This window comes from Methanobrevibacter sp., from assembly GCF_017410345.1.
Classification (GTDB): Archaea; Methanobacteriota; Methanobacteria; order Methanobacteriales; family Methanobacteriaceae; genus Methanobrevibacter.
The window spans coordinates 57,672-115,342 of the sequence record NZ_JAFQQZ010000021.1; the positions used below are offsets into that span (position 1 = coordinate 57,672).

Consider the following 57,671-nt stretch of genomic DNA (forward strand, 5'->3'; position numbering starts at 1 on the left):
AATCCCATTTCACCGAGAATCCATAATGCCTTTGCCTTCACTTCAACGGAATGATCCCCACTTATTTTTTCACCAACAAAATCAATCCTTGATTTCCAGTTTTCCTTATCCTTTGTTATATCTCTAAGTTCCTTGAGAATTTCATTTTCCGAATCGTTTGTAGACATTTTATCACTATAAATAACCTTAATATTTTCTCTATTTATATTTATCGATTAACTTTATTTTTCAATCATTTTTATTTTTCAAATGCTCTCAAAAACAATTAAATATATTAGAATAAATATTAAAATAGAAGAAGAAATTGATAATTGAAAATTAAACATTAAAGTGAAATCATGCATTATGTAAACGCTAAAAGCATTCTGTCCCCCAAGAACGGCATGAACCTATACAGAGGATGTTCCCATGGCTGCATCTACTGCGACTCCAGAAGCAATGTCTACAATATGGACCATGCATTTGAAGACATTGAAGTCAAGGCAAATGGGCCTGAACTCCTTAAGAAAGCCCTGAAAAACAAGAGGGAAAAGGTCATGATCGGAACAGGTTCCATGACAGACCCATACATTCCACTGGAGAAGAAGATGCAGAATGTTAGGGAATCCCTTGAACTCATATACAAATACGGACATGGATTCACTTGCATCACCAAATCAAATCTCATACTTAGAGATTTGGACCTTCTAAAAAAGATAAACGAAAAAACAAAAGTGGTCATTCAAATGACATTGACCACCTATGATGAGGACTTATGCAGAATACTTGAACCGAATGTATGCACTACAAAGGAAAGAGTGAAAGTATTGAAAATACTCAACAAACATAATATACCTACAATCGTTTGGCTAAGCCCTATCCTTCCTTTCATAAACGATACGGAAGAGAATATAAATGGAATGCTTGATTACTGCATAGAGTCAAATGTTAAAGGAATATTATGCTTTGGAATGGGAATGACATTGAGAGACGGAAACAGGGAATATTTCTATAAGAAACTGGACAATCATTTCCCTGGGCTTAAGGAAAAGTACATTGAAAGCTATGGGAACAGCTATGGCATATCCAGTCCAAATCACAATAAATTGATGAAGATCTTCTACAAAAGGACAAATGAACACAATATAATGAATGATATTGATGAGATATTTGAATACTTACATGAGTTTCCAAGCAAGGATAAGACTAAACAAACTACTTTATTTTAAAAAAATAGCTAAATAAAAAAAGATTAGATAAAAAATAATAAAAGATAAGTTAAAAATGTAAAAGATTAGATTAAAAATCTAATCCAAATAATCAAAATTTTATTGATTTAAGAACTCATTGATAACTTTCTGGAACTCTTCAGACTGTTCCGCAAAGGCCATATGACCTGCATCCTTAATCAATGCGAATTCTGCACCATCTATGCCATCAGCCACTTCACGACCCAATTCAGGTGGGTTGATTCCATCATACTCAGCACCAATGACCAATGTCTTGCAAGTTACCTTGTCATAATCATTTGAATTGTCGAAATTAGCCAAGGATGCATCTTCTGCAGCCTTTTCCTCCTCATTCAATTCATAGCTTTCCTCACCATTCAATATCTCATCAATATTGAATTCACCATTGATGGCTTTTTCATAGGTTTGTGGAGCGAGACTTGCCTTTAATATTACAGCCATCATTTCTTCCTGGCTAACTTGAGTGATGTCAAGATCTGCTTCCTTTAAAAGTCTTGCAACTGATGAAGTCTTTCCGTTAGGCTTAGTGCATGCTAAAATCAGATGGTCAATGTCATCGGATTTCACTTCAGCTGCCCTAAGGGCAATGTAGGAACCCATTGAATATCCTAGAACATTGGCTTTTTCCAATCCCAATTCCTTAATGATTCCATGTACGTCATCTGCATGGTCATCGATTGTATATTCCTTAGGGCGTGTTGATTCACCATGACCTCTTGTATCAATTGTAATCACACGATAATCATCTTTAAACATGTCCCTTATCGGATACATGGTTGTCTTATCACCTGTAAGCCCGTGAATAAGCAATAACGCATTTTCACCCTCTTCTGTGTCATCTATACAAATTTCAATACCATTTACGTTTAAAAACTTTTTCATAGCAAAAACTCCCTATTCTAATGATTATTTAATAAGTTTCAATCTTTAAATGAATCTGGTTCCCTGATTATCCACTTTTGTTTCAATGACTCTTCCCTCAAAGGCATCCCAAGCATCTTTAACTTCATCGATGGAGCTCTCATCCACAATAGCTACAAATGAAGATCCTGTTCCGGACAATCCTGAAGCAAGTGCTCCAGCCTGAAGCGCATCAAGTGCAATGTCATTGTCAAATCCTAATGCATTTCCATATAAAAGGCCATTCAAGGTCAATGCTTCCAGATACTCCTTATCCATTGCCTTTTCAAATGCCATACTGACAAATGGAGCAACCAATTTCATCCTATCAACATCAGAAGATCCGCTTAGGGATTCCTCATTCGGCATGAAAACCAGGACATCATAATCAGGCATTTTTTCCTGAAGCCAAATCTCACGGTTGAGATTGTCTGTTACGGTAACTCCTCCAAAGAATGATGCTGTGGCATCATCAAAAGCTCCGGTAATTGTTACTCCAGCTTCAAGAGATGCCTCAATTCCAAAGTTGATTATCTGCATATCCTTCAATGGCTCCAGGCAAAATTCCCCTGCAATCAATGCAGCGGTAGCCATGACGACTGCATTGGACAATGCACTGCTTGAAGAAAGCCCTGAGCCTAAAGGCAAAGTGGATTTTGTTGTGACTTCAATACCTTGTCCATTTCCAAAATCCAGGCTAGGTATTATTTCATCAAAATCCAAGGCACTGCCTATCCCATAATGATCAAAAACCTTTTCCACACATAGGTTCATCAGATGAGGGTCAGCACCTATATCTGATGTGCAGTTGACGCCAACCTTTGAAAACTTGGCTTCAGCCTCAATTGCAAGGCCTATTCCAAATGCAGAGCCGAAACCGGTTGAAATCGCATTAATGATTGTTGCAGAACCTGGAGACAATACTTTTTTGCTCAAAATAATCACCTAAAATCCTAATATAATATATATAATACTCTTAAAATCAAATGATATATAGTTAATGTAATTATAATAAAATTTTAAAAAAACTCTAAACTAATTTTTAAAAAAAAATAAATCAAATTACCAAAATTCTCTAAACTAATTTTTATAAAAAAATAAACTTTATATTAATGTAAGTAAATATATTATAATACAATATTTTTTTAAATATAATAATTAAATTCAATGAAGATTTTAAAAAAAAATGATGATTTTAAATAAAACTAAGATGTGATACTATGAGTGAAAACAATATAGATTGGCTTAGCATAGGAATAGGTGCCTTTATCATATTGGCCATAGTGTTGCTTTTAGTTCTTATCCTGCCATTCGGCAATTTGGTTGAACAGCAAGATGAAATAGCTGTCATAACAATCAATGGTGCAGTCACATACGATTCATCAAACTCCACAAAGATATATACCAGCGCAAGCCATATTGAAAATGCATTGAATGATGCAAATTCAAATCCAAGCGTAAAAGCCATCGTTTTGGACATAAACAGCAAAGGCGGAAGCCAGGTGGCATGCCAGGAAATAGCTGAAATCATCAAGAATTCAGACAAGCCTGTCGTTGCATACATTGGAGACAAGGGATTGGATGAAAGCTATCTCATTGCAAGCGGTGCGGATTCCATTGTTGCAAGCACATCATCATCTGTTGGAGGAATCGGCCTCAGCTATATTGACAGCGGAAAATACTCCAAGGTCAAGCTTACCGGAGTGTACAATGAGGATTATCTCAAATTAAAGAAATCCAACGAGACAAATCCTGACAACCTTGCAAACGGTCAGAAAATGATTGACCAGGATTACACCCAATTCATTAAGATGATAGCTAAAAACAGGGATTTGGAACCTAATTACCTTGCAAAACTTGCTCACGGCAAAAAGTACAATGGAAACGAAGCCAAGAATCTTGGATTGGTCGACAAGATCGGAAACAAGAATAAGGCAATCGAATTGGCCGCTTCAAAAGCCAATGTGACCAATTACACTGCAACCAATTATCCAAAATCCAAAAAAAGCTTGACTGAAACCTTAAGCGAAAACAAGATATTCAATTTGGAATTATAGGATTACTGTTTAAATAGGAATATTTATATACTAACGAACAATAATATATAAATAAATTTGTAAAATAAGGATTTTATGAATTTATAATTACAATTTAACTATATACAAATAAAACTTAATTAAATTATTAAAATCAAAGGTGATAAAATGGTACACAAAATAGAAGTATTTACCTCACCAACCTGTCCACATTGTCCAGGTGCTGTGAAAGTTGTTGAAGAAGCAAAAGAAAAATTAGGTGACAAAATAGATGTGCAAATCCTCTCCATTGCTGATCCTGCAAACAGGGATTTAGCTATTGATTACGGGGTACATGCAGTACCTGCAATTGCAATCAACAACAGCTTAGCATTTATTGGTGCTCCAACTCTTAAAGAACTATTAGAAAGATTAGAATAATTGCATTTACAATTTTCTATAATTTTTCTTTTTTTACTATTTTTTAATATTTTTTAACTATCTTTTCTTTATCTCTTATTTTTAAACTATCTTTAAACTATTTCTAATTTCTTTAAGACTATTTTTTAAATAAAAATAAAATAAATTTCTAAACTTTTTTTAAAATAAAAATAAATAGAATTAATAAAATATATTATAATAATTAGAATTTTTCTAAATAAAATTCATTCTATCAAAAATAATAATCAATAAACTTTTTATAAGAGGTAAAATATGAAAATTGCAATGGTCGGACAGTTTCCACCACACATTGGAGGAGTTGGAGTTCATATACACACATTGGCAAAGGAATTAATAAAACAAGGCCATGAGGTCTATGTCATCACCTATCCCCACAAGGACATCAAGGACATTGATGGAATCCATGTTATCGGCACTAAAGGGGTAAACATTCCAGGACTTAGAGGATTATTCTTTGCAATCAATGCCAAAAAGGAACTTAAAAGGCTAATCAAAGAGGAAAACATTGACATAATCCATGGACACTACCTTTTCCCTGCAGGATGGGCAAGCGTAAGGGCTGGAAAAGCGACCAAAACCAAAACCTATGTGACCTCCCACGGATCAGACATGTTCGAACTCTATAAGAAGCAAGCCTTCACACGACCTCTTATCAAAAAAGTGCTTAAGGATGCGGATGTTGTTCTTGCAGTAAGCAATGCATTGAAAGATGAAATCATAAACACCAAAATCCCAAATATTGAAGAAAAGACTAAATTGCACTGGAATAGTGTAGATGTCAATAAGTTTAAAACTACAAAAGAAAACGAAAGTAAATTTAAGAAAGAATTGGTCAAAGAATTCAACATAGAAGAAGACAAACCTATCATTTTATTCATCGGAAATATAATTAAAAGAAAGAATGTTGACCTGCTGATTGAAGCTAAAGAAATTATGGACACATCAGCCAATCTTGTCATTGTAGGTGACGGCCCTCATCTTGAAGATCTGAAGAAAAGATATGAAAAGGAACATTCCAATGGAAATATTGACAACGTATACTTTACAGGTTCCAGAAATGATGTTGAAGACATCATCCCAAGCTGTGATCTCCTTGTCTTGCCATCCCATAGTGAAAGTTTCGGACTTGTGCTCATTGAAGCCTTGGCATGTGGAAAGCCAGTCATTGGAAGTGATGTCGGCGGAATAAGGGAGATAATAACAGAAGAGGTCGGCCTATTGATTGATCCGAATGATGCATCAGATTTGGCAAATACCATTGATAGGATATTGGGTGATGAGGAGCTTATGGAAAAGTTCAAGTCAAATGCGAGAAATAGGGCAATGGACTTCGGGCAAACCAAATTGCCTTATGATGAATTGAATTGAAAATTACAAATGCTTTAGAATACACAATCAAAGTGAAAAATGATAAGAACATTGTAAAATTGATTTAAGTTAATAAATTTCATTTAAATTAGAAAATAATAATTATTTAGCGAAATTACAATCAGATTTTAGATAATAGTTATTAATAATGAAAAATAAAAGTTAAAATAGAAATAAAATCAAGCAAAATTTATGAATTAGAAATTGAAGCTAAAAAATATTTATCAAATTATCAATTAGTAGAGGTTATCAAATGGGAGAAAAGGAATTTACTCATCTAACTGAAACTGGAGTTCATATGGTGGAAGTTGGAGAAAAGCCACAGCAAAGAAGAACTGCTGTTGCAAGCGGAAAGATTCATCTTCAAAAGGAAACAATTGAAATGATCAAGAATGCGGAAATCAAAAAGGGAAATGTATTGACAACCGCACAGATTGCTGGAATTCAGGCTGTCAAGAAGACATCAGACATCATCCCACTATGCCATCCATTGAATCTTAGTGGAATCGAAATAGAGTTTGATGTTGGAGAAACCGAAATCACTGCAACTTGCGAGTGCAGACTTACCGGACAGACCGGAGTGGAAATGGAAGCGATCACAGGTGTTAGTGTGGCTTTGCTTACCATCTGGGACATGACAAAGGCAGTTGAAAAGGATGAAAACGGACAATACCCTGATACAAAAATCTCCGACATAGTCGTCCTTAAAAAGGAAAAATTATAGTTAGATTCCTTTAAACTATTAAAACTCATCAAATGCTCTATGAAAATAAAGATTTTATATTAAAATAAAATATATTATGAAAAATGTATTTTGAAATAATATTTTAAAAATTATTTGACTGATTTATATGGAAAACATCCCTGAAAACATCAAGACAATCATCAATAGATGCTATCCCTACATTGAGGAGTTCAATCCTGCACAAAAGGCAGTGATTGAATCAGGCTACCTTGAAAACAATAGGAATTGTGTCATTGCCATTCCTACCGCCAGCGGAAAAACCGTACTTGGGATAATGGCTGCCCTCAAATCCATTTTAGATGGTGGAAAAGCTGTTTATGCCGCTCCTCTTCTCTCAATCCAAAACGAGAAAGTGAAGGAATTCAAGAAATTCGAGGAATTTGGAATCAAGGTAGGAAAGCATCCATCATCTGCAGACCTGTCAGTTATGGTCTTTGAATCATTTGATGCATTGACCCGTTTTTCCTGGGATGCCCTAAGGGAAGTCGACACATTGATCATTGACGAATTCCATATGATCGGCGAATTCACAAGAGGCCCTACAATAGAATGTGCAATCACAAGGGCAAAGATAATCAATCCATCCTTAAGAATCATTGCATTGTCTGCAACACTTGAGAATATGGGAGAGATACAAAGCTGGCTTGATGCGACTGTTGTGGAACATGACTATAGGCCAGTCCCATTGAACAAGGATGTTCTGGACACTGAAATGTTCAATACAAAGAACAAGAATGATGTGGTTGTGAAGGTCATCGAAAAGGCCATTGAAGATGATTCACAGGCATTGAGCTTCGTTTCAACAAGAAGATTTACAGAAAGCCTTGCAAGCTATGTTGCCGGAAAGCTGAAAAGGAAAACCACTGCAGAGCAAAAAGTGCGCTTCAAGGAAGTTGCAGACAGATTGCTTGCTGTGCCTGAGAAGAAGGGATCAAGGCCAACATCCACTTGTCTCAAATTGGCTGAAAGCTGTGAAAACGGTGCTGTTTTCCACCATGCAGGACTTTTCAGCGAACAGAAGGAAATCATTGAAGAGGAATTCAGAAACGGCAATATCCTGATGATTGCAGCAACTCCAAGCCTGATGTATGGAGTCAACCTCCCTTCAAAATATGTTGTCATTAGGGATTACACCAGATGGACCTCAGACGGACCTCAGGCAATTCCTGTCTTCGATTATGAACAGATGTCAGGAAGGGCGGGAAGGCCACAATACGATGATACAGGATATTCCTATTTGGTTGCAAAATCCATGGAAGAGGCCATAACACTTGAAGAGCGTTACATCAATGGGCAGGTGGAACCGACAAACTCCAAATTGATTGAGAACAAGGATGCCGTATTCAAGCAAATAATCGCACAGGTGGCTTCAACCCTTTCAAAAACTCCTGAAGAGCTTCAAGACTTTTTCACCAAGACATTCTATGGATATCAGATGACTGCAAATTCCTCCATGAGCTTCTTCGCTGAAGAGAGCTTGAAATTCGAGATAATGAATGCATTGGAATTCCTGATTCAAAACCAGATTCTTCAAGCCACACCAAGCGGATTGAAGACAACCCCATTCGGAAATCTGATAGCAAGGTCCAACTATAGCGTTGAAACAGCTGTAAAGATCAAGGAATATGCAAACAATCTTGACAAATTCAGCCCAGAGGCTCTCATATATCAATTGTCACAGACTCCAGACATGCCTCTCATTTCATTTAAAGGCAGAAAATCCAAAGACCCTGTTCGTGAAAAGCTTTCAAGCTACGGACTCTTTGCCATTGATATAGGCAATCCTGAAGCTACAGCGGTATCCTTAATCGAATGGATCAATGAAAGGACAGAGTACCAAATAGAAAACGCCTATCATGTTTACTCATCATCCACCAGACGCTCCGCTTATGAAGCGTCCCTCCTCGTCAGATTTACAAAGAATACCCTTGAAGTTCTTGGAAAGTATTCATATTCAAAAGACTTGGATTTCCTATCAGCAAGACTTTATTATGGTGTGAAGGAAGACATCATTCCTCTTGTGATTGGTGTGAAACGTTTGGGAAGACGTCGTGCAAGGGCATTGGTCAATGCATTCGGCGAAGACTTAAGGCCATATTCAGAAAAAGAGCTTCAAAAGGTCGAAGGAATCGGTCCAAAATTAGCTGCAAAGATCAAAAACTTTACAGATAATAATTAATTTTATCTTTAACTTTTTTTTAAAAAAGATAATAATTAATGAAAATCTGTTACTATTTTTAAAAAAAGATTATAATAAATTTAAATTGCTAAAAAGTAATTTGTAAAAATATAAAAAAAGAGACAATAAAAAAATAAGGAAGAGGATTATCCTCCACCTTCACATCCTTGAATGTCATTTAAGTTGGCATTGAGTTCCTCATAGCTTTCCTTAATGTCCTTGACCTTTTCAAGAGTGTCCTTGTCAAGGCTTTCAACATCAACGATGTCCTTTTCGTTGACAACTTCCAAAGAATCGGCTGCATACCACAATGCAGGTTCATCAAGTTTTACCCATTGCTCGTTGTCTTCCTCTTTCAAGTCAACAACTTTGCTTATGGTACCGGTTCCTGTATATCTTATAAAAGCGCCTACGTCAATGGTTTCTCCTCGAATATCACAAAAACTCATGTTATCACCAATAAGTTTTAAACGCTTCAAAGAAGAAAATCAATAAAATTGAATTTATTCTATTTTTACTTCTTCAGCTTCTTCTTCAGCTTCTTCCGCTTCATCAACAATTTCAGCTTCAACCTCTTCCACTTCTTCCTTGGATTTTTCAGCTTCTTCAATTGCAGCTTCCTTGTTGATTTCCTTATCTAACAATACATAATCTCCAATGCTTTTTACATCTTCAAAGTCAACTTCGATTTTGTTGGAAGAGATGAAGTTTTTCTTGAGGACAACGGTAATAGCAGTGATTTTTCCTTCTACAGGATCAAATTCAGCATCATCGATCTTACCTACTTCATTTGCATTGGCATCTAAAGCCATCATACCTAATAATTGTTTAATTTTCATTCTAATACCTCAATTATTAATTCTTATGAAATCATGTTAATAAAATATTAATTTAACATAATCTCAATTATTTAAGAATATGAATTGAAAATTATATAAACTTATCTAAAAATTTCTTTTATAGTAATAAAATTTATATAATATATGAAAATAATTTAATATTTTAAGAGGCAAATATAAGTATAGCAATTAAAATAATTATAAGAAACAATATTATGAAGAACATTTATCAGTGGTGGACTGAATGGAAGAAGCGTGTCGAATTATCATAGAAGATATCATAAATGGAAAGATAAGCACTCGCCGTGAGCTTGAAGTGGAAAAAAGACAGCTCTGCAGAGATAGGAATCTGAAGAAATTTATGAGCAATTCTGTAATCCTGGAACATGCAAGCCTTGAGGAAAAGAAGATCGTTTCCAATCTGCTCAAGAAGAAACCGACCAGAACAATCTCTGGAGTGGCAATCGTTGCAGTCATGTGCCATCCCCACCAATGCCCTCACGGAAGATGCTATTACTGTCCGGAAAGCGACATAGCACCTCCAAGCTATACCGGTGAGGAACCTGCCGCACTTAGAGGCAGAATGTTCAAGTTCCATCCATATGTCCAATGCTACAACCGCCTGAAGCAATTGCATAAGGTAGGACATCCCATCGATAAGGTGGAACTGATCATCATGGGAGGAACCTTTCCTTCAAAGGATATCTGCTATCAGGAATGGTTCGTTTCCCAATGCCTTAAGGCAATGAGCGATTTCGGAGTGATTCTTGAAAACATCACTGAAATCGATGACATCGAGTCATTTGAAAAGGAAGACCTTTTGAAATATCCTCCATACAGCAACAATGCCCTTAAGACTTATCCTCCAAGCGATTATGTCCTTATAGATGACATCCAAAGGATCAATGAAAGCTCCAAGGTCAGATGCATTGGAATGACCTTTGAGACAAGACCTGACTACTGCAAGGAGCCTCATGTTGACAGAATGCTGAATATGGGTGTCACAAGGGTTGAATTAGGGGTTCAGACCATTCACAACCATATTTATGAAAAGATCAAGAGAGGGCACACCGTTGAGGATGTCATTGATGCAAACAGAATCCTAAGGGATTCCGGAGTTAAGGTAGCCATGCATATGATGCCTGGACTTTTCCCACTTGCAAGGGAGGAGCCTAGAATAGAGCAATGCCCAGAAAAGGATCTGGAGATGTTCAAGGAAATATTCACCAATGAGAACTTCAAGCCGGACATGCTAAAGATCTATCCTTGCCTTGTAACTGAAGGCAGTGAACTCCATCAATTATGGAAAGAAGGAAAATACAGACCTTATAGCGATGAGGAAGCAGTTGACCTGATTGTGCAAATCAAGAAGATTCTTCCTAAATGGGTAAGGACCATGAGAATCCAAAGGGATATCCCTTCAACATTGATTGAGGATGGGGTCAAGAAATCAAACCTGGGGGAACTTGTCTATAACCGTCTTGAGGAAGAGGATATCAATTGCCAATGCATAAGATGCAGGGAAATAGGCCATAAGAAGACAAAAGAGGAGTACACTCTTGATGATTATAAGCTCTTTGAAGAGGATTACATTGCTACAAATGGACAGGAACATTTCCTATCAATTGAAGACATAAATGAGGAAAGCCTTGCAGGATTCTTAAGATTGAGAATGCCTTCCCCAAAAGCCCATAGGGAAGAGATAGATGATAAGACAGCCATTGTACGGGAATTGCATGTTTACGGAAATATGTTGAAAATAGGTCAAAAAGGAAATAACATTGGTCAGCACACAGGCTTTGGTGAGAAATTGCTTAAGCGTGCAGAGGAGATAAGCATTGACCAGAACAAGGAAGAGCTTTTGATCATCAGCGGAATTGGGGCAAGAAACTATTACCGTAAGTTCGGATATGAACGTAAAGGTCCTTATATGTCTAAGAAATTAGTATAAATAAATTATTTTTAGATAATGTTTCAAGATTGTTTCACATATTTTCTTAAAAATATTGAAACAATCAGACAAGACAAAAGTATTATATAGTTTGAAGTTAAACTAACTATTATATACATATAAAACTAATATTAATTTAATGGATGATATTTTTAAAATATTTGAAATTAAATTAGATTGATAAATCATATTTATTGGAGATTATGATTTGATTTAATATGAATCATATTTATTGGAGATTAGAATCGTTTTAAAAATAGGGAGATGACTTAAATGATCAACAAAGCTGAAAAACTTGCACAAGCTATTGAATTTACTCATTTGGATAATACTGCAACAGTAGAGGAGATGAAGGCATTCTTCGCAAAAGCTAAGGAATATCCTTTCTATGCAGTTGTAGTCTTGCCACATTTCGTTAAATTGGCAAAAGAGGAATTGAAGGACACAGACATGAAAGTGGTTACTGTTGTCGACTTCCCATTAGGTGCTGGAAACACTGAAGGAAAAGTGGCTGAAGCGAAAGCTGCAATTGCAGACGGCGCAGATGAAATCGACATGATGGCAAACATTCCTGCAATCAAGGAACGTGACTTCGAATATGTGAAAAATGACATTGCAGCAGTCAAGGAAGCGGTTGGAGACCACATCCTTAAGGTAATTATTGAAAACCCTCTTCTTAATGAAGATGAAATGGCAGGAGCTTCCAGAATGTGTGAAGAGGGAGGAGCTGATTTCGTCAAGACCTCAAGCGGTTTCAATGGAAAACAGCATTTCTATTCCTTGATGGAAAGTTTAAGAATCATGAAAAAGAATGCACCTCACCTTGAAATGAAAGCGGCAGGTGGGATTGACAACTATAAATTAGCAAATAATGTCCTTGCTGCAGGTGTTACCAAGATTGGAACCTCATCAGGACACATAATTATGGATCAACTTAATCATGTGCTTGACAACCAGAAAGTGGATCCTAATCAAAAAACAGGCCCTAGGCTTATTTAAACATTTTTAAGAAATTTTAAATTTTAAATTTCTTTTTTTATTTTATTTTTATAAGTTTTTTATAACTCTTTTTAAAATAGAAATTTCTTCTTTTTTTACTTATTTTTTTTAAATATTATAAATCAACTCTTTTTAAAATAGAAATTTTTTAGTTTTTATTCTTTTAATTAGGTTTAGTTTTGTCTTTTTTAAAAAATAGTTCGTATAAATAAAAACTAAATATTCTTGGATAAAAAAAGTGCCGTAGGCCGGACTTGAACCAGCGACATCCAGATCTTCAGTCTGGCGTTCTCCCAACTGAACTACTACGGCAAATGGACCGAACGAGATTCGAACTCGTGATCACCGCCATGTCAAGGCGGTATCATACCCCTAGACCACCGGTCCTTCTTACTCATTAAAATATGTTTATAATTATATATAAATGTTTCTAAAACTAGTTTTTTTGAAATTTAAATCGAAAAATTCCAATTAAAAATAACTCTTTTTAAAAACGAAAAACCTTAAAAACCGAGGTCTAGAATCAATCATCTAAGATGATAGACATATTAAAATATGTTAATAATTGCATATAAACTTAATGGAAAAAATAGATTGAGAAATATAATTAGATAATGATAAATTCATTTAAAAATAGATAAAAGTGGATAAAAAATTTGAAAAAAAAAATAATTGGCCAATAAAGATCTTGGCCAATAGTTAACAGTTAAAAACTAGAGATAACAAAATTATTTGATTGCTAATTTGATATCTTCAGCTTTTACGGTTTTTCTACCAGCGTGGCGTGCGAAATTAACTGCTTTTTTAGCTAATTCGTCACCTTTTTCTTCAAGAGCTTCAGCTAATGCAACTTTTGCATCATCACTAATTCTTTGTGCGCCAGCATTTTTTAAAATACGACCGACAGGTGCGATTGGTAATTCACTCATATTTTCACCTCCAATTGAAAGTTTATTATACATAGTATATAAATGTTTTGCTTTTTTAATGGCATTAAATCACTTATTATCCAAAAAATAGTAATAAAAATATAGATTTTCGAATAATGAGAAATATTAAAACTCATTAGAAAAATATAATAGAAAATATATAAAAAATGGGATTTTTAAAGCCTTAGAACTCTTAAAAATTAAACCTTTTAAAAACTCTTAATTCTTTAAATAAATAGCCAAATATCTTTATTTAATCAAATAAAGAACATATAGTCTTTAAAAAAGCAAAATAAGAAAATTTTTCTTTAAAAGCTAAATAAAATATTAATCAGTCTTTAAAATAAAAATACAAGATAAATTTAAGGTTAATTCAAAAAATAGTCAATTTTAAAAGAGTTTTTTACCTAAATTTTCTAAGAATTTTCTAAATAAAAAAATAATGAAAATTATATGATGAAATTGATGGAAAATAGAAAAAAATACTTAAAAAAATCATTAGGGAATTATTAATTCAATAAAAGGAAAATAAGAAAAGAATAAAAGAAAAAAATTTATCTAAAAAATCAACAAGTTAAAAGAAAAAAAGAAAATTTTGATCAAATATTAAACAGTCATTGAAAAAGAACTAAATCTTATGACCAATCAAATAAGTTCCGGTTGTCTTGTCAATGTGAACCTTGATGAATTCCCCTAACTCGACATCATGAACAACCACAGGAACATATGAATCGGTCTTTGCAATGAATCCTCCTTTGGAACCCTTTTCAACAACCAATGCATTCAATTCCTTATCCTGAAGGCATTTGTTTTCATCTTCAATGATTTCAAACTTAAGGTCAGATAGGATCTTGGACCTTCTCTTCATATCCTCAAATGGAATGTTCTCAAGATTAGATGAAGTAGCACCTTCCCTATGCTGATATTTGGATAGATGAATCAGATTGAATTTGATCTCTTCAATCAATTCCTTAGTCTTCAGGAAGTCCTCTTCAGTTTCAGTAGGATATCCTATGATGATATCGGTAGCCAATGTAAGGTCTGGAATTTCCTCCTTGAACCTGTAGACAATTTTCTTATATTCCTCAACTGTATGATTCCTTCTCATATGCTTCAGGACTGCATCACTGCCTGATTGTATAGGCATATGAATGAACTTATACACCTTTTCCATCTTAAATGCATCAATCAGATCCTCAAGGTCGCTTCCAATGTTTTTAGGGTGCATCATTCCAACACGTACCCTAAAGTCCCCTTCCAGACTAGCCACTTCCCTGATTAAATCAGCCAACCTTTCTCCAGTGTCCTTTCCAAATGCGGAAGTGTCCTGAGCGGTTAGCTCAATCTCAACACAGCCATCTTCAATGGCTTCTTTGGCTTCCTTGACAATGTCCGCAATAGGATAGCTGTTGAGATGTCCTCTTGCAAAACGGGTGCAGCAATAGCTGCAGGAACCTAAACATCCCTCACAGATTTGGATAACATGAATATATGGGTCCTTACGTATCTTAGGAACACAAACCTTAGGCTCATCTGAAAAGCCGAACTCCCTAAGCATCTCTCCACCGACAGCTGACTTGACAACTTCAGCAGTCTTATTCAATTGGTGGGGACCTATCCATGAACAGTTTGGCCCTATGGCATCAAGCTTCTTTTGATCCACTTCAACCATGCATCCTGCAACGATTATTTCCTTATCCGGAAATTCCTTCTGAAGAGCCTTGATTCTATTGATGACCTTGCTTTCAGTAGGCAACTTTACATAACAGGTATTCACAATGATTGCATCCGCTTCCTCATAGCTCTCTGCAATCTCAATATCATTGACATTTAAGATACCTGCCATGATTTCAGAATCAGCCTGATTGAATGTACATCCGTAAGTCTCTATAAACACTTTCATATTATCATCTAAAAATAGAAATAAGTTCTTTTGGGATAATATTAAATCCCAAATTAAATGAATAAAAATTAAATAAATTATTTTTTAGGTTTCTTGTCCAAAGGCTTTGCCTGAACAATATATTTGGTCAAGTCATAATCATAATGATTGAACTTGACAGGCTTTGCATAAACTCTCTTGATGACCTTTGCCTTTGCATAACCTTTGGTAGTCTTTCTCTCTTCTGTCTTGATCACATGAACTCTTGCAACATACTTATCGATTTTAAGAATGTCATCAACCGCTATCTTGAAGTCACGTTCGGTTTCACATTTGAATGACGCAACTTTTCCATGCAAGTCGATTGAAACGCCAAAACGTGCAGGAATCTCTTCAGATGAAGCCCAAATGGTACTTACCTCACGTGCAATGGCTTTCTTAACTCTCTTTTCTCCTTCAAGCTCCAAAGAAGTGATCTTCACCTTTCCAAGCTCTGACATCAGGAAATCCCCGACTGCAAGTTCCTCATCAGGGAATAAGTCAATAAATATCTTATGAGTATCTTCATGTTCACTAATGATCAATCTATATGGCTTCGGATTTTCCTGGGCAATCCTTTCCTTATAAACGGAACCGCATTCGTCACATTTCAATAGGAATTCTCTGATTTCCTTGCTTTTGCCCTTGATGAGCTTATTCTTTAAAATGACTGCCTCATCACATCCGCAAACTGGACAAACCATATTCTCACCTCACTCACTTTTGTTTTCATTATTCATCATATGACATAGCCAACAATCAATCTGAAATCTTAAGATTCAATAAAACAATTAATCAAACATATCATAATCTTTCTCAATTTGAAAAATTAAAAAAAATAATTAAAAATAGCTATGTCATTAATTTAAATTAATAAATTTAATTGATTATTATAATATTATAGATTAAGTTAATTATAAACTTATGTATTGATTTTGAAAAAAATATGAAAAAATCAATCTAAAAAATAAAGAAAAAACATATTCAAAATGATGGTCTTTAAAATAAAAGTTTGATTAATTTAATAAATGGTTTAGTACGCCAATACTATTTTAAGCAAACAATCAATCAATTTAATTAAAGTTATTCCTTTTCCTTTAAATAATGTTTAACTAGACCACCATCAGACAATATATTTATCATGAATTCTTCAAAAGCTTGGAATTCAACTTCAATGTTTTTGGTCTCATTGACAATGATTCCCTTTTCCAAATCAACAGATACGATGTCGCCGTCATCGGCTTCAATGTCTGCAACCACAACAGGGAGACCTATGTTGATTGCATTCCTATAGAAGATACGGGCAAATGACTTTGCAATGATAGCTTCAACACCTGCCGCCTTGATGGCTACCGGTGCCTGTTCCCTTGAAGATCCGCAGCCAAAGTTCTCGCCGGCAAGAATCAGATCACCTTGCTCTACGTTTTTGGTAAAGTCTGCTCTTTCCCCTTCAAGAACATGTTCCGCCAAATCCTTTGGGTTGAATGTTCTCAAATATCTTCCAGGAATTATGACATCGGTGTCTATGTTGTCTCCAAAATTCCAAACCTTTCCTCTAATTTCAGCCATAGTATTCACTACATATATAAAATTTTCAATAAGATTTAAAAAATAAAAAGAAATAGTTAAAGGTTCTTTAACTATTTTTCAACTAATAGCACAAAAACATTTAAACTATTTTTCAATTATAGCACAGATAAATAATATTTGAACTATTTTTCAATTACATAACCATGGTTTTGAGCTTTGGTTACTCTTACACGGTTTTCTCCCACTATTTCACCTGCTGCCTTGACAATGTCCTTGTTGTTATCGTCAAAGACAGTGTATAATGTAGGACCGAATGAACTGATACCTGTACCATAAGCTCCTGCCTCATCCATTGCTTCCATAGCAGGCAAGTAATGAGGATCCAAACTGTGTTCAAGCTTGTTGAAACCGACCTTTTGAAGTTCCTTGATAGCCCAACCGAAGGTTACGATATCCTTCTCAATCAATGCAGGAAGCAAGTTCATCAAGATCAAATGGGAAACCTGTTCCACTTCATCTTTTGGAATAGGGCAGTATGTTTGGAAAACATTTACTTCAGCTTGGTCATGCATGGTTTCCTCAACTTCAGGCATTGCAAGCAAAATGTTCCAGTCTTCAGGGAACTCATATCTTGCAATCAATGTTGCAGGTTTTGCCTTGGACGCTGAAGATGGCAGGAATCCAGGTTTTTCCTCTAGACTGTGACCACCATCGACAATGAAACCTCCCAAATCATGTGCAAAGGTACCGATACCGGAGGTTCCTCCTCTTCCAACCATAGCACTTAATTCTCTGCTTGTGAATTTTTCTCCTGTTTCGGATAAAATTCCAGCGGTTTCAGTCATCAAATGAGCGGTACAAACTGAAATTTGAGTTCCGGAACCTAATCCGGAGTGTGGACGGTAAGCTTCCAAAACTTTAAAATGGAACCCTGACTCAATGCCGCAGAGTTCTGCAATCTTTTCAGCAGCCTTTGGAATCTTTTCCATACATTCTTCTTTAGAGTCTTCTCTAATGCCATCGGCAAATTCTAATGTGTATCCTTTTTCATTGGTTTCTTCACTTTCCAATACAAATTGTGGATCGCTAAGTGCGAGACCTATACCACCATCAATTCTCTTATAAGATCCATTCAAGTCAATAAGAGACATATGTAATCTTGAAGGTGCTCTAATAATCATAATTTCACGACCATTTTTATAATAATCCAATAATTGAATCAGATAAAAAAAATTTCAATTTCATCTTCTTTAAGTCCAATTATCAAACCTATAATTTTAATTAATTAAATATTTAACAAACTTAAATATTTCGAATATTAATATATTAATTTTATTATATAAAGTTATTGTAAAAATTATTATAAAAATAGGAATAAGTCTTAAAAAGAATGGCATAAAAATAGAATAAACTGAAATAAAAAATAGATAAGAACAATTTAATAAAAAAAATGGAAAATTAAATGAAAATAGAAAAGAAATTGAGAAATAATAAAAATTATCTATTCATTATCTTCCTCTTCCTTTCCAGTTTTGTCATTGAATTCGGTCATCTTCTGATTCAATGGGACTGAAAACTCATCTTCAATTCCTTGTCTGTAGATTGAGTTCATGGTACAGAATGGAATGACTCTGCCATCAGGGACAGCATAGTGAATAACACAATCCTTTACCCTGTCAGTGTCAAAGTTGAACGGATCCATGAAATGCATGCAGGAAATGAGCAATGAATTTATATGGAATTGACCTAAAGCATCATAAGACTGGTCCTTAAAGATATTGAAGATGATCCTTTTAATATCCAAACTGGATGGTGCTTCCTTTTCATTGAAGATTTTCTTGAAGTTTTTGGCGGCACTTGCCACGATTCTAGGTTTAATCGCAAATGAACCGTTTTCCAACTTTTCAGTATATTTGTTTAGGAAAGCCAAGAACTTATCGACATCAATGAATCTGGTAATAGGGATAATTTTTCCTTCATCCATAAAGATATAAGTGGCCGAACCGCAGTGTTGGTGACAGTTCAATGTCACTGGAGGTTCCTCATTTCTTAAAGCTCCAATGAATTCAGATACTGGCTGTACAGAAGTGGCTGAATAGAAATCGTCCTTGGAAATTTGACCGTCTGTCTGTTCCTCCACTAATTTCAAGAAATCAGGAATGGTGATTCTTTGCTCTTCCACTTGGTCAGAAGGAGTTCTTCCTGCAAATGCTACAGGCTGGAAGTTTACACCATGGACAACATCACTGTTTTCAACGGCAAACCTGATGATGTCCCCTACTTGCTGGTCATTGACACCTTTAACAACTGTAGGTACTATTACAACTCCTAAACCAACTTCCCTACATTTCTTAATGGCATCCAATTTGACATTCAATAGGTTTTTGCTTCTTGCTATCAAATAAGGCTCTTCGGTAACACCGTCAAACTGCAAGTAAACGGTATTCAATCCGGCATCCTTCAATTCCTTAGCATAACCTTCCTTCTTAGCGATTCTTATACCATTGGTAGCTATTTGAGTGTGATGGAATCCTTCCTCTCTAGCCATTCTGATCAAGTCAGGCAAGTCTTTCCTTACGGTAGGCTCACCGCCGGCGTATTGAATAGCTGGAGCAGGTACCGGCTTTTCATTTCTTAAGTTCCTAAGCATTTGACGAATCTCATCTTGAGTAGGTTCAAACAACTTTTTGGAAACAGCCGCATTTGCAAAGCAGATAGGGCACTTCAAATTGCACCTGTTGGTTACGTCAATCAATCCTAAAACTGTGTAGGATTCATGTTCAGAACAGATCCCACAATTTGAAGGGCATTTTGCAACCTTTTCCACCATAGGATTTTCAAGGTCTTGAGTGATGGAGTCAAGCTGATCGACTCTGCTGTATAGCTCAGCATCACTCCAGTAAGTATTATTAAACTCCCCATGTTCCGGACATTCCTTTTTAATCCAGACTCTGCCATCCTCTTCATAAACCTCAGCCTCTAATGGCTTGAGGCAGATAGGACATAAACTAGTTGTATTTTTAATATGCATATACTCACCACAATTGATTTTTAAAATCTGTATAATCTGTGTAAAATATCTTAACTTTGGTATTTTTAAAATGAATAAGTCTATGAAAATTTTATTAATAAGTTAATTATGAATCTTTAAATGAAATGCTGAACTTAATTAATTTTATATAGAACTTATATTAACATAATGTATTTAATATTTATTTTCATAATATTTAAACTTATTATTAAAAAAGATATGAAATCGTAATAATTATATGAATTATATGAACTGAAAAATGAATTTCTATAGAAAATCCACAAGCAATAGAGAATAATTAAGTAATAGAAAGAAGATAAATAATATTAATTAAGTTTATTAAGAAAAGATCAGATTAGGTGCATGGCATGAAATTAAGTGAATGGATTAAATCAAACAACATACCTAATAACAGAATAATCAAGGTCCTTGAATATTATGAAAGCATCGAACCGATAAGCTTCAACGACCCTGAAGACGTCAAGGCGGAAGTTGAAGAGCACGGACTTAGATGGGTGGCAAATAAGTACGGGGTTCGTGAAAAAGAGTTAAAGGAATATGGCTGGAGATTTAAGAAACGAGACGATAAAGGTAAGAAAAGAGAAGAAACTCCAATCATAAAAACAAATGAGCAAAAGCCGTTAGTGGATATTTTTGATGATGAATGAAAAAATAAAATGATAATGCTTGAAACTTGGAAAAGATTTTGATCAAACTTTTTCCAAAAGTTTGTATTAGTACCAAACATCCTTGATTCCAAGCAAATAAGCAACAGTGTTAGATCCTAAATGTAGAACAATGGAAAGAACACAAATAAGAAGGAAGAATTTCCAACTGATTCTAACTACCAATAAACTTAATACGAGTGCACCTACTACGAAATCCAATTGATCCATAATAGGAGCTGGCTCTCCACTTTGGAGACCTATTCTTCTTTTAATGAAACTTCCGACCAAATCACCGAACAATGCACCGAAAGCCATTAGGAATCCTAAAATCAAACCGCCAATTACACTGCCATAAACAGGAAGGTCTATGATTCCGCCAGTCAATACGCTTAAATCTCCAAAGAAGGTACCTATAATACCTAATACTACACCAACAAGGGTTCCGATGATGGTACCATTCTGGAAGCCTTTCCATGTTACTCCATTACCAATAAGCCTGCGACCATCCTTGCATTCCTTTCCACCATCAACAGGTGTTCCTCCACCAAATGCAAGACCGCTAAGGTTAGCCACATAAGCAGGCAGCATAAAATAAACCGCAGCTAAAATTGCAATCAGTAAGTTGAATATATCAATTTCCATTATTTGCCTCAAAAAATTTAATTATTAGTCCTCAATAAAATTTTGAAAAAAAATTTAATTCATTTTCAATTTAAGATATATCCTTAATTGTTAATAAACATAAGTATTAAAAAAATCAATTTAAAAAAAAAACTAATTTTTCAAATGATTATAGGAAGCATCCAATAATCTATAGGATTCTATGAATGCCAAGGTTTTTGTATCTGTTTCCGGAATTTCATAAACGAAGACAAGAGTTCCGGTTTCAACTAAAGGAGTGTCCACTTTCTTGATTGATGTGCTTTTGCTTGGTCTTGTCTTATTTCTCTTATAAAAATTAAAGCCAATATCATCTGTAACTACCTCCGCTAAGTCTACAGATGCATTATCCATGGTTGGAGTTGCTATATAATATCCTTCTCCATATCCTGGCTCGTGGTCATGGCCAATGATGACCAAATCGGGATCTGATTTGGCTACATCGCTAACAACATAATCATGAACCAGAGATTCACCATTCTTTCTTCCTTGCTCGAATTTTTCAGGAGAATCGGTTACCTTAACCTGATAATTTATTATCTCCGCATCACTATGGGTGAATGCAAAGAACCTGCATGCCAAAGGAAGAATAAGCTTATGAAGGGATTCCCTTGAATGCATACCTGAAACAACTGCAATCTTTACAGTTGTATTGTTTGAGTGAGTATAATTTACCTTTGTCACATAACCCAAATCATTCTCACCAATAATTTCAGAGCTTCCTTCGGTTAAAATGAAAAATCCTAAAATGGCCGCAATGATAATTATCAAACTGACAATGATTATCTTAGTCTTCTTTCCCATAGTATCACAAAAATATCTAACTACTCTCGCAAATAGTAAATTTAAGAAATTAATCCAAGTAATTCTTCATCATAATGGCTGTACCAATAGCTGGAGCCACAGTACATTCATCATCACTATAGAAGTCACCCATGGACTTCACATCAAGACCTAAGAGCTTAGCTGCCTCTGCACATAGGATGTCCTTTCCAAGACCGGTTACAATCACCTTGTCCAATCCTTCCCTATCTGAGACTTCCTTAAGCCCTGCAGCAATCTGCTTCACTTGTTCCTTGTGAATATAATCAGCAATTTCCTTGATGTCTTCCATAGATAAAATGTCCAAATCTGCACATACAACTCTTGAAATTCTTCTTGCAGACTCTTCCTTGGACTTTCCTGCTCCATCACAGGTAGCGCAGACATAATCCTCATCCTTGATCAAATCAAGGACATTGTAGACATCGGCAGTGATTGCAAAGAGTTCGGAAGCGACCCTATAGTTTTCCCCCTTGAATGGGATGGAATCAATGAAGCTTGTAAGATTGGTCCTTAAGGTTCCTGTGTATACAAGCTCTCCAGTAGCGGATCTTTCGAAGTCGGTTCTTCCCTTTGCACATTCATGCCCATCCTTGATTGGAATGATGTCAGTGGTTGTGCTTCCAGTATCCACAAAAATGCAATCCCTCTCTATTTCAGCAACAATCTGTGAAGTGGCTATCCAGTTTGCCGCAGCAACTTCAATAGGATTTGCCATAAGTTCAGCAAGTGACAATACCTTGTCAACACCAATGTAAGCAACAGGGCAGTCAAAAAGCTTCTCACAGGTGGTGGCTATATCCAATACTCCTTGAGCCTTTGTCTCAAATGCATCCACCAATTCTGCAGTCATGGAAATTCCCACAGCATCTATTTCCTCAACAGGACATATCTTTTCAATCAAATCATATAGGACATTTCCCAATCTTTCATTTTGAGACCACATAGGCAAGTATTCGAATACTGTTTGAATATCCTTTATCTCACCATTTTCATACTCAACAATTGCCAAATCGGTGTTTGCACCACCAATATCAAAACCTGCTACCTTCACATTATCACCAAGTCTGATTATTCTTCTATTTCATTTCTAGATTCATTTAATAAAAATTAATTATCTTCTATCTTGATTTCAAAGATTTAACATTCATATAATCTAATTATCTTCTATCTTGATTTCCAAGATTCCATTGTCATTCTTACAAAAGCTTGCTTTTGAACTGTAAGTTATCTCACCAATATCCTCAACACTTATCCTTTTATCAATCAAATCAATGATTGTCTTTGCTATATTGATATTGATGATCTTTTGAAGCCCAACATATGAAGTGGTGAATCTTGAGTTTATTTCCAAAAGATAAATGTAACCATCTTCAATTATAAAGTCAATTCCCACAAAACCTTTTAGTCCTGGTACATATTCACATGCTTTTTTAGCATACTCAAAGACCTTGTCCTTTAGCGGATGTTCATAAGGAACATATCCTCCAAGATATTCTCCGCCGTTTTCATCTATTTCAACGATCTGCTTATTCAGGCTGATTGGGATTGCCTCTTTGCCATCACTGATTAGGCAGACACTGCAAACGTCCCCTTCAATGTATGGCTGAACGATGAATCTGGAACCTTCCTCATAAATCTCCTCTAAATCGTCAATATCCCTTTTAGATGCGATTATCTTAATGTTGTCACAATCCACACCAAAGCGTGGCTTTGCAATTAGCTTATTCTCCTTGACCACATCCCTATCGGAATTGTCCAAGACAGGAATGTCCTTAGGCTTTTGCATTATTGGAACTGCACCATCATCATTGCCATCACCGTAATCTCCATTGATTGTATCAAAGAAGATTTGAATGGCCCTTTTCCAATAGGTTTTCTTATTGAGGAGAATATTGTATGTCATCGGTTGAGGTATTCTGTTAGCCAGATAGTCAAAGGTTTCATATTTGTCAGAAGCGAGCTTAACTGCAAAATGGTCACTGCCATAAACCTTTACGTCTTTTGATTCAAGCAATTTGGTCAGATTATATAGGTTCATGTCACCTTCAGCTGCAATGAACATGGCCCTATCAAAGACATATGCCTCTTTTTCCAACCAATCTTCGAGGGTCTCTTCAATGACCACTGTCTTTACATCAAAGTCAAAATCGTCAAATATGTTTTCAAACTGCTTTGCAAGAAGCACATAAATGTCTTCATCCTTTAAGTCGCTTACAAGAGACCTTATAAGCTCTACAGCTTCTGAGACTATTGACAGGTCTTCCACACCTGCTGCTGTAAAGTATTCGAATACCAATATTGAATCATCATTAACGTCTTTCAAATCAACCATTTTAATCGCCTAATAATAAAAAAATAATTCTAATCTAATTAATTACTGTAATCCTCATAAATAACTGTAAGTCCATTCAAATTCAAGTCATCATAAGGGAATCTGATCTCTTCCCCTTCAAATGCTATCTTAACCAATGAATCGTTTTCCTCTTCAAACTCATTTACTGTAATGTCATCATCAATAGCTTTCATATGACGGGTGAAGCTTGCCATCACCTCATCAGGAGCTTCCATCTTAAGAGTGTCATTCTTATCTGATTCCTCTATTATTCTAATCATCAATTCTGCCGCATTTCCCATCCCATATGGGTTTTTGGCAGATTTCATCCTTTTTGCAAAGTCCTCATCATCCAGTATCCTTCTTGCATTCTCCAGAATGACTTCCTTGTCAGACCCTACAAGAATGTTTCCACCTGCAGTCACTGTTTCAGGCCTTTCAGTATTGTACCTTAAGGTAAGTGCCGGCACATCAAGTGTGATCGCTTCTTCCTGCAATCCTCCGGAATCCGTTAGGATGATTGTGGATTTTGAAATGAGAAGCAAGAAATCAAGATAGCCCACCGGCTTTATTATATGAACATGTTCAAGGTTGTTTAATCTATCAAATAAATCGAAGTTCTCCATTGTCTTTTTGGTTCTTGGATGTATTGGGAAGATTATGTTCATATCATTCAATTCCTCCAATGCTTCAATGATATTGGTCAATCTATCTTTATCATCAACTGTTTCCGCTCTGTGCATTGTCAAGGTAAGGATATTTTCCATATTGTCAATATCCAAATCAGCCAGTCCTTGATCATATTCACTCTTTTCTCTGTTTTTGGATATCTCAAGGTTTCTGAAACATGCATCCACTACAGTGTTTCCAGTGATGAATATCCTTTTTCTTGAGATTCCTTCCATTGCAAGGTTGATGGCTGACTCTTCAGTTGGAACAAAGTATAATTTGGAGCAGATGTCTGCAGCAAGCCTGTTGATTTCCTCAGGCATGGTCTCATCAAATGAGCGAAGACCTGCCTCAACATGACCTACTGGAATGTGCAATTTGCTTGCAACAAGGGCACCTGCAAGCACCGCATTGGTATCTCCTTGAACAAGCAGAATGTCCGGTTTCTCATCCAATAGAACCTCTTCAATACCTTCCATCATCTTGCCTGTTTGCTTTCCATGGGAACCTGATCCCACATGAATGTTATAGTTTGGAGTAGGCAATTTCAAGTCAATGAAGAAATTCTCAGACATTTCCTTATCATAATGCTGGCCAGTGTGAATCAATAAGAGTTCATGGCCTCTCTTTTCTATCTCATCCATGACAGAAGCCATCTTGATTATTTCCGGCCTTGTTCCAAGTACAATAGCTATTTTCATTTTTAAACATCCTTATATTAGTTGAATTAAAATCGAATTATTATATCCGTTGAAATTTGATAAATTTTATTTTAATTTATATTATATAAAGTTATGTTTTTCAAATAATATATAGTTTAATAAACATAGGATAACAGATAAAATAAAAACAAAATAAAAAGTCTAATAAATCAAAATGTTTAAAATACTAATTGAGGACAATTATGAAAAACGAATTAATAATAAACGACAGGCACTATGAAAAGGCAAAAAGTTTAGAGTCATTGAACATGTTTAAGGGACAATTGTATGAAACCATTGTCACCACCCAAAGCAATGAATCAATTAAAAATGCCGCACCTATTGGAGTGATCTGCAAGGATTCAAACCATATAGTGATTCATTTGGACAATTGCGTGCATACACACCAGAATATTTTGGAAAATGGAGAACTTATTGTAAACATTACAAAGAATCCTCTAATATTCACATATTCCACCATTGGAGAACTGGATGATGCATATTTTGATGAATTCAACGGATTTCCTTTGATTAAAGGCTCTTTAGGATTCTTCAAGGCACATGTAATTAAGAGAATTGAGAAAAAAAGAGAAAATGATTACAATGATGGAATCGGACATGTGGTTACCTGTGAAGTTGAGGACATTTATACAAGGGAATACGATGAGATAGTTCCTTTAAGCCGTTCCATGAATGCAGTCATTGAAAGTCTTGTCTACTATTGCAGATTCGACCACAAATACAAGGATAAGCAGGACATTATCTGGACCCATATGAAAGAGCTGAATAGGGTTTGCCAAAAAGTGGGAAATGAGTCTGAGAAGAAGTCCATGAAACTTATTTTAGATAAAATGAGAGAGAATCATGATTATTTGGAATGAAAAAAATATTAAAAAAAGTAGATAGAAAATAAAAGAAAAAGAAAAAAATTGATTTAATTAATTTTTTCTAATATAATTGCCTTATGCGATTGTTTGTGTTTCTTTATAGGTTAAGTATAAAGCTGCAATCCATACGATTATTCCAATGTAAGTAAATATGCCACTTACATACACACCTAAAAGGCCACAAATAACACCAATTGCAAATAAACCTACACCTTTTTTAAGATCGCCTAAGTATGCAATACCTAATCCGGTGAAAATAAATGAAATAACTAATGCAATGATTGCTTTTGTTTCCATGCTTTTTCCTCCATAATCAATAAAGAATTTAAAAATAAATTCTTCAAAATGAGTTTATTTAAACTTATATAAATAGCTTGTTAAAAAAAATAAGAAAAAAATAGGAAAAATTAGATAAAAAATTAAAAAATAGAAATATTATATATATTCACTTGCCATAAGATAAGCATCATATGCAGCATAAAGAGCAATCAATACATTAATTAAGTGAACAAGCCATTGTCTAAATACAATTGCCGCTAAAATTCCAACTATTACTGCAGCTACAAAGAATATGATACCTTTCTTTAAATCTCCAGCAACAGCTTGACCTAAACCTGGAATAATTAAAGACAAGATTGCACAAATAATAGGTTTTAACATATTTTCCCTCCATAGATTATAAGAATTTAGAAATTCTTCAAAGTGATTATATTCAAACTAGTATATAAACTTTTAATAATTGATTAAAATTGAATAAAGGGATAAAAAAAGGGGAAAAATTTATAAAATATATAAAAATTAATATATCAGTTTATAAAAAACCTAATATTAATAAGAATAATGCATATTATTCTTAAAAGATTTTGGAGGAGAGAAAATGGATAAAACATTCACTGAAAAATTTTTTGTAGGAATTGGATACCTTCTTGCAGTATTCTACCCAATAGTAGGTATAATTATAGGGGCAGCATTATATTTCTTAAAAAAAGACGACCCATTCTACCAAAAACATGGAAAATATATGATTATTGTTGGTATTGTTGTAGTTATTATTGAAGTCATTTTAGCTTTAATGGGATACCTAGACTTTTCAATGATAGGTAGCGTTTAATTTATTAATATCTTATTAGTTAAGTGACATATGATTTTAATTAATAAGATTCCTTTTTTATTTTTTAAAAGCAATTCTTTTTTTAATAACTCTTAAAAATTTATTAATTTCGCTTATTTTAAATCATCCAAACAATTCAACATGGATTCTGTAACTGAATAGGTCTTTTGCAAGTCAAAGAGATTGTCAACCAAATATCTTCTAAATCTCTCACATGCATAATCATCATATCTGAACCTGATTCCATCATACTCTATGTCCATTAAGATAAGGTTTTCCGGCTCAACAACCTTAATGTATGCTCTTGGTTCGCCTTCTTCAGGGTCAAGAAGTCTTTTTACATCATCAAGAGTCATTTTTCCATAATTTACATCCAGGAATACTCTCATCATCTTTCTAACCATATTCCATAGGAAGCTTTCACCATAAATATCTATAAAAATAGGGCTGTAGGTTTTGTTTAGATGAGCAAAATCATTGTTCTTATTCTTATCGGCTTCATCTATAACTGGCTGTGTGATTACTATGTCCTCAATTGTTCTTTCAGTTGTTTTCTGCTTTCTTTTGGTAAAATTAGTGAAATTATGAGTTCCCTTGAATACTTCAGCAGTCTGCCTTAAAAGATCAATGTCCAAGTCCTCTTCAAACAGTATGTATCTATACCAGCGCATTTTGGCATATCTTGGCTTGAAACCGAATCTGACCGGTGCCCAAGCGATTATCTGAATGTCATCAGGCAAGCTGTTGTTGATTTGGTTGACACGAACTTCCTTCTCGCTTTGGAAACTGATCACATTTCCCAAACTGTGAACTCCCGCATCAGTTCTCCCTGCTATTCTAAACCTTGAAGCCTTCAAGTCATCTATATATCCTAATTTCCTAAGATGATAGATCAGTTCCTCTTCAACGGTTCTCACATCAGGCTGTCTTTGGAATCCATGGAAATGAGTGCCAATGTAAGCAATTTTAAGTGCAGTTCGTTTCATAATAATCACAAAATAATAAAATTAGAATTTAAATTTTTAAAAAATATAATTTTTTATTCATATTTTCAATTTTTAATATAATTTTTATTTTAACAATTTAAATATTTAGCTATTTAATTAAAAAAAATAAAAATAATTACTCGTTTTTTAAGAAAAAATCATAATTTTCAATTAAGAATATAAACTAAAATGACAAATAATTAATTATGAAAACACTACATGATGAAGGATATATAAGCATTTATGATAATTATATATTGGACTCTGAAATCAAGAATACTGAGGAGAAATATTATTTCATCTTTAAGGAAAGGAAGCTCTTGCTTATCGATAATCAAGTTCCAATTATTAAGGACTTGAAGGATATTGGATTGAAAGATGATGATATTAAAAACTGTCTCCATATTGGAGAATTCTATTCAAAGGACTGCTTTGCAGTTGAATTAGTTGAAGATTTTGACTGTGAAAAATATATCGAATCCAATGAAAATCATGAATTCCTTGACTTGTATTTTGTCTTTGACATAGATGAGGAAAGCTATTTGATTGCCGGAAGGGCCATTCAGATAATAGATTGGGAAAACAACCATCAGTATTGCGGAAGATGCGGTGCAAAAACAGTCACTTCAGATGTGGAAAATGCTAAAGTATGTCCTGAATGTGGATTCACTAGTTTTACAAGGATTTGCCCGGCAATAATCACTACAATCATCAAAAAGGATTATGATGACCTTGATGCTGAAGGAAAGCCGACAAACAAGGTATTGATGGCTAAGCATTCCTACCACGAATTCATCAGATACACTCTAATAGCTGGTTTCCTGGAAGCTGGAGAAAGCATAGAGGAAGCGGTGAAAAGAGAGGTTAAGGAAGAGGTAGGCATTGAAGTTGAGGACATTGAATACTTTGGAAGCCAATCCTGGCCATTCCCAAATTCCTTGATGATCGGTTGCATATGCAAATACAAATCCGGTGAGATCAAGGTGGATGAGAATGAAATTCTTAAGGCAAAATGGTTTAAGAAAGAGGAAATCGAAAAACCGCCATCAGAGATTTCCATATTTGCAAGATTGATTAAGAATTTCAAGGAAAACTACTAAAAAAGGAATTTAACTGATTATTTAATTTCATGTAATTGCATGAAATTAATAATTTTGCTATTTTTAATTGAAAATTTAAAAAAAAGTTATTTGAAATAAAAACTTAAAATAAAAAAGTTAAAAAAAATAGAAAAAGTTTTGATCAAACTTTTTCTAAAAGTTTGGAAGATGGGTGGTTTAATAATCTTCAAATAAAAAATTAATAAGAATAAAATGCTACTTCATAGCAGCATTGATGTCCTTTAAGTATATCTTATCATCACAGATTGTGTCTACCAAATCCATATCGTGACTTACCAACAGGAATCCCATTTTTCTATCCTTTACTATTTTTAAGACAGTATCCAAGATTTGCGCCTGTGTGATTGCATCAAGCATTGTGGTCATTTCATCGGCAATCAGGAACTTTGTGTTTGGATTAAGGGATCTGAGCACTGAAAACCTTTGAAGCTCACCACCTGACAATTCCTGTGGGAATCTTGTAAGCCAAGATTTTTGAATACCGAATTGGGCCAAATCTTCATCTTTAACATCCCATGATTCAGCTAAAACCTGACTCATTTTCCATTTAGGATTCATTACCTTTTCAGGGTGTTGATAAATCAATTGAACCGGCTTGAATCCTTTTTTAGGAAGTGGTTGGCCCTCAAACAATACTTCACCTTGATATTTGGTGACATAACCTGATAGGATTTTACATAATGTGGATTTACCGCTACCACTGTCTCCTATCAATCCAATGATCTTATTGTTATCCAATTCAAGGTTTACATCTTTCAATAAGTACTTTTTAGCTGATGGATATTTAAAGGAAATGTTCTTTGCTATAAGCTCCATTTTATTCACCTTCCTCAATAATCTCAGTAGCCTCTTCTTCAACAACAGACTCTTCAACTATTGGCTCTTCAGAAACTTCTTCAACTACAGGCTCCTCAACAAGCTCTTCAGAAACCTCTTCAACTACAGGCTCCTCAACAACTTCTTCAGCAATTTCCTCAGTCACCGGCTCTTCAACAAGCTCCTCAGCATCATCATAATATTTGAAGCATCTGATCTTCTTCAAGCCAATATCAACCAATTCAGGCCTTTCCTTCTTGCATCTTTCAAATCTCATGTCACATCTGTCATAATATGGACATCCTTCAATGATTTCACCATGCAATGGCTGATATCCTTCAATGACTTCAAATCCATTTGCAGGCAATGCCTTGTATAATGATTTAGTATATGGGTGCAAGAGGTTTTCACCATCTCCTGAGAAGTCTTCCTTAAGTGCGATTTCAATCACATATCCTGAGTAGAAAATTCCTATTCTGTCTGCAACTTCCAATGCAGCATGAATATCGTGAGTGATTAAAAGAACACCAATTCCATCTTCCTTCATATGCTTGAAGTGATTCAATGTCTCTTCAACAGTCTTCTCATCAAGACCAGGAGTAGGTTCGTCTGCCACTACAAGGTCAGGATCGGCAAGCAGTGCGGTAGAAACAAGAACCCTTCTTGCCATTCCACCGGATAATTGGAATGGATACATATCATCCACTTCAGGACCTAAATTATAATGTTCAAAGATTTCCCTTTGCTTGACTTTCTTTGCCTTTTTCTCTTCCTCGCTATCGCAATGTCCAATTGCAATGTCTGATATTTTCATTAAAGGATCAAGGAAGTTAACGGACTGAGGCACAAGAACTATGCCTTTACCTCTGATTTCCTCCTTGTCCTCTTGTGACAATTCCTTGCCTTTGAATTTGATCTTTCCATTAAGTCTTGCATTTTCAGGCAAGATTCCGAATATTGCATGTGCAAGCAGACTCTTTCCAGAACCGCTTGAACCCAATACCGCCAAAATCTCACCTTCAGCAATATCCAAGGTCAAATCAGTGATTACCTTCAAATCCCTCTGATTCAACCCTTTTGTGTATTGTATAAATGAAATTGAAACATTTTCAACATCCAATAATTTGTCCATTAAACCACCTATATTGTTTAAATTTCAATTAACACTTCTTGTAATTAAGATATCATCATTAAATTTCAATTAACCTTTCCAATAATAGATAATCCTCATTAAAATTTCAATTAACCCTTTTTAAATTAAATAATCTTTATCATGTGATTCGTTTCATCATAGTCATCTTCTTCTATGGTTACCACATAACCTAAAGAGCTCCAAAATGGCAAAGCTGCCTCCAGATATCTGTGAGTATTAAGATAAATCTGATCGTATCCTGCCTTTTTTGCAAACTCTTCCAAGTTTTCAACAAGACTGCGTGCAAGTCCCATTCTCCTATAGTCCTTGTCAACCATTATTCTCCATATGCTTGCAGTGTTGTCTTCTGTGTACTGGCCTTTGAAAAACTCATAATCCTTGTCATATGCCCTAATTCCAGCTGTTGCAACTATCCTTTCTCCATCATATGCTGCAAAGAAGCCATTCCTTTCCGGCAAGACATAATACTCTTTCAATCCCTCAATATCATAGTGAAATTCAGGCATAGGCCCAATACCATATTCGATTTTTATCTGTTCATATAAGAAATCCTGAACAGACTTTATTTGAGAGTCATCGTTTTCGATTTCTCTAATTTCTATATTCATTTAATCTCCTAAATATGATTTCAATTATCATATTACGATTTATAGTCCTATTTCCCCTAAAAAAATTGAAAAAGAGAAATTATTAAAATTTCTCTTATTCTTGCGCAGTTTCAGGATTGAGCAGTTTTTCAACATTTTCTCCAATCAAGTCAAAGAGCAGTACCACTAACAATAGTGATACACCAGGATAGAATGCAAGCCACCAGTATCCAGAGGATAAGTAGTGCATGGATTCCGCCAATATAACTCCAATTGCAGGTTCATGAGGTGGCAATCCGAATCCTAAGAATGTGATTGCAGCTTCGTGCATGATTGCATGAGGGAACATTAGGATTACACCTACAATTATCTGGGAAATGATCAATGGGAAAATGTGTTTAATCGCTATCCAAACCTTTGTTCTTCCGAGATTTTCTGCGAGAGCAATGTATTCCTTGGTTCTGATTTCCTTAACTTCGGATCTGAGAACTCTTGCAAGCGGTGTCCAATGAGTCAAACCTACACCCATGATTACACCGAACACTCCTCCTCCGAACATTATTGAAACAAGGATAATCAAAAGAATATGTGGAATTGAACCGAATAGGTCTATTATTCCTGCAACACATTCATCAGCAAACTTGTTGAAGCTTGAGAACAATCCTAAAGTAATGGAGATTATTGTACTGATTACTGATGCAATGAAACCTACCATTATACTTAATCCAAGACCGGCAACTGTTCTTTGGAACATGTCCCTTCCCATCCAATCGGTTCCGAAAAGATGTTCCAATGAAGGCATTTGATTAGCTGAAGCAAAATTAGTAGGGATATCCCTTATGAAATATCCGCATATGAAAATGCTTAGGATAATCAAAACTGCAAGTGCAATGATTACAAGGGTTTTTGTTCTAAGATTTGCACGGTATATGAACCATTGCTCCTTATCATTAGCTCTTTTCTTAATCATTGAACTCATTCTCCTTAATTCTTGGATCTATGAAGTAATAGGAAATATCCGCAAGCAAGTTACCGACAAATACAAATATTGCACTGATTACCACAATTCCTAAAAATAGCGGAACATCATTTTGAAGACCGGCTGCAACTGCAGTCTGTCCGATTCCAGGATATGAGAATACCTGTTCCACCATTACTGCTCCACCGAACAATTCGCTGAATGAAAGGAATTGGAGTGTGATTGCAGGTAACATTATATTCCTTAAACCATGATCTTTTACTAAATTCCAACCTTTTTCCCCTCTGGATTTTGCAAACAATACATAATCAGAGGACAATACTTGGGTCAGTTCATTACGTGTGTACATTGCAATCGGCGCAAGCCCAACAAGACTTAATGTCAATGTAGGAAGGACAAGCCTGGTTGCCCACTCTATGAATGTCGCATCAGTACTTCTTACACCAATAGGAACACCGAATCCTATTGGGAACCATCCAAGGTAAACGGAAAATACCATCAGTATGAGCATACCTACCCAAAAGGATGGTGCGGATTGAATTGCATAACAGTAAACCTTCACTGCCTTGTCAATCCAGGAACCTTTGTTCTTACCAGCTACGACTCCTAATGCGAAACCAATGACACCACTTAATATCCATGATATTGTCATTAAAGCAAGAGAAGCCATGAACTTATCAATGATAACATCCATAACCGGCCTACGATATATCAAGGACATTCCCAAATCTCCTTGAATCAAATCCATAAGCCAATGGAAGATCTTTTCAGGCAATGGAACATTTGTACCGAAGTACTGCTGTAAGATTTGTCTTTGAGCTTCTGATACTGCAGCACCATGTAAATAAGCATTAACTGGGTCAATAGGGGATAAATCTAATAATACAAAACTGAATATTGCAACAGCAACCATCAATACGATGAAACGTACCAATTTCCAGCCAAAATATTTTGCTACCTTTTGTTTATTCATTTAAAATAAACCCCCTTAATTTTTTTAAAATACAAATATTCTTTTAAAGTCTAAAAAGGAACAATCATTCTCAAAATCCAATTTTGGAATCAATAGGAAATAAACTGATATTGATATATTCTTAATTAGGATTTAAAAGAAAAAATTTATAAAAAAAATAAAAAAGGAAATGAAAAAATTATGCAGTTGAATTGGTTCTAGTCCATTCAACAACATTAATTAAGAAGTCATTTCCTAAACCGTCAGGTTGTTCACCCATATCAATATCTTCTTTTACGAAGTAGTTGTAGTTGTAGTTAACAAGCCATACCCATGGAGCGTCTCCAGCAGGACCCCAACCTCCGCCGTTTACAAGAGCGGATTCAGCCCATAACTTGTCAGCTGCGTTGAAGTCATTGGAATGCATTGCTTGTTCCATTAAACTATCAGAAGCAGCATTGCTGTATAAGTTAGGGTTCATGTAGAAGTCATCTACCTCTTTACTGTGGAATTGTTGGTAGATGGATTTATATGGGTCAGGTGAGGTTTGTTGCATTACTGCAGCAGAGGAATACATGTTCAAGTAGATGGTATCCCAGTCAGCACCTTGGAGGTTTACTTCAATACCTAAATCTTTAGCTTGTTCTGCAAATACGGTTGCTAAGGATTGTCTGTCAAGGTAATCAGGTGGGTAGTATAAGTCAAAGGATGCTTTTACACCATCTTTTTCAACAATTCCATCACCATCAGTGTCTTCCCATCCACCTTCCTTAAGGATTTGTTTAGCTTTAGCAACATCACCATCTTTTACTTTTGCATTAGGGTTTGCAAAGGTTCTTGTATCTACACTGGTATATTCTGGGCTAGCGTGACCGGAGAATACTTCATCACAGATTTTTTGACGGTTTACACCGACGTTCAATGCTTCTCTGATTGCTTTGTCAGCAGTTACATTGTTACCGATCTTTGCGCCAGCAGGACTGGTCTTGCCTTCATCTGCAATGTATGGCAAGGAAATACCTTGTGCTCTACCTGCAGATTTTTCAACGAAGTTGTAACCGTCTACAGTTTCGTTCAATGCAGAAGTTGCAACTGGAGCTACATCAACTTGACCGGATTTAGCAAGCTCTAACCAGGTAGCTTCATCAGGGAACAACATGTTGATTTGAGTGAAGTAAGGGGTGTCTCCATACCAATTGTCATTTAAGGTGAAGATTGCTTGTTGACCTTTATCCCAGTGGTCCAATACATATGGTCCAGTACCGATTGGGTTTTCACCGTAGGTTTCATTGTCATACTCTTCAGGTACGATACCTACGTATCTTAAGTCATAGATAAAGGTTGATCTTGGTTCCACTAATTTGAATTCAACACAAGTGTCGTTTTTAGCGGTTACCTTTTCAAGATTGGTTAAATCCAAGTCAGTTTCAGTTTCTTTTGCAGTGTTGAATGTAAATGCTACATCCTTTGCGTCAAAAGTAGAGTTGTCTGAGAATTTAACATCATCTCTAACATTTACAGTCCAAGTTAAACCGTCAGCACTGATTGAATAATCAGTTGCGAGATCAGGAACTATGTCTCCGTTTTTATCTGTTTTGAATAAACAGCTTTGTACAAGTGGGTTATAGTTCATGTGTCCACAGCCCCAACCAGTAAGTGGGTTGAAACCAGCTTCTGGTTCTTTCATGTTACTGTGAGTCGCTACAGTCAAATGAGTAGGATCGCTGTCAGTTGATCCTCCCATGAAAGCAAATGCAGCAAGACCAATAACAAGAATAGCTGCTACAGCACCTATAATCCTCTTAGTTTTTTGATCCATAATTTATTCACCATGTATAAATTTTTATTAAAATAACCTAATATTGTAAGAGTATTACTTTTTTGTAGAAAAATGACCTATAAGTAATACTTATTTTAATTATTTTAATACTAAACTTATTTATGTAGTAATAAATATAAAAAGATATTTATTACTTTTCAATTAAACTTGAATTATATAAGTATTTAAAAAATTTTCAAATAAAAATATGCAAAAATAGCATTTTAAAATTAATTTTTTATATTTTATTCAATTTTTTAGAATAATAATTTACAAAGTAATAAAATTTAGTTTCAACTAAAAATAATACTTAAATTAAATTTATATATAATCAAGTCTAAATATTCGACCATGCCCCTATCAATTGAATTGAAAAAACATTTAAAAGAACATGGTGCAACAGAGGTAGGCTTTGCAGACATAACGAATTTTACACCAAGAGAAGGATTGAATTCAGGTGTCGTATTTTACATCAGCTACCCCAAGGAAATTATCAGAAATATGGAAAATGCACCGACCAAAGAGTATCTCTACGAGTTGATAGACTTAAATACTCGATTGGATGCACTTGGGATGCTTTGTGAAGAGTATTTGATTGATAAGGGATATGATGCATATGCCCAAACAAAAAAGAGACTGGGTGGTGATTTTGGACCATATAACTCCTTTGAATTGCCTCATAAGACAATAGCTACCCGTGCAGGGCTCGGATGGATTGGAAAGTCTGCACTTTTTACTACATTAAAATATGGATCTGCCTTAAGATTGTCATCAGTTATAACAAATGCTCCTTTGGAAATTGGAGAGCCGGTTCTCAAATCCAAATGCGGCAAGTGCATGATCTGCAGGGATGCATGTCCCGGTGGAGCAATAAGCGGCATAAACTGGAATTACAAACTTAAAAGAAACGAGTTCTACGATGACAAGAAGTGTGAAAGGTACGCTTTGGTAGTCTCTGAGGAAAACCTGGGAAAAGCGGATACAGTATGCGGAAAATGTATTTATGCCTGCCCATTCACTCAAAAGTATATAAAAAGAGAATAATTATTATTTTAGTACAATATTATTATACTAACAAATATATTATCATAGAAAACTTTTTTTAAAAAATGCTATTTTTAAATTTTCAATGTATAGGTTAAGATGCTTGCCTGTGGTGAAATCTCTAATTTCTTAATGTATTTTTCCATATGGACAGTCTCAAGCTCGTCACCTTGATCTAAAGTAACAACGAAACCCATTTTGGTCCAGAACCTTAAGGCTCCATCCAAGTTCTTATGGGTATGCAAGTAAATGTCCCTGTAACCGCTATCCTTTGCAAAGTTTTCAGCTACACTGAACATCTTGGAAGCCAAGCCACAGCGTCTGTATCTTCTATCAACAAAAAGTCTCCAGATGCTTGATGTGGTCTCATTTGAGTACAAATGCTTGAACTGTTCGAAATTCTTGTCATAGGCCCTTATGCCGATTGTACCTATGATTTCACCATCTTCGCTGTAAGCAACAAAAAAGGCATTCCTTTCAGGATTGATATAATACTCATCCAGATTCATAACATCTTGATGCCATTCAGGTACATAATCGTATCCAAACTCCTTTTTGATCATTTTAAATAAGAATTCCCTAACTTCCATTAGATCATTTGAATCCTTATTTAACTCCTTAATATTGACTTTCATTTTATCACATCAAGATAAGTTATTACTTTTTTTATGAAAAAATAAGTTTGAGTAATACTTTTTTGCTAATTTTGATTACTATTTATTATAAAGTTTCAAATGATATTTAAAATTATTTATTACTTAATTGAGTTAAATTAAGTCAAAAGTAATACTATAAAAAATTCTAAAAAAAATGGAAAGATAAATAAAAAGAGATACTAAAAAAGATGTTTTGAAGAGGTTGAGTTTAATTTTTATTAGAAACATCCTTTTTAGCAAATAAATTAAATAGAGGTTTATTGTTAAACAAATAAAACTTAAAGAGGAACATCCTTTTTAGTAAAGTAAACATAAGAAATTATTAGTCCTATTAGGAAAGTAACGAATATTAAAGCATAAGGAGTCAAAATATTTACACTATACTCAGCTATCTCACCAGAAGCAATAAGATAAGGACATACCCAAGGAACATAAGGAGCCCAGCTTTGGCCGTAAACCAACAGGTTCACCAAGGTTAGGCTTGCACCACCCACCATTGCAGGAACCATATTTGTAACGAATAATGAAATGAATACAAATGGTGAAAATGTCAAGAACAATAAAAGATTTGCAAACAACAATTGTGAAAAGCTATCTACAAAGAGCTTCAATGTGAATCCTGTCAACCCGGCTGCAAAACCAAAAATTGCTGTAGATACGCTTGTTACAGCAGTCAGGATGATGATCCAAATCAGGAACATTGCATATTTGGACATCAGGAATTTTCCTCTTGATATCGGCACGGTCAACATGGATTTCAATGTATGCTCATTATATTCCCTGCCGAAAAGGTAAGCCATGATTATTGCAAAGAGCAAGACTGCAAACAATACTGACATGTACATGTTCACATTGGTGAACAATGATTCAAAGGCCTGAACCTCATCAAAGGCAAAGGTTGCTATATACATTAGAAGTGCAGGCAATGCTGCCATAAGAATGCTCAATAAGAATATCTTTGACCTCTTAAGCTTTAGAAATTCCATTTCGATAAAAGTAAGCATTTAATCACCTATAAAAATAAAAATTTATTGAATCATCTTATGTATTGGAGATGATTCTAGTAAAGAATTCCTCCAAGTTCTCTTCACACAGATTCACCTTTCTGACATTGATTCCGGAACGAACAAACAATGCATTGAAATCCTCTCTTAAATTCAAATTTGAGAGTAAATGAATGGTTCCCCCAATGGTGTTTTTATCACTATCATTATTGGAATCCAAATCATCAATATATTCACCTAAATTCCTTCTGAAACAGTAATCCCTATTTTCCTCGAACCCTGTTTTCTTCAGAAGCTCAATTGCCAAATCAATGTCTGAAACCTCGAATTCAACATATTTCTTTAATCTTCTATGCAATTCATCCCTTGTGAGCTCTTCAATCATCACACCTTCATCCATAAATCCTATCACATCCGCAATGTTTTCTATCTCACTTAGGATATGGCTTGAAATCAGGATGGTCACTCCATATTCACAGGACAATTTCTTAAGCAAATCCCTGATTTCCTTGATTCCAAATGGATCAAGGCCATTGATTGGCTCATCCAGAATCAAGAGCTCAGGATTATGCATGATTGCAGCGGCTATTCCCAATCGCTGCTTCATTCCCAATGAATAATCCTTGAACTTCTTGTCTGTCTCATGGTCCAGATTGACCATCTCAAGAACCATCTTAACATTTAGAGGATTATAGTTTCCCCTAAGCTTGGCAATGACTTTCAAGTTCTCATAGGCAGTCAGATTCTCATAGAATCCTGGGGTTTCAATGATTGAACCTATGTTTGAATAGACTTCCTTCGAATATTTCTGAGGGTCTTTTCCAAAAAGAAGTATTTCACCTCCACTAGGATATACTAGATTCAATAGCATGCACATTGTAGTGGTTTTTCCAGCCCCATTCTTTCCTAAAAGACCATAAATCTTTCCCTTTTCAACATGCATATCTATTGAATCCACAACCAGGTTTTTTGAATACCTTTTGGATAAGTTAGTAGTTTCAATAATATAATCAGTCACGATATCACCTTTGATAATAAAATAATAATTATAATAATTTTCAATTCTTAGTTGATTTCCTAAAATCTTTTTTAAAAAAAATTTAGAAAACTTATTTTTGAATATTATGTGCACAAAATAATCAAAGGAGGAAATAAGTAATATGTAATTAATTTTTTACTTTTGTTAAAAATTATTTACTTTTGTAAAAAATACATTACATATGTAATAATTATTTTACATCATATATAAATGTTTTGCCAAAATCCATTGAAATCGACGAAAATTTGGGAAATCTTTAGAAAAATCAAATATTTTAAGTATTAATAAAACAAAAATTTAATAGGATTTTTAAAAAAATTATAAGAGACAAAGCATGAAGGACAGAATAGAAAAAGAAGCTAATGATAATTTCACCAAATCATTAGCCAAATACACATTCCAAACAAGATTTTTCCTTTCACGGTTAACCAGAAAGTCAAGAATAATTAAGAAAATAGCGGATAAACTCCTTTTTGAAGATAATGAAATGTTTGTCCTTCCGAATAAGAGCGCAGTTAATAAGACTAAAAGAGCTAGAATCACTGCAAACATTGAAATCAACCAAAGCTTCCAGAAAGATGACTCTGAATTTGTACCAAGCGAAATCATAAAGGAAGCGATAAAGGAAGCCAAAAACATTTTCATCATGAACAAATGTCTTTGCAGAAGCTCTGCAGGTTGCCAAGATTACCCTCATGACTTTGGATGTATCTTCTTAGGGCCTGCAACTAAAAAAATAGCTTCAAAATATGGAAAAACAGCAAGTGTTGAAGAAGCTTTAGAACATGTTGATACAGCAGACAAGCTAGGATTAAGCCATCTGATTGGAAGAAATAAAATAGATAGCGTATTCATGAATGTGGGGCCAAAAGAGGAACTGCTGACAATTTGCCATTGCTGCCCTTGCTGCTGTTTATGGAAAATCATTCCGGATTTGGACGATGACATCAGCAATAAGATAAAAAGACTTGAAGATGTTAAAGTAAATACCCAAAACGAAAATTGCAGAATGTGTAAAAAATGTTTAGGTGATGATGTGTGCATTGCAAATGCAATCAGTATCGAAAATGGCAAAATCACTATAGATCAAGACAAATGTCTTGGCTGTGGCCATTGCGTCCAAGCATGCCAATTTGATGGAATTGAATTGAATTACAGCCAAAAATCAGTTGATTCCGTATTGAATAGAATTGGAGAATTGGTTGATTATAAAAAATAATTAACTGAAAATATTTTTTTTAAATAAAAAAATACTGGCTAAAAAATTTAAAAATAAGAAATAATTAATAATATAAAAAGAGATATATTATAATATTATAATTGTTTAAAATTTTTTATCTTTAGAAAATTTTAATTGAAAACCTATAAAAGATTTTGAAAGGAATAAATATGTCATTTCAAGAGAACAAAATGCTGATCATGCCTGCTGTAGACATTAAGAATGGAAAATGCGTGCAGCTGGTGCAAGGAGAACCTGGAACCGAGCTGGTAATTATCGAAAACCCAGAGAAAGTAGCTAAGAAATGGGAAGATTTAGGTGCGGAAGTTGTCCATGTAATCGACTTGGACGGCGCACTTGAAAGCACAACAAACATTGAAACCATTAGGAAAGTGCTTGATGAAGTCTCAGTTCCCATTCAACTTGGGGGAGGCATAAGAAGCATGGAATATGCAGAAGAGCTCTTGAACTTGGATATTGACAGACTGATTATCGGAACCATGGGAATCAAGAATCCGGAAACCATAAGTAAACTATCTGATGAATATGGCTCTGAAAGAGTGATGATCTCCCTTGACAGCAAGGACAATAAGGTTGTCATAAAGGGTTGGAAGGAAAAGATAGACAAGTCTGCAACTGAAATAAGCAAGGAATTCCAGGATCTTGGTGCAGGAAGCATCCTGTTTACAAATGTTGATGTGGAAGGACTCCTTGGAGGATTCTATGTGGACCCTGTTATTGACCTTGTCAATTCCGTAGACATTCCAGTGGTTTACTCAGGAGGAGTAACCAGCTTGGACGACTTGAAGCAGCTCCAGGCAACTGGCGCAAAGGGAGTCGTAATCGGTTCAGCATTATACAAGGATAAAATCAATCTTGTTGATGCATTGAAATACCAAGACATTAAATAAATCATTTATTAAAAGAATGAAAGAACAAAAGAATAAAAAAATACTTATTAAATTTAATTATAATTATTAATTTCTAAAAATGGAGAAAATAATATGAAAGTAATGGCAACAGGAGCATTTGACTTATTGCATCCGGGACATGGATTGTATCTTGAGAAAGCAAAGGAATTGGGCGGAGAAGATGCAGTTCTTGTTGTGGTGATAGCCAAAGATTCAACAGTTAAGAAGAAAAAAAGAATTCCTGTTATTGATGAAAACCAGAGATTGGAAATGATCAAATACTTAAAGCCTGTTGATGAGGCTTATCTTGGATATGATGGGGATATGTTCAAGATTGTTGAAGAGATCCAACCGGACATTATAGCCATTGGCTCAGACCAAAACCATGACATTGCAAAGCTTCAGGAACAATTGGACAAAAGAGGAATCAAGGCAGTGGCTAAAAGGGTTAAGGAGTACAGGGTAGGAGAGCTTGACAGTACTTGCAAGATAATCAATAGAATAAAGCATTCCGAATTGGAAGAGAAGAATTTGGATTGTACCAATGTGATTAATGACGATTAAATTTTAAAAAAAAATGGAATTGAGAAATATACATTATATTATGAAATTGTTTAAAAATAAGATTGAAAGGTGTGAAAAATGGTAAGTGTAGCAATTGTAGGTGGAAGCGGATATACTGGAGGAGAACTGATCAGATTACTTTCAGCTCACCCGGAAGTTGAAATAGTGGACATTACCTCAAGACAGTTTGAAGGAACTCCAGTCCACAAGGTCCATCCACATATCAGAGGAACCGATTTGGTATTCAGAAACAAGAAGCCAAGCGAATTGGATGCAGACATTATCTTTACAGCAACTCCACATGGAGCCTCAATGAAAATCGTTCCGGATTTGCTTGAAACCGGAGCTAAAGTCATTGACTTAAGTGGGGACTACAGATTCAATGACATTGACGTTTATGAGAAATGGTATGGAATTGAACATACCTCTGACTTGAAAGGAGTTTTCGGACTTCCTGAAATCCACAGAGAGGAAATCAAGGATGCAACCTTGCTTGCAAACCCAGGATGCTTTGTAACAGGAGCAATTCTTTCAGGATACCCATTGTCAAAGGCAAAGCTTGCAGACAGAATGATTTTCGATTCCAAGACTGGAGTAAGCGGTGCTGGAGTAAACCCAACCACTTCAACCCATTATCCAAACATTGGGGACAATGTGAACCCATATAAGGTAACCCAACATAGGCATATGCCGGAGATTCAACAGGAATTAGGTGCATTTTCAGATGTCAAGGTTTCCTTTACACCTCATTTAGTGCCTGTAATCAGAGGAATACTTACCACCAACCACTGTTTCCTAGTTGATGGAGCAGATGTGACAAGTGAAGAGGTATTGGATATCTACAAGGAAACCTATAAAGGTGAACCATTCATTCAAATATTGGAAGATGGTGAAATTCCACGCTTAAGCAGCGTAAGGGGATCAAATTATGCTCAAATCGGCTGCTTCGAAATCGATGAAACCGGCAGATTGGTCATCATTTCAGCCATTGACAACTTGGTTAAAGGAGCATCAGGCCAGGCCATCCATAACATGAACATCATGTGCGGATTTGATGAAAAAACCGGTTTGGACTTCTTTGGAATGCACCCATAATTTAAAAAAAAATAATAATTAAATCTATCAAAATATTTAAATAACTAAAAGCCTAACATTTTAGCTAAGCAAATATTTAAATAGATTATTCTTTATAAAATAGTTCAAGGGGAAAACCATGGAAAGGATAATATTATACTATTCAGAAGGAGGAAAGACAAAGGTAGTTGCAGAAACACTTGCACTTAATCTAAGATGCGATATCTGTCAAATCAAGGACTTGAAGAGACGTGACGGAATCGTGAATAGATTGAGTTCAGCTGTTGATGCATTTAGAGAAACCAAAACAGAAATCTATCCTCCGACTCTTGATCTTGAAGAATATGATACTATTTACATAGGCACTCCTACTTGGGCAAACAATCCTACCCCTGCTATAATTACACTGATTGACAGATGCGACTTGCGAGGAAAGGATATTGTACTCTTCACCACCAGTAATAGCTCTGAAGGAGAAACCACCTTGGGAAAAATGGAAATGAAGGTAAGGGCAAGAGGTGCAAGGGTAGTCCAGCAATTCAATCTAAAAGTCAAGGACAAAAGTCCTAAACAACTCCAAAGGGATACTAATAGCCTATTTGTAACATTGGATTTAGACTTATACTGAATCCATTCTTTTTTTACTTTTTACATCATAAACTTTTTTAATATATTCAACACTATTTTTAATATTTTTAACAATTTTAAATCAATTTTTCATTTTCAATCCAATATTGAAATGTTAATTAAGCAAACTATTTAATACTATAAATTAGAAAATTATTAATGTATAATTTTAATATAATGATTAATTCTAATTTTTATATTATTATCACATATTAAAAAACTAGTTTAATAGGTGCAAAAGAAAAATGTTAGAGAAAATGATGGAAAACCACAAGATCCTCATTGCAATCCCTATTATTCTTGCACTTTTATCATTGGTTCTTATAGGCTTCAATGGCCTGGAACAAGGCGTTGACTTAAAGGGAGGTTCAATAGCTGAATTGAAACTAATCGGTTCTGTCACTCCTAGCGAACTGGAAGACACCCTTGATGCAAAACTGGACACCAACAATATAAAAGTGACAAATAATGGAAACAATAAGGTTACTGTGGAACTGGAAAACAATATCAATTCAAGTACATTTACAAGCGCCATAAATGGAAAGGCAAAGGTCATCAGCTATAATGAAATCGGTCCTGTCTTAAGTGAAGAGGCAATGGAACAAATCTATATCGCTATGATTTTTGCATTCCTGTTCATGGCAATTACCGTGTTTATTGTATTTAGAGAACCTGTGCCATCTGTAGCAATCATCCTTGCAGCATTGTGTGATATACTCATTGCTCTTGGTGGAATGTCAATATTCAAGATTCCACTGTCAATAGCATCTGTAGGTGCATTATTAATGCTTATTGGGTACAGTGTGGATACAGATATTCTTCTTACCACAAGACTTTTGAAAAGAAGAGAAGGAACTGTTGAAAGCAGAGCTAAAAACGCTATGTATACCGGTTTGACCATGTCATTTGCTGCAATAGCTGCAATGGCAATTCTGTTCATAGTCACCAAGCTTATCATGCCGGAAGCAACTACATTAAGCAATATTTCTGCAGTACTGGTAATCGGATTGATTGGAGACATTCTTTCAACTTGGCTGATGAACTTGGGAATTCTTAAGACCTACATCGATTGGAGACAAGGCAAAAAGCAAGAAAAGTATAATGTAGGTTCATCATCATCCAAATCTTCAAAATCTTCAAAAGGAGAAAAATCTTCAGATGAGAAAAAATCCAAATTAGGTCTTAAAGACAAACTCAAGAAGAGAGCGGAAGTTGAAGATGATGAAGTGATGAACAAGATTCAGGAAGAGCTTGAAAAAATAGACAATATGGAAGAATCCGAAGCAATGGATATTCCAAAGGAATCTTCAAGCAAAAAGTCCAAGAAGCAAAAATCCGGTAAGAAAGGCAATAAGCGTAAAGCTAAAAAGCAAAAAGGAAAAGGAGGGAAATAATTATGGCAAGTGATTTATCAAAATTCTTTAAAGATAGACAAGTAATTATCCTCTTAGTATTCCTCATAATCAGTATCTTAAGCATTAGCTTCCTTGGAGTTGAACAGGGACTAGACTTGAAAGGTGGATCTTCCATTCAACTGCAACTGGAACATCCTGTCAATGACAGTACAATGAAGATTGTAACTTCCGTTTTGGATAAGAGGCTTAACCTTTACGGTGTAAGCGATGTAAAGGTAAGGTCAAGCGGAGACCAGATGGTCATAGTTGAAATGGCTGGAAAGACACCTGAAGAGGTGGAGCGACTGATTGGAAATCCTGGTATCTTTGAAGCCAAGATAGACAACGTGACCGTTCTTACAGGTAGTGATGTCGCTTCTGTTGAAGCACCGGTTGTTGGAGAATCCGGAGAATGGCATGTGCCTTTCACACTGACAACAGAAGGGGCAAAGAACTTTGCAGAGCTTGCCAAGGGAAAAGGCGGACATGAAGTTGTAATGTATCTGGATGGAAAGCAGATTGATGAGCATCCTCCACAACTTTCTGAAGGTCTCGCAAGTGGAGAACCTGTGGCTGAAGTTGAAGTGACAGGAAGCGCAGCTGACGTTGAAACCGCAAAAGAGGAATCCAATACAGTATTTACTGTATTGAAAACCGGGTCATTGCCTGTGAAGATTCATACAATCGGTTCCAATACAGTTTCACCTGAATTAGGTCAACAGTTTGCACAAGGTGCCTTGATTGCAGGACTCCTTGCAATACTCGGTATTGCATTAGTTGTATACATCAGATACAGAAGGGCATTCCTAGCAATTCCAATATTGATTACAACAATTTCTGAGATAATAATTATCTTAGGAGTGGCTTCAATTATCCATTGGAATATAGACCTTGCGGCAATTGCCGGTTTGATTGCATCTGTAGGTACTGGGGTGGACGACCAGATCATCATTACAGATGAGGTATTGCACCACGATGATGAAAACACAAGACACAGAAGAACCAGAACCCAAATGAATGTAAAGAATGCATTGTTCATTATCTTCGCATCTGCAGGAACATTGATTGCAGCAATGCTCCCACTTGCATACGTTGGATTTGCAAGAGGAAGCAGCGGTATCGGTACCATCGCAGGTTTCGCATTCACTACAATCATAGGGGTATTGATTGGTGTATTCATCACAAGACCGGCTTATGCTAAATTCATTGAAATATTCCTAAAATAAGATTAAAGTATAGAGAATAAGTGCTGGAAGCAGTGCTTATTCCAATAATTTTTTTGAAATGAAATATAACAATTGTTAATTTTATATATTATAAAAAACTAATAAAATCATGAAGGGATAAATAATTAATTATTAAAGACAAAAATAATAATTAATTTAAAAAAAACAAATCAAAAAAAAGGAGAGAAAAAATGGTTGTAATAATAGGTTCCGGTGCTGGAGGATCAATAATTGCCATGGAACTTGCAAAGGCAAAGATTCCAGTGACAATTTTGGAAAGGGGACCATACATAAAAAGCAAGGACTCATATGAATATTATGACATGAAATACTACGATAAGCGCTTGAAGAATACAAACAGTCTCGACTTATTGAAGACCACTTGTATTGGAGGGTCAACAATCGTAGCTGCAGGAAACGGAGTAAGAATCCTTGAAGATGAATTCAAGGATCTTGGAATAGACATATCCGATGAATATGACAAGGTGGAGGAATTGCTTGGAGTTCATCAGATGGATGATGACCACATTGGAAAGGGAACACAACTCTTCATAGACTCTGCAAATGAATTGGGATTCGATGCAATAAGAATGCCTAAGTTCATGAGAGATGAAGACTGCAAGCCTTGCGGCAAATGTTCATTCGGCTGTCCAAGAGATGCGAAATGGAGCGGAAAGGACTTTATTGACATTGCAGTGGAAAACGGTGCAGAGCTGATTACCGAAGCGGAAGTGACCAAAGTAATCTTTTCTGATAAGAAAATCACTGGCGTGGAATACATTAAGGACAATGCAAAAGAAACTATTGACTCAGACCTTGTAATTCTATGTGCAGGAGCAGTTGATTCAGCGGTAATCCTTCAAAAATCAGGAATTGATGCAGGAAACAAGCTGTTCTTTGACCCATTTGTAAGTGTTGGAGGAGTCTTGAAAGACATAGGATATAATTCAGAGGTTCAGATGAATGGGCTTGCCATAGGAAAGGAATACATCCTGGCACCTCACTTCTCATCATTTATTGCCAAATACCTAAAGGAATCAAACCCAGATGTTGAAGATAAGGATATCCTAAGCATAATGGTTAAGGTTGAGGATGATATGGTGGGAAGCGTTGACGCAGATGGAAATGTGTTCAAGTTCAATACAATCGATGACATCAGAAGGCTGGCTCAGGGATGTGCTGCAGCAGGTTCAATACTTGAGAAGGCAGGAGTCGATCCAACTACCATGACTTCAACAATATTCAGGGGAGCCCACCCTGGAGGAACCGCAGCAATCGGAGATGTGGTTGACAAGAACCTAAAAACAGAAATCGATGGATTGTATGTTGGAGATGCAAGCGTAATTCCAATGTCTCCTGGAAAGCCACCAATATTATTAATTTTAGCATTGGCCTTAAGATTGGCCAATCATTTGATTGAAGAAGTTATTTAACTTCTTTAATTACTTTTTTTAAAAACAGAATAGATTTAAATTTTCTAGAAAATAGGTTTATATTAATTTAACCCATATTAATTAAAAATAAGCCTGCACAGCATATTAAGATACCAGCTACTTGTTTTATAGTGATATTTTCACCATACAATATGGCACCAACAAATATCAATGCAATAGCTAAACAGATATTTGCTACAAGTGCTCCAGAACTGACTTTCCAGCCTGCCCTATACATGAAAATATAACCTAATTCCAAGCCGACAATGGCTATGCCCAAGACAATTGAAGTCCAGTTTACCTTGGACAATTCAATAATGGCATTCTCCGGCTTGACTAAGAATAAAAATATAATTCCTGTCAAAATTGCTGCAGTTAAATAAGTAAGCATCAATGTGCCAAAGGCATTTACATTTGATGGAGTTGATTTAGTGCAGATATTATAAAAGGTATTTGACAAGACAACAAGCAGCACCGGCCAAAACATTTCCCACATAAAAACACCTGAAAAATAGATTAAAATAATTTATTATAATAGTTTAAAAAATATAAAAAGTATGAAGATCATTCAAACTGATTATAAATCTCATCCGCTTGAACCAATCTTTCACAGTAATGGCATCTTACTGTAATCGGATCCTCTTCAACAAGATAGAACTTGCTTTCAATCGGCTCATCAGTATTTGAAATGCACTTAGGATTGGTACATTTTACGATTCCATTCAATTCCTTTACCAATTTCACCTGCTGCTTGGAAACAATGTCATAGTCCCTTATGATGTTTATGGTGGCATCAGGAGCTATCAATGCAATCTTATCGATTTCAGTATGGCCCAATTCCCTATTTTCAAACTTTACGATATCCTTATGGCCTAATCTTGAAGAGACATTCATGGCAAGGGTCACACTGCTTCCTTCCTTTGGAAGACCCAATATCTTCAATACCTGAAGTGCCTTATTGGCTGGAATATGGTCAATCACAGTACCATTCTCAATAGGCTTAACTTTCAATTCATGTTTAGTCATGATTAAATATATCTTTAAAATTTTATTTATAATTTATTGTAAATTATAAAAATTTTTAATTAATTAAAAAAATAATAATTTTTTCAAATCCTAAAAAGTCAATATATGAATAGTTATATCTATTAAAAACAATAAAATAATAAATGAATAATCTTTATAAAAATATATAAAAAATATAATCAAAAAGGAGTCTTAAAATGGAAGAGCATATAGACTTATTTAAACAGATACTGACTAAAATTGAAGACAAGGTTGATTATGCAGACATAAGGGCAGGAAAAGGTAACAATACAAGCATAATCATGAAAGACAATCAGATTCAGGAAATCAATACAGGTCTTTCCACTGTTGCTAGAATAAGGGTACTCAATAATGGAGCATGGGGATTCGCTTCAACAAACGATTTCTCCAAATTGGAAGAGATAAGTGAAAAGGCCATCAAGATATCAAACTCACTCACAGGTGACATTGAACTTGCAGAATGTGAAATCGTAGAGGATAAGGTCAAGACTGATAGGAAAATAGCTGTAAGTGATGTTACAATCGAAGATAAAAAGGAACTGATACAGGAAGCGAATAAGGCAAGCAATGTCGGAAAGGTGGTCAGCACAACCGTCAGCTATTCTGACGGCGAGAGCAAAAGCGCTTTTGTAAGCACTGAAGGAAGCACAATCATCGTAGACAGTTCCAGAGTTGCACTTGCATTGAATGCAGTAGCTTCAAACGGTGAACTGATCCAATTCAATCACGGAAGCCTAGGCGGAGTGAAAGGATTCGAAGTCTTGCAGGATGCAGACATTGAATCCTTTGGAAGAAAGATTGGCGAAAAGGCAACTGAACTCTTGGATGCAAAGCCTGCCCCTTCCGGAAGATTCCCAATTGTGGCAGACAACAACCTGACTGGAGTGTTCATTCACGAAGCTGTAGGCCATGCTGTAGAGGCAGACCTGGTCTTGCAGGATGATTCAATATTGCATGATCAAATGAACAAGAAGATAGGTAGTGATATTGTAAACATATATGACGATTCAAGCTATAAGGACGGTTTCGGATATTATCCTTATGATGTTGAAGGAGTAAAGACCAGAAAGAACCAGCTTGTCAAAAATGGAGAGCTTGTTTCATTCCTCACTTCAAGGGAAAGTGCAGGCAAGCTAAACATTCCACTTACAGGAAATGCAAGGTCATCAATCAGCGACCAGCCTATTGTAAGAATGAGCAACACCTTCCTTGAACCAGGTGACTTAAGCTTTGAAGAGCTCATTGAAGACATCAAGGATGGAATCTATCTTAAGGGTTCAAGAGGCGGCCAAGTTGATACAGGTAAGGGAATTTTCCAATTCAATGCATCTGAAGCATACAAGATTGAAAACGGTGAACTGAAAGATCACTTCAGGGATGTTTCATTATCAGGAAATATTCTTGAAACACTTAACGGTGTTGATGGAATAGGTTCCGACTTCAAGCTCAGTGTCGGTTACTGTGGAAAAGGTGGACAGACTGCACCAGTCGGTGATGGTGGTCCACACACCAGAATATTGAATGCAATGGTAGGTGGAAGCAGCTAAATTTAGAAAAAATATCATGAAAAATTTGCTAAAATTACTATCTACTATTTACTGAAAATCAAATTAATTATTTTATTATAATTTTTTTATAACTATTAATTTAATTGAAGCTAGAATTAAAATAAACGATTCATAATATATAGTAAACAAATTGATAAAAAGATATGTAGATGAAGTGGTTGAAAAATGATATTTTAAACGAAAATGAAATATTTCTTGAGAAAAATTCTTAAAAATTTTGAAAAAAAATAAAAATTATAAAATTAAAAAATTCTTAAAAAAATTTGAAGGTGAAAAATATGTTGAATGAAAATGATGGAAAATATTTACTTGACCTTGCAAGAAATGCTATTGAAACATATGTGAAAGAAAACAGAAAAATTGACACACCTTCAGATTGTCCTGACTATATGTATGAGGAACTTGGTGTTTTTGTAACACTAAACAAGCACAATAATCTTAGGGGATGCATAGGTTACCCTGAACCAATCTATCCACTTCTTGATGCAGTTATCGATTCAGCGATTTCTGCAGCTATTCGAGATCCACGTTTCCCAAGTGTTGATGAAAGCGAATTGGATTCCCTTGAATATGAAATTACTGTCTTAACAAAACCTGCACTCATTGAAGTTGAAAAGCCAATTGACTATTTGGACAATATCATTATTGGTGAGGATGGGCTGATTGTAGAGAGAGGTTTCTATAGGGGACTGTTACTGCCACAGGTGGCTCCTGAACACAATATGGATAAGGAGGAATTCCTATCACACACTTGCATGAAGGCAGGACTCAGACCAGATGCATGGCTAGATGAAAATACAAAAGTATACAAATTCCAAGGGCAAATATTTAAATAAAGCCTTTAATAAAAGTATTAACTTAAACAATTAAAAATTAGACTTATAAAGAATTATATTTTACTAAAAATTACTAAAATTATAAAAATTAAAGAAATAATTAAAATTATTAAATTATTAAAATTATTAAAAAAAATTACTTATTATGATTATACGGTGATAAAAAATGATGTTACCAACTATTCCAACTCCAGATGAATTATTAGATAAGGGTTTCAGAAGAGGTAAGAAGGCAGCGGATTTGAGAAGGGGAGAAAAGATGCCTAAACACTTGAAGGGCAAACGTATCGAAGAGACCAGAGTGATTACCGCTTGCCAAGTAATCAAAGATAGACTTAAAATGATATTGGACCGTACCCCTGAAATCGAAGAGCTTCCTGAATTCTATCAGGATTATATTGACATCACTGTAGGTGTGGATGATTTCAAGCAGGCATTAGGTGCGCTTAATTGGGCTTATGGTATCATTACCCAACTCGAAAAGGAATATGGTGCAAAGATTAGAAAGTCATCTTCCGAACGTGCAACCGGACTTAGAAAACAGGCTTACGGAAGAATCTCATCAGTTGTGCATAAGATTGAAAAGGATCTTGACTTCCTGGATTTCGCTAAGCAAAGCTTGAGAAACATGCCTACTGTTGACTTTGATGCGATAAGCATTGTAATTGCAGGTTTTCCAAATGTGGGAAAATCAACATTGCTCACCCACATTACCGATGCAGAACCTCAAGTGGCTAACTATCCATTCACTACAAAAGGTATTCAAATCGGTCACTTTGAGAAAAACTGGAAGCATTACCAAATCATTGACACTCCAGGTCTATTGGATAGACCAATTGGAGACATGAATGACATTGAAATGAATGCTATGGTTGCTCTTGAACACTTGGCTGATGCAATACTCTTCATCTTTGACGGATCCGAAACCTGCGGATACCTTCTTGAAAATCAGTACAACCTTCTGGAGGAGATTCAAAACGTATTTGATGCTCCTATCATCTACTTGTTCAATAAGATGGACATTGCTGAGTATGATGGAATAAGACATGATTATGTCCAGCAGTACATTGACAAGACTGAGAATCCTTTGCTTATCTCAGCTGCAGAAGGTGAAGGTATCGAAGAGATTATCAATTTAATTACACAAGTGGAAAAAAGGGAAAGAATTGAAGAGGAAGAAGAAGACTTCGATGATGAGAATTATTTCGACTTGACATAATCCATCATCCATTTTTCTATTTTTCTACTTTTTCAAAAATTTTATTCTAATTTGTTATTGTGATTATTATTTTAATTTATTTATTTTTATTAATTTTATTTCTATAAAAGGTGATTTTATGGATTTTTATATTGTGAATGGCGGTCCAAGAAAAAAGTATAACACTGCTCAACTTTTGGAAAAGGCAAGTGAAGGCATTTTTGACAAATTGAAAAAGAACCATGATGAGGAGGACATAAACATTCATCAGATTCATCTTTATGATCTGGATTTCAAAGGATGCAAATCCTGTTTTCACTGCAAGAGAATCGGAGGCAAATACTATGCACAGTGCCCAATCAAGGATGACTTGAGAGAATTGCTTCCTAAAATCAAGAATGCTGACGGCATAATATTTGGAAGTCCGATTTACTTCGGTGAGATAACCGGAGAACTTAGGTCCTTTTTGGAAAGATTCCTATTTTCCGCGCTTGTCTATGGAGGAGAGTCCAATGCCCCTAAAAGGATGCCTATCGGAATGATCTATACCATGAATGTTACAGAAGAGGGATTTGAATATTTTTATGGAAACAAGTTTGATATTCTGGAAAATGCTATGGAAAACTTATATTCAAAGCCATATTCTTTGAAAGTTTATGACACTTTCCAATTTTCCGATTACTCAAAGTATGAAAATTATGCATTTGATCCAGAATTGAAAGCTAAAAGAAAAGAGGAACATTTCCCGATTGACTTGAAAGACGCTTACGATTTAGGTGTTAAAATAGCTCAAGATAGTTTGAAAATATGATTTTCATCTATCAATTTCTTTTTTATTAAAAATAATCATATTAAAATAATTAGATTAATTTTTATTTATCATTTCTTTTTTTTATTAAAAATAATAAATCCTAAAATAGCCGAGATATTGTAAAAATTAGTAAAAATAGTAAAAATAGTAAAAATAATTAAGAATATAAAAAAATAGTAAAAAAATAATAAAATATTATTAAAGTTTTTTAAAGGATAAGCTATGAACTTATTCTTTGTCTACTGCTAATGCAATGTCTTCTGCTTTTACAGTTTGTCTTTTTGCAATTTTTGCGTATTCAATTGCTTTTTTTGCGACTGCTGCTGCGTCGGCTTCTAAGTATTCTACTAATGCGACTACTGCTGCATCACTTACTCTTTCAGCACCAGCTTCTTTAATAATCCTATTTACAGGAGCTTTAGGAATTGCCATATTTTTCACCTCCGTTATAATAGTATAGTAATATTTTATCACAACTTAGTATTAAAACTTTCCCTTTTTTTACTTAAATTTTCTTAAATTCCCATATCTATATTATATAATACTTATTTCTCAATTACATTTGAATTTTTTATTTATTAGTAAAAATAGTAATGGATTATTAATATTTTAAAATTTTAGAAATTTTTATAAAACTTAGGATGAAAAAACTTTTCAAATATGTGTCATGAAAAATATTAAAAAAATATGCATTATAAATAGATGTGAAAATTAAATAAAAAAATATTTTTGCAAGATGATCTTGCAAAAATCAAAAAAAGTTAAGGTGTTTAATGTTAATTTAAAAATATTAAAAAAAGATTAAAAATTAATTTAATCTTTTTAAAGGTTTGAGATATATTTGTCGAATAAATCCATTCTTAAAAGGTTTGAGATATATTATGTAAACAAATCTATTCGATGTCTATTTTGGTTGTTGGAATTTCTCTTTTTGGTATAGTTACGAATAAAATTCCGTTGTCATGTTTTGCAGTAATTTCTTCTTTAACGATGTCTGCACCTAAGCTAACAGTTCTTTCTGCTCCACCTTCTTTGATTCCAGAAACGATTAATGTTGCTGGATCTTCTTCAGTGCTTTCAATCTTTTTCATGATGTTTTCAAAGCATGCTTTGATGGTAACGGAGTTGTTGGTTGCTTCGATGGAAATGTCTTCTTTTGCAATACCTGCTAAGTAAGCTTGTAAGTAGTAGAAATCTTTGCTTTCAGCTAAGTCAATAGTGATCTTATTGGTAATTGCAGTTTCTTTGTAACCTTGATATTTGGTGTCAAAGTTGCTTTGAAGAGTTTTCATTGCAATGATTGCATCATCGATGGTTTTAGAGAGGTTTTCTCCGACTTTACCTGCAACATCTTTACTTTTGTTCAAGGTTTCATCGAGTTTTTCTTTGTTAGCTTCGTTTCTTGCTTCAGCTTTAGCTTTGAGTTTTTCAGCTTTTTCTTTGAATTCTTCAGATTTGGAAGCTTCAACTTCTACGTCAACTTCTTCAAATTCTACTTCAATATCTTCTTTTACATCTTCAGGCATTTTAATATCTCCTTTACATTATTTTTTAAAATTCACAAAATTTGTACCTATGTTTTATAGATAAAAATTTTTATAAATTATAAATCTGATCTTAAATTTTATAAAATTTTTTTATAAAACTTAGTGTACATTTATGTCTAATGTATACTTTATCATTCATATCTTATAAATATTTCTATGGATTGTATACATTTTATTAATTTAGTATACAAAATTCTTAATTTTTTTAAGTTTTTTGGGAAATTTTTAACAAATTTAAAAAAATTGGAATTTTTCAGTATACTTTTTGTTCACAATGTATACTAGTAATTCATCACTTATAAACTTTTCTATTTTAGTTAATAAAAGTTACTAAAAGTTGATAAAAATAGCTGAAAATGAAAATTGAAAGGGAAATTAAAAAAATGAAAGTTTCAATTTATTAAAAAATTAGAATATAATATATAAAAAAATAAGAAAATAAGAAAATGAATAAAAAATTAATTATTCATATCTTACCTTGCCAATATGTCTTGTGCTTCCAGGATCCTCACCATTGAAGTGTGCCATGTAGTAAACAAACCATTCCAAAGGAATGACAAGAACAAATGGTGCAAGCAATGGATTGATGTCTGCATAATCCTTTAAATTATAGATAATTGTTTTGGCTTCCAATTTGTTTTTAGAGAAATTAATGGCTATTTTAGTCAACTCATCACTTTCCAAATCGGCATCCAGGAAAATCAAAGGAACATCCTTTTCAGCCCTTTCAATAAGACCATGCCTGAATTCCGCTGAATAAAGAGGGCAGGCATGCTTGATGGCCCCTTCCATCAGCATGGTCATGGCCAGTTTATATGCAAGACCGAAGTTGACACCGCTTCCCAAACAATAGAAACCGTCTTCATCTTTCATCTCTTCTGCAAGCTTTTTATTATCCTCTTCAGTGCTTTCCAAAAGCTCTTCAATCAAATCAGGCATAGCTGCCAATTGATCCAATATCTCATCTGCCTTTTCATATCCTGAAGCGGCAAATAGTATTTGGTAAAGGCATGCCAATTGGGTAATGTAAGTTTTAGTTCCAAGAATGGCTGTTTCAGTATTTCCCAATGTTATGACAGGATATTTCGCTTCCTTGATCATAGAGCTTTCAGGCTCATTTGAAATGGAAACCGTATCGATATCAAACTCATTGGCCCTTCTTAAAGCAGCTAAAGTGTCTGCAGTTTCACCGGACTGTGAAGCTGCAATGAATAAGGAATTCTCACCTTCATCCAATTTCTTGTTATATACAAATTCATAGCCTGTAAAGACTTCAATTCTCAAATCGCATACAGATGCCAATGCATCCCTAATGGAATAGCATGTGGAAATGGAGCTTCCACATCCAATCAAATAAACAGTATCGGCGGATTCAGCCAATTTGGAAATATTAGCCATATTATCCAATTCAGAAGCAAAAGTCCTTCTTAAAGCTTCCGGCTGTTCCATCATTTCATAATACATCTGATATTTCATATAATCACCCTTTAGTTGAAATAGTAATCCTATAAAATTTATGATTTATTCAAGCAATTAGACTATCATTGCTAATTTTTTAGTAACTCCAATATATTATATATAATTTTATTAGTTATACTATAAAAAGTTTATATTATAAAGTATTAATAATAAAGCATTATATAAATATTATTAGAACTTAAAAACAACAGATTAGGGATAGAAATGAAAATCGATTTAAGTGAAATTGGGATGAACAAGGGACAGCAATACGAGACAATCATCACCACCATAGATGAAAACGGAAAATCAAACGCTGCACCTTTTGGCCTAAGGGTATTGGATAAGGATAAGGTCCAATTAAGAATCTTTGAAGGGGGAAATTCAATAAAGAACATCAAAGCAAATAAGGAGTTTGTTATAAATCTTACCGAAAATCCTCTAATGTTCACCCTTTCAAGCGTCGGTACAATCCCAGAAGAATACTTAAGCAGAATCGATTCAGAAACAAAAAACAACAAGGAATTGCCTTACTTGACAAATGCAGACGCTTATTTCATTTGTGAAGTTGAAACATTGAAAACAGCTTTTAGGGAAAATGACCCCATCAAGGATACTGAAGTCAATATGATCAAGGCGAATGTGGTGGAG

At 34.8% G+C, this 57,671-nt stretch carries 58 protein-coding genes, 2 tRNA genes and 1 pseudogene (2 of these 61 cut by a window edge); 26 read left to right on the forward strand and 35 right to left on the reverse strand.

What is annotated here, in order from left to right:
• A protein-coding gene (locus IJE13_RS02495; protein ID WP_292776659.1) for a sister chromatid cohesion protein PDS5 crosses the window boundary here: on the reverse strand, positions 1-167 show its 5' portion. Its footprint begins 475 nt before the window's first position; the window shows 167 of its 642 coding nt (coding positions 1-167); it begins with the start codon at positions 165-167; the stop codon falls past the left edge of the window.
• Positions 168-338: 171 nt separating this feature from the next.
• Here IJE13_RS02495 and IJE13_RS02500 point away from each other — a divergent pair, with 171 nt between their 5' ends.
• Entirely contained in the window at positions 339-1,208 is an 870-nt protein-coding gene (locus IJE13_RS02500) for a radical SAM protein (protein WP_292776661.1), read from the forward strand.
• Positions 1,209-1,307: 99 nt separating this feature from the next.
• On the opposite strand, the gene IJE13_RS02505 is transcribed toward IJE13_RS02500, so the two are convergent.
• Together IJE13_RS02505 and IJE13_RS02510 are read right to left on the reverse strand one after the other, a co-directional pair.
• The gene (locus IJE13_RS02505; RefSeq protein ID WP_292776663.1) at positions 1,308-2,111 is read right to left on the reverse strand and encodes an alpha/beta hydrolase; all 804 of its coding nucleotides are present in this window, start codon (positions 2,109-2,111) and stop codon (positions 1,308-1,310) included.
• Positions 2,112-2,156: 45 nt separating this feature from the next.
• Complete coding sequence (locus IJE13_RS02510; RefSeq protein ID WP_292776666.1) at positions 2,157-3,065, reverse strand: shikimate kinase; 909 nt, start codon at positions 3,063-3,065, stop codon at positions 2,157-2,159.
• A 284-nt stretch (positions 3,066-3,349) separates the two neighbouring features.
• Between IJE13_RS02510 and IJE13_RS02515 the strand changes: the two genes are divergently transcribed.
• The 5 genes from IJE13_RS02515 to IJE13_RS02535 all read left to right on the forward strand — a co-directional run bounded on the left by IJE13_RS02515 (position 3,350) and on the right by IJE13_RS02535 (position 8,898).
• The gene (locus IJE13_RS02515) at positions 3,350-4,186 is read left to right on the forward strand and encodes a S49 family peptidase (protein ID WP_292776669.1); all 837 of its coding nucleotides are present in this window, start codon (positions 3,350-3,352) and stop codon (positions 4,184-4,186) included.
• Between the two features lie 147 nt (positions 4,187-4,333).
• Positions 4,334-4,585 carry an MJ0307 family thioredoxin gene (locus IJE13_RS02520; protein ID WP_292776672.1) on the forward strand — a complete coding sequence of 84 codons (252 nt, stop codon included), beginning with the start codon at positions 4,334-4,336 and terminating at the stop codon, positions 4,583-4,585.
• Between the two features lie 273 nt (positions 4,586-4,858).
• Positions 4,859-5,974 carry a glycosyltransferase family 4 protein gene (locus IJE13_RS02525; protein ID WP_292776674.1) on the forward strand — a complete coding sequence of 372 codons (1,116 nt, stop codon included), beginning with the start codon at positions 4,859-4,861 and terminating at the stop codon, positions 5,972-5,974.
• 253 nt (positions 5,975-6,227) lie between these two features.
• A complete protein-coding gene (gene moaC, locus IJE13_RS02530; RefSeq protein WP_292776676.1) occupies positions 6,228-6,698 on the forward strand; it encodes a cyclic pyranopterin monophosphate synthase MoaC in 471 nt (156 codons plus the stop codon).
• 118 nt (positions 6,699-6,816) lie between these two features.
• The gene (locus IJE13_RS02535) at positions 6,817-8,898 is read left to right on the forward strand and encodes a DEAD/DEAH box helicase (RefSeq protein WP_292776799.1); all 2,082 of its coding nucleotides are present in this window, start codon (positions 6,817-6,819) and stop codon (positions 8,896-8,898) included.
• Positions 8,899-9,044: 146 nt separating this feature from the next.
• Here the strand turns inward: IJE13_RS02535 and IJE13_RS02540 are convergent, their stop codons facing one another.
• Complete coding sequence (locus IJE13_RS02540; RefSeq protein ID WP_292776679.1) at positions 9,045-9,347, reverse strand: DUF2098 domain-containing protein; 303 nt, start codon at positions 9,345-9,347, stop codon at positions 9,045-9,047.
• 54 nt (positions 9,348-9,401) lie between these two features.
• Complete coding sequence (locus IJE13_RS02545) at positions 9,402-9,737, reverse strand: PRC-barrel domain-containing protein (protein ID WP_292776682.1); 336 nt, start codon at positions 9,735-9,737, stop codon at positions 9,402-9,404.
• Between the two features lie 244 nt (positions 9,738-9,981).
• Between IJE13_RS02545 and IJE13_RS02550 the strand changes: the two genes are divergently transcribed.
• Together IJE13_RS02550 and deoC are read left to right on the forward strand one after the other, a co-directional pair.
• Positions 9,982-11,688, forward strand: a complete 1,707-nt coding sequence (locus IJE13_RS02550) for a tRNA uridine(34) 5-carboxymethylaminomethyl modification radical SAM/GNAT enzyme Elp3 (protein WP_292776684.1) — start codon at positions 9,982-9,984, stop codon at positions 11,686-11,688.
• Between the two features lie 273 nt (positions 11,689-11,961).
• Complete coding sequence (gene deoC / locus IJE13_RS02555; protein ID WP_292776686.1) at positions 11,962-12,687, forward strand: deoxyribose-phosphate aldolase; 726 nt, start codon at positions 11,962-11,964, stop codon at positions 12,685-12,687.
• Positions 12,688-12,926: 239 nt separating this feature from the next.
• On the opposite strand, the gene IJE13_RS02560 is transcribed toward deoC, so the two are convergent.
• The 8 genes from IJE13_RS02560 to tes all read right to left on the reverse strand — a co-directional run bounded on the left by IJE13_RS02560 (position 12,927) and on the right by tes (position 20,098).
• A tRNA-Phe gene (locus IJE13_RS02560) sits at positions 12,927-12,999 on the reverse strand.
• A gap of 3 nt (positions 13,000-13,002) precedes the next feature.
• Positions 13,003-13,074 (reverse strand) — tRNA-Val (locus tag IJE13_RS02565).
• 341 nt (positions 13,075-13,415) lie between these two features.
• Positions 13,416-13,616: a histone family protein gene (locus tag IJE13_RS02570; RefSeq protein WP_012956484.1), complete on the reverse strand. Its 201-nt coding sequence runs from the start codon at positions 13,614-13,616 to the stop codon at positions 13,416-13,418.
• A 628-nt stretch (positions 13,617-14,244) separates the two neighbouring features.
• Positions 14,245-15,519 (reverse strand): tRNA (N(6)-L-threonylcarbamoyladenosine(37)-C(2))-methylthiotransferase, encoded by a 1,275-nt coding sequence (locus IJE13_RS02575; protein WP_292776696.1) that lies wholly within the window; start codon positions 15,517-15,519, stop codon positions 14,245-14,247.
• 77 nt (positions 15,520-15,596) lie between these two features.
• Complete coding sequence (locus IJE13_RS02580; RefSeq protein ID WP_292776697.1) at positions 15,597-16,241, reverse strand: HVO_0476 family zinc finger protein; 645 nt, start codon at positions 16,239-16,241, stop codon at positions 15,597-15,599.
• Between the two features lie 379 nt (positions 16,242-16,620).
• Entirely contained in the window at positions 16,621-17,106 is a 486-nt protein-coding gene (gene hacB / locus IJE13_RS02585) for a homoaconitase small subunit (RefSeq protein WP_292776699.1), read from the reverse strand.
• 143 nt (positions 17,107-17,249) lie between these two features.
• Positions 17,250-18,248, reverse strand: coding sequence for a beta-ribofuranosylaminobenzene 5'-phosphate synthase (locus IJE13_RS02590; RefSeq protein WP_292776701.1), 999 nt, complete (start codon positions 18,246-18,248; stop codon positions 17,250-17,252).
• A 320-nt stretch (positions 18,249-18,568) separates the two neighbouring features.
• Positions 18,569-20,098 (reverse strand): tetraether lipid synthase Tes, encoded by a 1,530-nt coding sequence (gene tes, locus IJE13_RS02595; RefSeq protein WP_292776703.1) that lies wholly within the window; start codon positions 20,096-20,098, stop codon positions 18,569-18,571.
• A 368-nt stretch (positions 20,099-20,466) separates the two neighbouring features.
• Between tes and IJE13_RS02600 the strand changes: the two genes are divergently transcribed.
• Positions 20,467-20,766, forward strand: coding sequence for a hypothetical protein (locus tag IJE13_RS02600; RefSeq protein ID WP_292776705.1), 300 nt, complete (start codon positions 20,467-20,469; stop codon positions 20,764-20,766).
• Positions 20,767-20,832: 66 nt separating this feature from the next.
• Here IJE13_RS02600 and IJE13_RS02605 read toward each other — a convergent pair whose 3' ends face one another.
• The 5 genes from IJE13_RS02605 to wecB all read right to left on the reverse strand — a co-directional run bounded on the left by IJE13_RS02605 (position 20,833) and on the right by wecB (position 25,953).
• Positions 20,833-21,408 carry a CDP-2,3-bis-(O-geranylgeranyl)-sn-glycerol synthase gene (locus tag IJE13_RS02605; protein ID WP_292776707.1) on the reverse strand — a complete coding sequence of 192 codons (576 nt, stop codon included), beginning with the start codon at positions 21,406-21,408 and terminating at the stop codon, positions 20,833-20,835.
• A 132-nt stretch (positions 21,409-21,540) separates the two neighbouring features.
• Entirely contained in the window at positions 21,541-22,230 is a 690-nt protein-coding gene (locus IJE13_RS02610; protein ID WP_292776710.1) for a hypothetical protein, read from the reverse strand.
• 49 nt (positions 22,231-22,279) lie between these two features.
• Entirely contained in the window at positions 22,280-23,302 is a 1,023-nt protein-coding gene (locus tag IJE13_RS02615) for a hydantoinase/oxoprolinase family protein (protein WP_292776712.1), read from the reverse strand.
• A gap of 102 nt (positions 23,303-23,404) precedes the next feature.
• On the reverse strand, positions 23,405-24,583 hold the full coding sequence (locus tag IJE13_RS02620) for an ATP-grasp domain-containing protein (RefSeq protein ID WP_292776715.1): 1,179 nt from the start codon (positions 24,581-24,583) through the stop codon (positions 23,405-23,407).
• A 38-nt stretch (positions 24,584-24,621) separates the two neighbouring features.
• Positions 24,622-25,953 carry a UDP-N-acetylglucosamine 2-epimerase (non-hydrolyzing) gene (gene wecB, locus IJE13_RS02625; protein ID WP_292776717.1) on the reverse strand — a complete coding sequence of 444 codons (1,332 nt, stop codon included), beginning with the start codon at positions 25,951-25,953 and terminating at the stop codon, positions 24,622-24,624.
• A gap of 203 nt (positions 25,954-26,156) precedes the next feature.
• Here wecB and IJE13_RS02630 point away from each other — a divergent pair, with 203 nt between their 5' ends.
• A complete protein-coding gene (locus IJE13_RS02630) occupies positions 26,157-26,834 on the forward strand; it encodes a DUF447 domain-containing protein (RefSeq protein WP_292776718.1) in 678 nt (225 codons plus the stop codon).
• Positions 26,835-26,915: 81 nt separating this feature from the next.
• Here IJE13_RS02630 and IJE13_RS02635 read toward each other — a convergent pair whose 3' ends face one another.
• Together IJE13_RS02635 and IJE13_RS02640 are read right to left on the reverse strand one after the other, a co-directional pair.
• A complete protein-coding gene (locus IJE13_RS02635) occupies positions 26,916-27,137 on the reverse strand; it encodes a hypothetical protein (protein ID WP_292776720.1) in 222 nt (73 codons plus the stop codon).
• Positions 27,138-27,275: 138 nt separating this feature from the next.
• Positions 27,276-27,500 carry a hypothetical protein gene (locus tag IJE13_RS02640; RefSeq protein ID WP_292776721.1) on the reverse strand — a complete coding sequence of 75 codons (225 nt, stop codon included), beginning with the start codon at positions 27,498-27,500 and terminating at the stop codon, positions 27,276-27,278.
• Between the two features lie 217 nt (positions 27,501-27,717).
• On the opposite strand from IJE13_RS02640, the gene IJE13_RS02645 reads away from it, so the two are divergent.
• Positions 27,718-27,951, forward strand: coding sequence for a DUF4870 domain-containing protein (locus IJE13_RS02645; RefSeq protein WP_292776723.1), 234 nt, complete (start codon positions 27,718-27,720; stop codon positions 27,949-27,951).
• 113 nt (positions 27,952-28,064) lie between these two features.
• Here IJE13_RS02645 and truA read toward each other — a convergent pair whose 3' ends face one another.
• Entirely contained in the window at positions 28,065-28,937 is an 873-nt protein-coding gene (gene truA / locus IJE13_RS02650; protein ID WP_292776724.1) for a tRNA pseudouridine(38-40) synthase TruA, read from the reverse strand.
• Positions 28,938-29,143: 206 nt separating this feature from the next.
• Here truA and nudC point away from each other — a divergent pair, with 206 nt between their 5' ends.
• Positions 29,144-30,037 carry an NAD(+) diphosphatase gene (gene nudC, locus IJE13_RS02655; protein ID WP_292776726.1) on the forward strand — a complete coding sequence of 298 codons (894 nt, stop codon included), beginning with the start codon at positions 29,144-29,146 and terminating at the stop codon, positions 30,035-30,037.
• Between the two features lie 216 nt (positions 30,038-30,253).
• Here the strand turns inward: nudC and IJE13_RS02660 are convergent, their stop codons facing one another.
• The 6 genes and pseudogenes from IJE13_RS02660 to IJE13_RS02685 form a co-directional block, all read right to left on the reverse strand.
• Positions 30,254-30,874: an ATP-binding cassette domain-containing protein gene (locus IJE13_RS02660; RefSeq protein ID WP_292776727.1), complete on the reverse strand. Its 621-nt coding sequence runs from the start codon at positions 30,872-30,874 to the stop codon at positions 30,254-30,256.
• A 199-nt stretch (positions 30,875-31,073) separates the two neighbouring features.
• Positions 31,074-32,006, reverse strand: a pseudogene (locus IJE13_RS02665) (ABC transporter ATP-binding protein); the annotation flags it as partial.
• Positions 32,007-32,131: 125 nt separating this feature from the next.
• Positions 32,132-32,635, reverse strand: coding sequence for a GNAT family N-acetyltransferase (locus tag IJE13_RS02670; protein WP_292776731.1), 504 nt, complete (start codon positions 32,633-32,635; stop codon positions 32,132-32,134).
• A gap of 94 nt (positions 32,636-32,729) precedes the next feature.
• A complete protein-coding gene (locus IJE13_RS02675; protein ID WP_292776733.1) occupies positions 32,730-33,584 on the reverse strand; it encodes an ABC transporter permease in 855 nt (284 codons plus the stop codon).
• A complete protein-coding gene (locus tag IJE13_RS02680) occupies positions 33,577-34,566 on the reverse strand; it encodes an ABC transporter permease (protein ID WP_292776735.1) in 990 nt (329 codons plus the stop codon). The genes IJE13_RS02675 and IJE13_RS02680 overlap by 8 nt, the downstream gene beginning before the upstream one ends.
• Before the next feature lie 178 nt (positions 34,567-34,744).
• Positions 34,745-36,364, reverse strand: a complete 1,620-nt coding sequence (locus tag IJE13_RS02685) for an ABC transporter substrate-binding protein (protein WP_292776737.1) — start codon at positions 36,362-36,364, stop codon at positions 34,745-34,747.
• Between the two features lie 351 nt (positions 36,365-36,715).
• On the opposite strand from IJE13_RS02685, the gene IJE13_RS02690 reads away from it, so the two are divergent.
• Complete coding sequence (locus IJE13_RS02690) at positions 36,716-37,408, forward strand: 4Fe-4S double cluster binding domain-containing protein (protein ID WP_292776738.1); 693 nt, start codon at positions 36,716-36,718, stop codon at positions 37,406-37,408.
• Between the two features lie 74 nt (positions 37,409-37,482).
• Here the strand turns inward: IJE13_RS02690 and IJE13_RS02695 are convergent, their stop codons facing one another.
• From IJE13_RS02695 to IJE13_RS02705, 3 genes are all read right to left on the reverse strand, one after another.
• Entirely contained in the window at positions 37,483-38,043 is a 561-nt protein-coding gene (locus IJE13_RS02695) for a GNAT family N-acetyltransferase (protein WP_292776740.1), read from the reverse strand.
• 299 nt (positions 38,044-38,342) lie between these two features.
• Entirely contained in the window at positions 38,343-39,068 is a 726-nt protein-coding gene (locus IJE13_RS02700) for an ABC transporter permease (protein ID WP_292776743.1), read from the reverse strand.
• Positions 39,069-39,105: 37 nt separating this feature from the next.
• The gene (locus tag IJE13_RS02705; RefSeq protein WP_292776745.1) at positions 39,106-40,086 is read right to left on the reverse strand and encodes an ABC transporter ATP-binding protein; all 981 of its coding nucleotides are present in this window, start codon (positions 40,084-40,086) and stop codon (positions 39,106-39,108) included.
• 355 nt (positions 40,087-40,441) lie between these two features.
• Between IJE13_RS02705 and IJE13_RS02710 the strand changes: the two genes are divergently transcribed.
• From IJE13_RS02710 to IJE13_RS02745, 8 genes are all read left to right on the forward strand, one after another.
• Positions 40,442-41,326, forward strand: coding sequence for a 4Fe-4S binding protein (locus IJE13_RS02710; RefSeq protein ID WP_292776747.1), 885 nt, complete (start codon positions 40,442-40,444; stop codon positions 41,324-41,326).
• Between the two features lie 170 nt (positions 41,327-41,496).
• Positions 41,497-42,237 (forward strand): 1-(5-phosphoribosyl)-5-[(5-phosphoribosylamino)methylideneamino]imidazole-4-carboxamide isomerase, encoded by a 741-nt coding sequence (gene hisA / locus IJE13_RS02715; RefSeq protein ID WP_292776749.1) that lies wholly within the window; start codon positions 41,497-41,499, stop codon positions 42,235-42,237.
• A gap of 93 nt (positions 42,238-42,330) precedes the next feature.
• Complete coding sequence (locus IJE13_RS02720) at positions 42,331-42,801, forward strand: FAD synthase (RefSeq protein ID WP_292776751.1); 471 nt, start codon at positions 42,331-42,333, stop codon at positions 42,799-42,801.
• A gap of 78 nt (positions 42,802-42,879) precedes the next feature.
• Positions 42,880-43,896, forward strand: coding sequence for an N-acetyl-gamma-glutamyl-phosphate reductase (gene argC, locus IJE13_RS02725; RefSeq protein ID WP_292776753.1), 1,017 nt, complete (start codon positions 42,880-42,882; stop codon positions 43,894-43,896).
• A 118-nt stretch (positions 43,897-44,014) separates the two neighbouring features.
• Entirely contained in the window at positions 44,015-44,503 is a 489-nt protein-coding gene (locus IJE13_RS02730; RefSeq protein ID WP_292776755.1) for a flavodoxin, read from the forward strand.
• A 244-nt stretch (positions 44,504-44,747) separates the two neighbouring features.
• On the forward strand, positions 44,748-45,896 hold the full coding sequence (locus IJE13_RS02735; protein WP_366514844.1) for a protein translocase subunit SecF: 1,149 nt from the start codon (positions 44,748-44,750) through the stop codon (positions 45,894-45,896).
• A gap of 2 nt (positions 45,897-45,898) precedes the next feature.
• Entirely contained in the window at positions 45,899-47,122 is a 1,224-nt protein-coding gene (locus tag IJE13_RS02740; protein WP_292776758.1) for a preprotein translocase subunit SecD, read from the forward strand.
• 191 nt (positions 47,123-47,313) lie between these two features.
• Entirely contained in the window at positions 47,314-48,555 is a 1,242-nt protein-coding gene (locus IJE13_RS02745) for a GMC family oxidoreductase (protein WP_292776760.1), read from the forward strand.
• 67 nt (positions 48,556-48,622) lie between these two features.
• Here IJE13_RS02745 and IJE13_RS02750 read toward each other — a convergent pair whose 3' ends face one another.
• Together IJE13_RS02750 and pyrI are read right to left on the reverse strand one after the other, a co-directional pair.
• Positions 48,623-49,051, reverse strand: coding sequence for an EamA family transporter (locus IJE13_RS02750; RefSeq protein WP_292776764.1), 429 nt, complete (start codon positions 49,049-49,051; stop codon positions 48,623-48,625).
• Positions 49,052-49,119: 68 nt separating this feature from the next.
• A complete protein-coding gene (gene pyrI, locus IJE13_RS02755; protein ID WP_292776767.1) occupies positions 49,120-49,581 on the reverse strand; it encodes an aspartate carbamoyltransferase regulatory subunit in 462 nt (153 codons plus the stop codon).
• A 197-nt stretch (positions 49,582-49,778) separates the two neighbouring features.
• Between pyrI and IJE13_RS02760 the strand changes: the two genes are divergently transcribed.
• From IJE13_RS02760 to IJE13_RS02775, 4 genes are all read left to right on the forward strand, one after another.
• Positions 49,779-51,149 (forward strand): TldD/PmbA family protein, encoded by a 1,371-nt coding sequence (locus IJE13_RS02760; protein WP_292776769.1) that lies wholly within the window; start codon positions 49,779-49,781, stop codon positions 51,147-51,149.
• Between the two features lie 299 nt (positions 51,150-51,448).
• Positions 51,449-52,006 (forward strand): TIGR00296 family protein, encoded by a 558-nt coding sequence (locus IJE13_RS02765; protein WP_292776771.1) that lies wholly within the window; start codon positions 51,449-51,451, stop codon positions 52,004-52,006.
• A 166-nt stretch (positions 52,007-52,172) separates the two neighbouring features.
• Positions 52,173-53,225 carry an NOG1 family protein gene (locus IJE13_RS02770; RefSeq protein ID WP_292776773.1) on the forward strand — a complete coding sequence of 351 codons (1,053 nt, stop codon included), beginning with the start codon at positions 52,173-52,175 and terminating at the stop codon, positions 53,223-53,225.
• A gap of 118 nt (positions 53,226-53,343) precedes the next feature.
• Positions 53,344-54,015, forward strand: a complete 672-nt coding sequence (locus tag IJE13_RS02775) for a flavodoxin family protein (protein WP_292776775.1) — start codon at positions 53,344-53,346, stop codon at positions 54,013-54,015.
• A gap of 228 nt (positions 54,016-54,243) precedes the next feature.
• Here IJE13_RS02775 and IJE13_RS02780 read toward each other — a convergent pair whose 3' ends face one another.
• From IJE13_RS02780 to IJE13_RS02790, 3 genes are all read right to left on the reverse strand, one after another.
• Positions 54,244-54,447, reverse strand: coding sequence for a histone (locus IJE13_RS02780; RefSeq protein WP_292776778.1), 204 nt, complete (start codon positions 54,445-54,447; stop codon positions 54,244-54,246).
• Positions 54,448-54,908: 461 nt separating this feature from the next.
• Positions 54,909-55,541 (reverse strand): Hsp20/alpha crystallin family protein, encoded by a 633-nt coding sequence (locus IJE13_RS02785; RefSeq protein ID WP_292776781.1) that lies wholly within the window; start codon positions 55,539-55,541, stop codon positions 54,909-54,911.
• Between the two features lie 483 nt (positions 55,542-56,024).
• Positions 56,025-57,038 (reverse strand): SIS domain-containing protein, encoded by a 1,014-nt coding sequence (locus IJE13_RS02790; protein ID WP_292776784.1) that lies wholly within the window; start codon positions 57,036-57,038, stop codon positions 56,025-56,027.
• A gap of 207 nt (positions 57,039-57,245) precedes the next feature.
• On the opposite strand from IJE13_RS02790, the gene IJE13_RS02795 reads away from it, so the two are divergent.
• Positions 57,246-57,671 carry the 5' portion of a DUF447 domain-containing protein gene (locus IJE13_RS02795; protein WP_292776786.1) on the forward strand. It continues 231 nt past the right edge of the window, so 426 of the gene's 657 nt are visible here — the first part of the coding sequence; it begins with the start codon at positions 57,246-57,248; its stop codon lies off the right edge, out of view.

Bases quoted from the DNA above. Each gene is read 5' to 3' on its own strand.
- IJE13_RS02500 (WP_292776661.1), top strand. From the start codon at position 339: ATGCATTATGTAAACGCTAAAAGCATTCTGTCCCCCAAGAACGGCATG.
- IJE13_RS02505 (WP_292776663.1), bottom strand. From the start codon at position 2,111: ATGAAAAAGTTTTTAAACGTAAATGGTATTGAAATTTGTATAGATGAC.
- IJE13_RS02515 (WP_292776669.1), top strand. From the start codon at position 3,350: ATGAGTGAAAACAATATAGATTGGCTTAGCATAGGAATAGGTGCCTTT.
- IJE13_RS02520 (WP_292776672.1), top strand. From the start codon at position 4,334: ATGGTACACAAAATAGAAGTATTTACCTCACCAACCTGTCCACATTGT.
- IJE13_RS02525 (WP_292776674.1), top strand. From the start codon at position 4,859: ATGAAAATTGCAATGGTCGGACAGTTTCCACCACACATTGGAGGAGTT.
- moaC (WP_292776676.1), top strand. From the start codon at position 6,228: ATGGGAGAAAAGGAATTTACTCATCTAACTGAAACTGGAGTTCATATG.
- IJE13_RS02540 (WP_292776679.1), bottom strand. From the start codon at position 9,347: ATGAGTTTTTGTGATATTCGAGGAGAAACCATTGACGTAGGCGCTTTT.
- IJE13_RS02545 (WP_292776682.1), bottom strand. From the start codon at position 9,737: ATGAAAATTAAACAATTATTAGGTATGATGGCTTTAGATGCCAATGCA.
- IJE13_RS02550 (WP_292776684.1), top strand. From the start codon at position 9,982: ATGGAAGAAGCGTGTCGAATTATCATAGAAGATATCATAAATGGAAAG.
- deoC (WP_292776686.1), top strand. From the start codon at position 11,962: ATGATCAACAAAGCTGAAAAACTTGCACAAGCTATTGAATTTACTCAT.
- IJE13_RS02570 (WP_012956484.1), bottom strand. From the start codon at position 13,616: ATGAGTGAATTACCAATCGCACCTGTCGGTCGTATTTTAAAAAATGCT.
- IJE13_RS02575 (WP_292776696.1), bottom strand. From the start codon at position 15,519: ATGAAAGTGTTTATAGAGACTTACGGATGTACATTCAATCAGGCTGAT.
- IJE13_RS02580 (WP_292776697.1), bottom strand. From the start codon at position 16,241: ATGGTTTGTCCAGTTTGCGGATGTGATGAGGCAGTCATTTTAAAGAAT.
- hacB (WP_292776699.1), bottom strand. From the start codon at position 17,106: ATGGCTGAAATTAGAGGAAAGGTTTGGAATTTTGGAGACAACATAGAC.
- IJE13_RS02590 (WP_292776701.1), bottom strand. From the start codon at position 18,248: ATGATTATTAGAGCACCTTCAAGATTACATATGTCTCTTATTGACTTG.
- tes (WP_292776703.1), bottom strand. From the start codon at position 20,098: ATGCATATTAAAAATACAACTAGTTTATGTCCTATCTGCCTCAAGCCA.
- IJE13_RS02600 (WP_292776705.1), top strand. From the start codon at position 20,467: ATGAAATTAAGTGAATGGATTAAATCAAACAACATACCTAATAACAGA.
- IJE13_RS02605 (WP_292776707.1), bottom strand. From the start codon at position 21,408: ATGGAAATTGATATATTCAACTTACTGATTGCAATTTTAGCTGCGGTT.
- IJE13_RS02610 (WP_292776710.1), bottom strand. From the start codon at position 22,230: ATGGGAAAGAAGACTAAGATAATCATTGTCAGTTTGATAATTATCATT.
- IJE13_RS02620 (WP_292776715.1), bottom strand. From the start codon at position 24,583: ATGGTTGATTTGAAAGACGTTAATGATGATTCAATATTGGTATTCGAA.
- wecB (WP_292776717.1), bottom strand. From the start codon at position 25,953: ATGAAAATAGCTATTGTACTTGGAACAAGGCCGGAAATAATCAAGATG.
- IJE13_RS02630 (WP_292776718.1), top strand. From the start codon at position 26,157: ATGAAAAACGAATTAATAATAAACGACAGGCACTATGAAAAGGCAAAA.
- IJE13_RS02635 (WP_292776720.1), bottom strand. From the start codon at position 27,137: ATGGAAACAAAAGCAATCATTGCATTAGTTATTTCATTTATTTTCACC.
- IJE13_RS02640 (WP_292776721.1), bottom strand. From the start codon at position 27,500: ATGTTAAAACCTATTATTTGTGCAATCTTGTCTTTAATTATTCCAGGT.
- IJE13_RS02645 (WP_292776723.1), top strand. From the start codon at position 27,718: ATGGATAAAACATTCACTGAAAAATTTTTTGTAGGAATTGGATACCTT.
- truA (WP_292776724.1), bottom strand. From the start codon at position 28,937: ATGAAACGAACTGCACTTAAAATTGCTTACATTGGCACTCATTTCCAT.
- nudC (WP_292776726.1), top strand. From the start codon at position 29,144: ATGAAAACACTACATGATGAAGGATATATAAGCATTTATGATAATTAT.
- IJE13_RS02660 (WP_292776727.1), bottom strand. From the start codon at position 30,874: ATGGAGCTTATAGCAAAGAACATTTCCTTTAAATATCCATCAGCTAAA.
- IJE13_RS02670 (WP_292776731.1), bottom strand. From the start codon at position 32,635: ATGAATATAGAAATTAGAGAAATCGAAAACGATGACTCTCAAATAAAG.
- IJE13_RS02675 (WP_292776733.1), bottom strand. From the start codon at position 33,584: ATGATTAAGAAAAGAGCTAATGATAAGGAGCAATGGTTCATATACCGT.
- IJE13_RS02680 (WP_292776735.1), bottom strand. From the start codon at position 34,566: ATGAATAAACAAAAGGTAGCAAAATATTTTGGCTGGAAATTGGTACGT.
- IJE13_RS02685 (WP_292776737.1), bottom strand. From the start codon at position 36,364: ATGGATCAAAAAACTAAGAGGATTATAGGTGCTGTAGCAGCTATTCTT.
- IJE13_RS02690 (WP_292776738.1), top strand. From the start codon at position 36,716: ATGCCCCTATCAATTGAATTGAAAAAACATTTAAAAGAACATGGTGCA.
- IJE13_RS02695 (WP_292776740.1), bottom strand. From the start codon at position 38,043: ATGAAAGTCAATATTAAGGAGTTAAATAAGGATTCAAATGATCTAATG.
- IJE13_RS02700 (WP_292776743.1), bottom strand. From the start codon at position 39,068: ATGCTTACTTTTATCGAAATGGAATTTCTAAAGCTTAAGAGGTCAAAG.
- IJE13_RS02710 (WP_292776747.1), top strand. From the start codon at position 40,442: ATGAAGGACAGAATAGAAAAAGAAGCTAATGATAATTTCACCAAATCA.
- hisA (WP_292776749.1), top strand. From the start codon at position 41,497: ATGTCATTTCAAGAGAACAAAATGCTGATCATGCCTGCTGTAGACATT.
- IJE13_RS02720 (WP_292776751.1), top strand. From the start codon at position 42,331: ATGAAAGTAATGGCAACAGGAGCATTTGACTTATTGCATCCGGGACAT.
- argC (WP_292776753.1), top strand. From the start codon at position 42,880: ATGGTAAGTGTAGCAATTGTAGGTGGAAGCGGATATACTGGAGGAGAA.
- IJE13_RS02730 (WP_292776755.1), top strand. From the start codon at position 44,015: ATGGAAAGGATAATATTATACTATTCAGAAGGAGGAAAGACAAAGGTA.
- IJE13_RS02735 (WP_366514844.1), top strand. From the start codon at position 44,748: ATGTTAGAGAAAATGATGGAAAACCACAAGATCCTCATTGCAATCCCT.
- IJE13_RS02740 (WP_292776758.1), top strand. From the start codon at position 45,899: ATGGCAAGTGATTTATCAAAATTCTTTAAAGATAGACAAGTAATTATC.
- IJE13_RS02745 (WP_292776760.1), top strand. From the start codon at position 47,314: ATGGTTGTAATAATAGGTTCCGGTGCTGGAGGATCAATAATTGCCATG.
- IJE13_RS02750 (WP_292776764.1), bottom strand. From the start codon at position 49,051: ATGTGGGAAATGTTTTGGCCGGTGCTGCTTGTTGTCTTGTCAAATACC.
- pyrI (WP_292776767.1), bottom strand. From the start codon at position 49,581: ATGACTAAACATGAATTGAAAGTTAAGCCTATTGAGAATGGTACTGTG.
- IJE13_RS02760 (WP_292776769.1), top strand. From the start codon at position 49,779: ATGGAAGAGCATATAGACTTATTTAAACAGATACTGACTAAAATTGAA.
- IJE13_RS02765 (WP_292776771.1), top strand. From the start codon at position 51,449: ATGTTGAATGAAAATGATGGAAAATATTTACTTGACCTTGCAAGAAAT.
- IJE13_RS02770 (WP_292776773.1), top strand. From the start codon at position 52,173: ATGATGTTACCAACTATTCCAACTCCAGATGAATTATTAGATAAGGGT.
- IJE13_RS02775 (WP_292776775.1), top strand. From the start codon at position 53,344: ATGGATTTTTATATTGTGAATGGCGGTCCAAGAAAAAAGTATAACACT.
- IJE13_RS02780 (WP_292776778.1), bottom strand. From the start codon at position 54,447: ATGGCAATTCCTAAAGCTCCTGTAAATAGGATTATTAAAGAAGCTGGT.
- IJE13_RS02785 (WP_292776781.1), bottom strand. From the start codon at position 55,541: ATGCCTGAAGATGTAAAAGAAGATATTGAAGTAGAATTTGAAGAAGTT.
- IJE13_RS02790 (WP_292776784.1), bottom strand. From the start codon at position 57,038: ATGAAATATCAGATGTATTATGAAATGATGGAACAGCCGGAAGCTTTA.